The sequence below is a fragment of the Lewinella sp. genome (assembly GCF_050633125.1).
GTDB lineage: Bacteria > Bacteroidota > Bacteroidia > Chitinophagales > Saprospiraceae > Lewinella.
Genome location: NZ_JBOEFX010000039.1, coordinates 1 through 57,671, shown reverse-complemented (window position 1 = coordinate 57,671; position 57,671 = coordinate 1). Strand labels below are relative to the sequence as shown.

The window sequence follows — 57,671 nt, the reverse complement described above, 5'->3', positions numbered from 1 at the left end:
CGAACTGCCTTCGATGTTGAATATTGGAGCTAGCTACGATTTCTTGATCGCAGAAGGTACTCATCGCCTAACAGCGCTGGGTAACTTTACAGCTAACTCCTTCTCTCGGGACCAAATAGGTGTTGGGGTAGAGTATGCACTGAAAGAGCGTTTCATGTTGCGTGGAGCCTATAAAGTAGAAGTTGATGCTGATGTGACGCAGGAATCTGTTTACACTGGCCCTAGTGCTGGAGCGAGTATCAGTGTGCCTTTAAGCAAAGAACGTAAGAGCAACACGCTCTCCATTGACTATGCTTACCGGACAACTAAAGTTTGGGACGGTACACATAACTTTGGTATCCGTATCAATTTATAGACAGCTATTCTCAAGGCTGTTTTTATCGTCACTGAATACACCTCTTGCGCGGCAACGCCTTTTTTCGTAACTTTGACGATGTAAAAGACAAGAACGTTTTCACCCTGTCTGTGAAAGCGTTCTTGTTTTTTTGTCTGTAGTAACAGACATCAAAACCTCTTTCCAACTTTGAGCCGAAGAAGAAGTAGGTATACCCGCAAGCTTAGCAGGGTAATAGTTTGGATAGGGATACTATTAATCGTAAAGACAAAGTCTGCGACTTGCTAGTGATGTTCTTTCACTGGCAATACGAGGTTTTGGTCTCTATAAAAAATATGCTGATCATTTGGATAGAGAATATCTGTTGATATGGTCAGGGATAAAAAATAGATGTTTATGTCAAAAGTAAGTTATCTGACCCCAGAAGGGTATGAGCGGTTGAAAGCCGAGTTAGAAGAATTAAAAACCACAGGTCGTTCGGAAGTTGCAGCAGCAATCGCAGAAGCACGTGAAAAAGGCGATTTGTCAGAAAATGCTGAGTACGATGCTGCAAAAGAAGCACAAGGCTTGCTGGAAATGAAGATCAATGAACTGGACAAAGTGATGGCCACGGCCCGCGTATTGGACAGTAGTCAGCTAGATACTTCACAAGTAACGGTTCTCTCTAAAGTTACAATCAAGAACCTGAAGCTGAAAAAAGAAATGACCTACCACCTTGTTTCAGAAAGTGAAGCTGATTTGAAAACAGGAAAGATATCTGTAAGCTCTCCAATAGGTAAAGGGCTCTTAGGAAAGAAAGTTGGAGACATTGCTTCAGTGGAGACACCTCGAGGCAGTATTGAGTTTGAAATTTTAAATATCACCATCTAATTACCTTTTTCGGATGTCAAGTATCTTCACAAAGATTATTAGTGGGGAAATTCCTTGCTACAAAATAGCAGAGACAGCGGATTTTCTGGCTTTTTTGGATATTCGTCCCCGTACGGAAGGGCACACCTTGGTTATTCCTAAAGCAGAAGTCGATTATATTTTTGATTTAGCCCCTTCTACTTATACCGCATTATGGGATTTTGCCCGAAAGGTAGCTGCTGGCGTAGAGGCAGTCGTTCCTTGTGAGCGTATAGGTGTTGCAGTGATTGGATTGGAAGTGCCTCACACGCATATTCATTTAGTGCCAATAAATAAAGTGGGAGATATCAACTTTGAGCGCCCTCCGGTAGCCGTTGATGAGGATAATTATCAGGCATTAGCTGCCAAGATAGCGGCTGCTATTAAGATTTAACTCTGTTCGGATTATCTTTAAGAAAGGCTTCCCAGCCTTGGTGACGTTTACCGGAACCAAGGCTGTTCTTTGTTTGGTAGTAGTGGCATAGCGCAGCACCAAGGGCATCTGTAGCATCTAAAAGTTGCTTGCTTAGGTCTATTTTTAATTCTTGCTCAAGCATTGCAGCTACCTGCTCTTTAGAGGCGTTGCCATTGCCTGTGATAGATTGTTTTATTTTTCGAGGAGCATATTCCTGTATGGTAAGGCCGCTGGTCATAGCTGCAGCAATAGCTACTCCTTGAGCCCTGCCAAGTTTCAACATGGATTGGGCATTTTTGCCATAAAAGGGAGCTTCTATCGCCATCTCCTGAGGTTTATGATTGAAAATGACCTGCTTGAGCCGTTCAAAAATACGTTGTAGCCGTTCTTCGTGGCTAGGTAGTTTACTCAGGTGGATAACTCCCATTTCCAGCACCCGGAGTTTTTTGTCATCTACCTCTACTACGGCAAAGCCAAGTACAGTTGTTCCAGGGTCGACACCTAGTAAGCGGTAAGGAGATGATTTGGTTGCTGAAGACTTGGCCATAGTGTAGCTCGAAGACAAGTTTAAAGGCTGCTGATTGAGCCATTGTGTGACGAATCGCACAAGTTAAACAAAATGTTGAAAATAAAATATTTTGACCACCAAAGAATTGGTAAAAGCTGTTGTTGGATTTTTCTCACCAAGCCGGCGTAGGCAACTACGTAGGATGCTGGGAGTTGGTTTGTTGCTGTTATTATTCTGGCAGATTACACAGGAGGGAAGATTGGAAGATTGGGGGGAGAACATTAAGTCAGCCAGAGAAGATGGGAATCGGCTTGGGTATCTTTTTCTAGCATTGGGTTTAATGCCGCTTAATTGGCTGTTGGAAACGGCTAAATGGAGGCAGCTCTTACTTACAGATTGGCGACCCGGTTGGATATCTTCGTTAAAGGCGGTACTTGCAGGAATAAGTGTTTCTTTAGCTACCCCCAATCGAATTGGAGAGTATGGTGGCCGTGCTATATTAGCTCCTGCCTCCCAAACTGCTAATGTTGTTTTTAGCTCCTTGATTGGAAGTCTTTGCCAATGGGTGGTATTTTTGGCTTGTGGGTGGCCTGCTTTATGGTTAATTCTTGGTGCTTATTACAAATGGCCTCTGTGGTTGAAATGGGGGGTAAGTTGGAGTGTACCTCTGATCTTGGTGGTGCTTATTGGCTTATTGACGCAGCCATGGTTGGCAAGCTGGTGGAAGTCAAAGATTGTTAAATACCGGTGGTGGCGTTGGCTTAGGAAAAAAATAGGCGAAGGAAGACCACTTGGTTATCAGGAGATCATTTTGGCAATGGTATTTGCACTGTTGCGTTTCTGGGTATATTCTTTTCAATATTTATTATTGTTATGGTTTTTTAAGCTGCCTTTAAGTTTTGAGCAAGGGATGCAGGGTGTTTTTAGCATCTATTTAATACAAGCGGGTATACCACTCCCTCCTGGCTTCAGCGTTATAACACGTAGTGAGCTGGCTTTGCTGGTATGGGGGAGTGAAACATTAGCACCTTTAAGTATTGTAAGTGCTACTTTTACCTTGTATATTATCAACTTGGTCATTCCTGCTTTATTTGGGGCCTTGCTGATTTTGAATAAAAAGGGTAAAGGGTAAATATGTTGAACTTTTTCAATCGTGAATTAATTAATAATAGCGTACAAAACCCTAGCTAATAATGAAATATAGAATTGCCAACCTCTGGATCTTTGTAATTTTTCTCCCACTTTTACTGGCTTTTAGCCCAACAGTTAACCAAGGGGCTTCACTTGGAATAGAACCTTGTAACACTAGCAATGATGTTTTCGAAGCAGGAGAGGAACTTGTTTATAAGATCTATTATAATTGGAATTTTGTCTGGCTATCAGCGGGTGAAGTCGTTTTCAGGGTTTATGAAGATGGTGATGATTTTCATCTTTCTGCCCGCGGGCGTACCTATTCGTCCTATGAGTGGTTTTTTAAAGTGAGAGATAATTACGATAGTTATATTAACAAAGAGACCTTGTTGCCACGTTTGTCCATTCGGGATATACAGGAAGGTAACTATGAACGCTACGATAAAGTGACTTTTGATCAAGCCAATCAAACGGCAGTTTCGTTGAAAGGCCGCAGCCGGGCAGAGGCTACTCCGGAAAATTTCAATCTGGATGGCTGCATGCACGATATTCTCTCGATCATGTACTACCTTCGGAATGTAGAGGTATCCTCCTTACGTACGGGGCAGGAAGTACCTGTTAAGATTTTCTTTGACCGAGAGACTTACCCTTTGAAAGTTAAGTACCTCGGTGCGGAAGACAATACTAAGGTAAAAGGTATGGGCCGTTATAAGACCTACAAGTTTAGTCCTCAACTTATTGCTGGTGAAGTTTTTAAAGAAGGAGACGAGATGTCTGTATTTGTATCTCGCGACAAAAACAAAATTCCAGTATTAATTGAATCTCCTGTCTCTGTAGGTTCTGTAAAGGTTGTATTGAAAAGTTATAAAGGTTTGAAATACGATTTTACGGCTAAAGTAAACTAAGCATTATGCGATCAAAGTTAGGCCTTGGAATATTATTGGTGCTGGTGTTTTTGGCAGGGCTGTGGATGAGCTACCAGTGGTTCAATTCAAGGCCGCGTGAATCGCAGCAAGTAGAATCGACAGTGCTCTTGGAGCGAGTCAGAGAGGTGTGCCAACTCGTAACGGTAGAAGGACAATTCACTGAGTTGTATACAGAAACAAACTTAAAGGAAGTTACCCTTTATCTACCTATACCTACCTATTGGGAGTTTTCCAAGCAGGCTTTGCTAGAAGTGAGAGGCCGGGTATTGGTAGGGTATGACATGGAGCAGGTGAGTATAAAAGTCGATAGTTTGGCGGGCCAAATAGTACTTAGTAATTTGCCTGAACCTTCGATTTTAGCAATTGATCACGAGATCAGTTACCGAAATTTGGAGGAGAGTTTTTTTAATAGTTTTACCCCTGAAGATTATACGCAACTCAATCGAAATGCTAAAGAAGTTCTGCGTCGCAAAGCAGAAGAAAGCGATCTGCTGGATAAAGCAAGAGGAGAAGGTAATGCGATGTTGGATGCAATCACTTTTATGGCCAAAAGTATTGGATGGGAAGTGATTTATGAAAAGCCAGCTGCCAAGCTGCCAGCGCCAAAGTTGGCGAATTAATAATTCTTGTTTATGCTTGCTGAAACAAACTACCAGCCTTCGTGGGCGTCATCCTTTCCTAAACTGACGATAGCAGAAAGTACTCGCTTGGGAGGCGTTAGCCTTCCTCCATTTTCCTCCTTGAATTTGGGCTTGTTTACGGATGATAAAGTAGAATTTGTAAAGCAAAACCGCGAACGTTTTTGTAAAGATTTGAATTGGGATACATCCAAATTGGCAGGCTCTCTTCAGGTACATGGAGACCAGGTGTTACGGGTGAATACGGCGGGGGAATGGGAAGGATACGACGCCTTGGTCACCAACCGGCCAGATATATTACTGAGTATTACGATTGCTGATTGTACCCCTGTTTTGATTTATGATCCAATAAGCCAAGCGGTAGGGGCAGCTCATGCGGGGTGGAAGGGCACCGCAGGCCAGATTGCTACCAAAACCATGATGTTAATGCGTGATGCTTATGGAACTCGCCCGGAAAACTGCTGGATATATATAGGTACCTGTATTGCAGAAAGAGATTTCGAGGTAGACGCAGATGTTGCCGATCATTTTTCGGAAGAGGATAAGCGCTGGAACCCTCAACGGAAGAAGTTTTTGGTAGACTTGAAAAAAGCTAACCGTGATCAGTTTTTGTACTTGGGAGTTGCCCCCAGCCAAATAGAATTATCCCCTTTTTCAACAGTTGAAGATAACGATCGGTATTTTTCTCATCGTGCAGAACGAGGATTGACCGGGCGAATGCTTGCGGTAATAGGGGTGAAACCTTAAAGCATTATCGTTAAAAGATTGCTCTTCGTCCTTTGACGGTTCGCCAGATTTGTAAAGATTTATTTTTTAGATGTTCCTGATCTTTTTTCTCCGCTGTTCGATGAGGAAAAGTAAGAATAAATTTAACTCCTACCTCTTGGGGTTCCAGGCTGATTGTTCCTTTATGAATCTCCATTACCTTTTTAGCAATAGCTAGCCCCAGGCCGGTACCCTGGTAGGTTTCTTTGGTAGGTAGCCTGTGGAAAGGTTCAAAAATTTTATCCTGATATTTAGAGCTGATTCCTATACCATTATCTTGTACCGTAATCTGAAGTCCTTCCGGGTGACTCTTTGCACGGAGTTGGATATGCTTGATTTCACTTTCATTATACTTGAGGCCGTTTTCTACCAAGTTCTGAAGAATCATGCCGAGTAAGGTAGCGTTACCAATGAATTTGTGTCCTTTGTCCTCGGTTTCAATGATGATTTTTTCTTGGCCCTTCCCAAACTGCTGCTGTGTTTTGGTGAAAATTTCTGCAACAGAAAGTTCTTCAGTTGGCAATTGCTTACCATCCAAATGTGCGAGAGAGAGTAGGTCCTCTGTAAGTGTGTGTAAGGTTCTTGCGGATGCCCCAACTTGCCCTATGTAGTCTTGTACCGCAGCAGTGTTTTTTTCTTGGTTGGCTAATAAAGCCAAATCAGAGAAAGAGACAATCTGTCGGAGAGGTGTTCGCAAATCGTGAGAAACCATATAGTTTAAACGGCGTAGCTCATCATTCGAAGTTGATAATTCTAATAGGAGTTGCTTGTTTTTACGCTTTGTTCGAACTATTTCCACGATGAAGCTATCTGTGACATAAATTAAACCAGTGGATATAGCAAGGAAGATAACGGTATCATTAATAATGGTAGAAAAACCAGAAGTAGCATTAAGCTGATAGTAATTGATAAGCTGAGCGGCTACAAATAGTACAAGAACATATAACATCATTGAAAATTGCCACAAGCGAGTTCGAAAAAACATTACGCTAAGGAGGATCATTAGGAAAAACGCGTATTCTCCATGTACTTCTCCTTTGCTAAAAATAATCATGATGAAAAATAAAACAGGGTAGCCAAGATAAGTCAGTGTCCTAGCCAGGTATGGTTGCTGAAAGTGTTGCAGCAGGTAAAGAAGGGTATTGAATAATAATACCGATCCACCACACAGCATCATGGAATAATCAGTAGTAAAAATATTGACGATGAAAAAACAGCATGCGCTGATACTGGAGACCAGTAGTAGTAGGTTTAAGTAGCGAGTCTTATTGTTGTCCCATGAAGAAAAATTCGGGTTTTCACCTAATCGGAATAAGTACTCTAGCGCTTTGGTAATTTTGTGTGTGATCTTTACCGGGGTCATAAAAATGGTCAACTACATTTACCCCGGATGAGGGGCAATTGTATGTGTTTGTGCTGTGAAGCAGTGTGTTTGTTCAATGTAAAGCAAATCAAGAAAGTAAATATAAGCTTAATATTTACTTTTATATATACGGCGTAAAGCGGGGGATGTTACTGATTACAGTCTAATTCATTGATTTTAGGCACAATTTCCTTTTGCCAACGTACATACCCTTCTGCATTCATATGGAGGCTATCTTGAGTGAAAATGGTACTTATGGGGTAATGATTGACAGAATCCAGCATGCTGGGGCCAATATCCAGAAACTGAATGTCAGGATTGTTGAGTCTTCGGATAAAACGATCTATCATCTGGTTTCCCTTTTCAAATTCCGGCCACAAAGCCCAGCGGGCAGGAGAAGGTTTCATGCTCACATAGAGCACTTTGCTAGAGGGGGATTTGATCAGTAGCAGTCGCAAGAAGGTACGGAAAGAGGCCAGTACGTCTTTTGCTTTATACCCATCAGTAATATCATTTTCGCCACAGTAGAGCACCACGATCTCCGGTTGGTAAGGGGTAATCAAATCATCAAAAAAATAGTTGACTTGCGGCAAGGTGGAACCACCAAAGCCATGATTAAGGATTTGATAAGGAAGTGTATCAAGATCTTCCTTCATGGTTTTCCACATTCGAATACTGGAGCTGCCCGTAAATACAATGATGCCAGTACTGTCGACGAGACTGGTGTCCTGAGCTCGGAATTGTTCCATAACGGGTACGTATCCCAGGTAGGTAGAGTCAAAAGAGATAATAATATTGTCGGGATCTTCAAGCAGGGCACGCATCCCTTGGAAGCGAGGCGAACAGCTTAAAATACTCAACAGGAGGATGGCCAGAATTCTTTTCATAATCGTTTATACTTCTCTTCTTCGGTCAATTAGACGAAGAAAGATAACAGAGGTTCTGTTTTTAGAATACTTTTTATTGAAATTTTAACACATGAACGACTTCTAGTGTGCTGAGTTTCTCTTTTTAATTGTCTAAAGATAAAGCCAATTGGTCATAGGCAATGCAGACATTTTTAGGTAACAGCTTTTCTACTTCCTGGTGAGTCCCCATTTTATGACTGAGGTGTGTCAGGTAAGCCTGTTGTGGATTGATTCGCTTAATAAGAGCGAGTGCTTCCTTTAGTTTTAGGTGACTGTGATGGTCTTCATGGTGTAGCGCACTGATGACAAGTATCTGCAAGTTGTCCAGTTTTTCCAATTCTTTATCCGTAATACGCTTAATGTCGGTGAGGTATGCAAAGTTGCCTATCCGATAGCCTTGAATGGGTAAGCGTCCGTGGAGATAGCGAATAATGCCAATATCAAAATCACCTATCTGGATAAGTTCTTTTTGATTAGTAGGGTGTAATTCAAACCGAGGAGCGCCTGGGTAAGGATCTTCTGCAAAAGCATAGGCAAAACGTTCCCGTAGTTCTCCGGCAACTCTTTCGTCACAATAGATAGGCATAGGAGTCAGTTGCCGAAAAATAAAAGGCCGGACATCATCAAGGCCGATGATATGGTCGTTGTGTTCATGCGTCAGCAATACGGCATTGAGATCGGTGACTCTGGCACGTAGCATTTGCTGCCGAAAATCCGGCCCAGCATCAATGACGATTTGCTGATTTCCTTTACGTAATAGAACGGCTACTCGCAATCTGTTGTCTCTGGGGTCTGTTGATTGGCACACAGAACAGGAGCAACCAATTACGGGTATTCCCTGTGATGTACCTGTCCCTAAAAAAATAATTTCCATAGTAGTTGTGACTTTCTAACAATACACCGTCTTAAAAGCAAGTAAACACCCAAGGCAGTAAGGTGGTTAACTCCACAGCATAATAACATCCCAAAAGGGAAACTACACAAATATCCCAACAACGAAGCCTGCTAATTTTTATGCAATGTTTTCGCAGGCATAATCCCACGAACATTTTTTGAATGCGCCTTTGTTTGACAAAAGGCCCAAAAGTTATCCCAAGCAGAGGCTCCGGTCTCTGCTTTTTTTATGTCCACTTATTGCGCAGAAAATAGATTACGATTTATTCTCGTGCTGTTCCTTAAAAAATAGCGGTCACTTGTGCTCGCCCTACGTGTACGGTATTGGCTTGTCCTGTTTGGCGCCCCTCGTAGGTGAGTGTCATCTGGAGGTAACGCCCTAGCTGGCGGGTGAGGCTGGCATTCCATATCCAGTTGCGGCCAGGTTGTAACCCGTTGAGTAACACAAAGCCAATCGGAGATCGTGGGTCACCATCAAGTTGGAGCTCTACATAACGGGCACTGGCCCGCATCCATTGCTTATAATTGCCTTCTAGTTGCAGTTCGTGACGTTGTAGTCGTTCCCCTGTATTCTCGAGATTGTTTTCTTCTTCTTGTAGAAGATAAGTGAGTGTAAGGCGATAGTCTTGCCCCGGCTGATAACTGAGTGCTGGCTGTAACCGGTAGCCCAAAAGCTGATAGTCTTTATTGTTAAAAAACTCTGAATCGGCGCTGCGTTCCGTGCGGGCACCTTCTATTCGGAAGGTAGTGGCATTGTTCAAGTTCCAACGTGCCCTCATAACTGTACTGCGCAAAAGGCGACTCTCAAAACCTGTGGTGGGAACCTGCCTACGGGGTTGGAGGTTGTATTCCAGTTGAAGATCATACTTGGTAGATCGCCGGTTGAAGAAGAGCAAGTGGCGCTGATTAGCACTCACCGCAACGAGGGCACTATCAGGTAGCGACAACTGAAAAGGATTCCAACTTTGTACCCCCGGAAATGCTCGCACCTTGCGGTTGACAGATAAGCTGGATTGCCAGGAAAAACGGTTTGCAAATTTTTGCCAGTTCTTTTCTGTTTTTGCCCACCAACGACTGGGATCAATTTGCAAGCTCTGGTTAAGCGTGACGTTGTCAGTACGGATAAAGTCGTCGGTAAAAATGCTTACACGGATGTGGTCAGCGATATCTGGAAAGGGAGCGATTTCCATCTCGTTGGGCTGAATTTTACCATCGTTGTTGTAGAGGCTGTCTAGCCAAATGTATTGCCCTTGACCAGCGCCCACAAAGAGATAGATGAATTCGACCCTAGGCTCTTGCCCTGAACCAATCTCGTAGGTGGTGTTACTGCGTATTCCTCCTTTTAATGCGTTGGCCGTCACATCGATACGTCCGAGTAAGGTTTTTGCGGGCTCCAGGTCAGTAAGCTCGGTGTTGAGGACTTTGAGTTCGCGATAAGTAAGGTTTCCATTGGTACTGAAGGACTTACTTGGCCGCCAGCGCCCGTTGATTTCTCCTTCTTGAGCACGGCTTGTGGTGCGGAATTCACTCCCTTGTGGCTGATAGTCCGTCCGGTCTCTAAAGCTCGCACCCCATTGCCACTGCTCCTGTTCGGGGCTTTGCAAGCTGGCGATATAGCGTTGAAAATAAAAGCTGCTCAATTCCAGTTGAGTGCTTCCATTGCTAGTGCGTTCGCTTTTTTCTTCTTGTGCGCTCAAGTTGAGTTGCCAATTGTTCCAGCGGGTGAATTTCTTTTGGAGTTGTAGGTTTGGTCGGGTAAAGCGGGTGTTGAGGACAGGAGTTACACTGTTGAGCCAGCTGTTACTGCCGTTAATTTCCCAGCCCTTGATTTCCCAGCGCAATTCTGCCGCGTGGCGTTGACCTTCGTACAAAGAGTCACGTAAAAAACTGGACCAGCGATACCGGAGCTGGCCTTTGTCCGGATGTCCTACTGCAAGATTGACGCCCGCAAGCTGTTCTTCAGCCGGAGCTGTACTACCAATGCCGTTGACAGTAGCCAGGCTCCAATCTCGCAAAAATTCTGGTGAACGATAAGGGTTGATAGCCCTGAAATTTTCCTGTACCCATTCATATTCAGCGCCTCCTTGTAGTTGCCAGCCGGTAGAATCGGGGCCTAATTGCCATTTTTGATCCCAGTCCAGTCGGGTAGCGATACCGTTATCGTTGTTGGCATCTAGGCGACTGAAGCGGTTGAGGTCTTCCTGGCTGTAGCCTAATTCAGCTCTGATTTCTCCCTGCTTACCTACTTGGTAGCTTCCTCCTGTTGTAATGAGCCGCTGCAACTTGGGAGCGGAGAGCTGGCGAATTGGAGAATAGTTGCCCTGTGGGCTACAATCATTTGGATTGGGGGCAACCCAGCGGTAGGCGCGTTCATTGGCCGTAAGGGCAGGGTCTAGTACATAGTTGCCTTGCCCCTCGCCCACAAAGGCAAAACTTGCTACTAGGAGACCTTCGTTGTCAAAACGTAAAAACTGGTAGAGGCTGTCCACGCCGTTGCAAGAAACAAGTGTGTCTACCGTCGAGTAAGTGGCGCGTTGGCTATCTGGCGCGTCCAAGCTATTGACGGTCGAGATAAATGCATTTGAGAGTTGGTCCCCAGCATCTTGGAGGCGTTGGCGTTCGTCGTCACTGAGCTCCAAGTCGCCGGTAGCTGTTTTGCTATCTTGCTGGCTATAGACGTTTACGTAAGCTTTCCAACGGTCTCTTTGATAATGAGAGCTGCCTGCGTACAAGGAACGGAGGTAGCGCTGATCGGCATACTCAAACTCGACCGCAATGCGGCTGTCTTTGGTGACCAATCTACGGGCAGTAAAAGTAATTTCTCCCTGGTTGTAGTCAATGGTGTAATCCGCATCACGGCCACGTTGAAGGGTTTGCCCATCCAGGATTACTTTTTCAGTTCCTGCCAGAACAATGATAAACCGTTCACCGCTGCCGCCTTGTAGTTTGTAAGGCCCTTGGTTGCCCTCTTGGGTGACCAGCTGTTGGCGACGAAATTGCCCTCGGGCGATGGCCACACTCGCTGAGTTGCTCCAGCTTCCTCCCTGATCGTCTAGCCGACTTGTGCTAAAGGTGGCCCCTTCCAGTTTTTTAAAATATTGTAAAAAATAACTATCCGGACTGCGTAGTTCATAGTCTCCTGCTGTCAGTTGGGTGCGCTCTTTTTCCAAACGAATAAAAATGCGGTCAAAGTCACGTAACTGTCGCGTATTGCCTTCCGGCTGAATAGGGAGATTTTCATCTGTAATGGCTGCCGTGACTTGGATGCCATCCCCAATTTCTCCTGCGAGTTGAAGGTTGAAGCTGGAGTTGAGGACCAAATCCTGGCGATTGCCAAAAGAAAGGCCACGGCTAAAACTGCCACTATAATTAAGCCGTTGCCCATCGAGCAAGCTACCGTCGCGACCATAGGGGTTGTAATTGCCAATGATGAGGCCCGTAGGGTTGTCTTCGAGTTGAGTGGTGTCGAGCAACGAAAAAGGAGCGGTTAGCCGGTAGGGGAGTACGCGATAACGCAGTAGGATGCTATCCTCTTCAATGGGCTTTAGCCAGCGAAACTCCTGTTGCTCAAAAGTGTAAAAACTGCTGTCGTAAAGGGTGCCGGAAGCCTGGAAGGCCTGAATGCTAAAGGGAACGACGGTTAGGCTATCGAGCGTAAAGCTACCCTTGGAGGCTACCCATTGATAACGTTGATTATTCCAGCTACCATCCTGGGCTTGTCCTGGCAGTGCCAAGAAAAGACCTATTGTCAATAGGTACCAGCAGCATAGTAGTTCTCTAATCATTAATTTTTATTGCGCAAAAAGCGAAGGCTCCATTTGTTCTGTTCCTCATGGAACGGAAGAATGAAAAACTTATTGGATAGCAAGAATTCCCTATCTTTCGAATCCTCAAGTCTACTCTTATTATGAAGAACTATTTACTACCCGTTTTTTTGTTACTGATGTTCACCTTTCCTCTTTTGGGTCAGGACAAGGACAAAACTCCGCCAACAATTACGGAATATACCAAAGATTGTACTGCCTATTCTGGCTATTTTAATTTTTACTGGCAGGAAAGTACTGGCAAGCTGTTGTTGGAAATAACGCGCTGGAACGAAGAGTTTCTCTACGTTAACAGCCTTACGGGTGGTGTGGGTTCAAACGATATTGGTTTAGACCGGAATCAATTGGGGGCTGACCGGATCGTCAAGTTCGTTCGCTCAGGCCCTAAAGTATTGATGGTTCAACCGAATTATGAATATCGCGCAGTGAGTGATAATGTCGAAGAGCAACAATCTGTAAAAGATGCGTTTGCGCAGTCGGTACTGTTTGGTTTTAAAGCGGTAGCCATAGAAGGTGACCGGTTGCTGGTAGATTTAACGCCCTTTCTGCTACGTGATGCTCACGATGTAATTGGGCGCTTAAAGGGCAATAAGCAAGGAACTTATAAAACCGATGCTGGTCGGAGTATGATCAACCTGGAACGCTGTAAGAGTTTTCCAAAGAACAGTGAATTTGATGCGCTGGTTACTTTTGTAGGCGATGCCACAGGGCGCGATATTCGTTCGGTAACTCCCAATGCGGATGCCGTTTCGGTAAGTCAGCACCATAGCTTTGTAGAGTTGCCAGATGATGGTTATGAACCGCGCGTTTATGACCCTCGTTCGGGATATTTTCCTTTTAGCTATTACGATTACGCTACGCCTATTGATCAACCGTTGGTGAAGCGACTCGTTACTCGTCATCGTTTGGCAAAAAAAGACCCTTCGGCGGCTATTAGTGACCCGGTAGAACCTATTATTTATTACTTGGATCGGGGAACACCAGAACCTATTCGGTCGGCTTTATTGGAAGGAGGCCGCTGGTGGAATGAGGCCTTTACAGCAGCAGGCTATCGCAATGCTTTTCGGGTAGAAGTACTTCCACCGGATGCTGATCCTATGGATGTTCGTTACAATGTTATCAATTGGACACACCGGAGTACCCGTGGCTGGAGTTATGGCAGTTCAGTGGTAGATCCGCGCACTGGCGAGATCATCAAAGGTCATGTACTGCTTGGAAGCTTGCGCGTTCGCCAGGATTTTCTCATTGCCCAAGGCTTGGTTGCGGCTTACGAAAACGGAGACGAAGCCGATCCTCGTTTGTTGGAAATGGCACTAGCAAGGTTACGGCAGCTTTCAGCACACGAAATTGGCCACACTTTGGGGCTGGCACACAACTTTGCGGCCAGCTACAATGATAGGTCGTCTGTAATGGACTATCCACACCCTTATATTCGTATTGATGCTGATGGCAGCATTGCCTATGATCAAGCCTACGATACAGGCATTGGCGCCTGGGATAAGCGGACGATCATGTATGGCTACCAGGATTTTCCGGAAGGACAAAACGAGATAGATGGCCTACAGGCTATTCTTTCTGAAAATCGTCAGCTTGGGCTTAAGTATATCTCCGACCCGGATGCTCGGCCGGTAGCGGGTGCTCACCCTCATTCACATCTTTGGGATAATGGACAGTCTGCTACGGAGGAGTTGCGTAGGTTGAGCCTGTTGCGGAAGCGGTCAATGATTAATTTCAGCGAGCAGAATATTGCAGTTGGCGCACCGATGTCTACACTGGAAGATGTGCTGGTTCCTATCTATTTTATGCATCGTTACCAAACGGAGGCTGTTTCTAAATTAATAGGAGGAGTCGATTATTCTTATGCTGTACGAGGAGAAGGTAAGGTGGAAACGATAGAGATCATTCCCAATCAAGAGCAACGCAACGCTTTCAAAGGCATGTTAGAGACGCTTCACCCTGATTTTCTGATGATTCCTGAGCATATCTTAGAACTTATTCCACCACAAGCTTATGGCTACCAGCGTGGTCGCGAACAATTCAAAGTTCATACGGGAATAACGCTAGACCCTTTGGCTGCTGCTGAAGCTTCAGCTGATTATACTTTTAAGTTTCTGCTCAATCCACAACGTTTGGCACGCTTGGTAGAACAATCTGCCCGTAAGCCTTATTATTTGTCGGCTACCGAATTGATGGCTACGACTCGTAAGCAATTACAAGAAGAAGTCGCTAGCGGAGCAGGCAACTACCAGCATGCCTTGGCCAGGGTGGTAGAACAACGTTTCATTTATCATTTGATGATGGTGGCTGCCCGCAATGATATCCAGCCACAAGTCGCCGCCGCTGCGCTTTCTACCTTGATAGATATAGAGGCTTTGATTCCTGAACGCCTCACGGCTACGGCTACAAATAGTCCTGATAGGGCCCATTTACGTTATCTACGGGAACAAATTCAGCAGTTTAGGAGGTCGCCAGAACAATTTAAGGTTCCTGCAGCTCCAAGTTTACCCGATGGTTCTCCGATTGGCTGTGGCGGCGATATGTAAATGCTGTCCAATGAAGGGACATTGACTTTTTAGCTATCTTTGTAGCCCGTTAATGTACCCCAGTATATGCACGCCATAAAGAAGAGTGCCTTTCAATTGGTACTCTGTAGTATCATGATTTTTCCATTGTCCTCTTTGGCTATTGGGCAGGTATTTCTGTCTCGTATAGATAGCCTGGAAGCTCATGTTCGGGAGGGGCAACCTGATACATTATTATATAGTACACTCTACGCGCTAACGGAGAGCAAGGCTGTTAGTAACACAGACAGTGCGGTAGCTTATGCCAAGCAGCTCATAGCACTGGCTGATCATATGAAGGCGCAACCCCAGCAGATTGAAGCAAGGCGATTATTGGGGGACGTTTACCGGCAGGCAGGAATGATTGACTCGGTAGAGCAAGTAGTGTTGCGTGCTATTGCACAAGGAGGAAATTGTCAGAAAGATCGATGGCTAATTCGAGAAAAAAACCAACAGATTGAACAGTCATTAGCTGAAAAAGAAGTGCTTCTGCGTGAGATTCATCATCGAGTTAAAAATAACCTCCAAATTATTTCTGGTTTACTAGATAAGCAAGCACGTAAGTCATCAGATGAAGCCGTACGTCAGTTGGTGCGAGAGGGGCAAGAACGCATACAGTCGATGGCTTTGATTCATCAGAACCTATACGAATCAGAAGCACTTAGCGGGATAGATATCAAGGCTTATTTGCAGGAACTCAGTAAGAATATTCAAAAAAGCCAGCATGAAAACACCGATTGTTATCAACTGGAGCTGAATGTCGCGCATGAAACACTGGAAATAGATACGGCTATTCCTGTAGGGCTTATTCTAAACGAGTTATTGACCAATTGTTATAAATACGCCTTTCGTGGAAAGAGAAGGGGAAAATAAGAGTTGATTTTCATAAAGACAATCAAGGTTACTTTCTACAAGTCCAGGATGACGGAGTCGGCTTTGAGTATGGTAAAACAGGGACTACAAAGGGAGGCATAGGGCTCAATTTAGTAAGGGGCTTGGTGCGCCAGCTGGAGGGGACCTTGGAATGGATAGCGCTAAAAGAAGGTACAGCAGTGGCAATTCGCTTTTAAACAACATGATGCTCCTTCTGTTGTCTGTTTGGAAAAACACTGACCCAAAGAAAAGTACTACTATTAGTACTTTCCCGTTAGCAAATAGGAATCAGTCATTTGTCGACAGAGCGGATAGTAGCAATCTTGGTTTTGGTCGTATTCTTGGTAGCGAATAGGTTGGTTAATGATTTTCTGTTGGACAAACTGGCATGAGCGGGAGGGGATGACTGGTTGAATGATGAATCGATATCTTGTGGAATAGCGGTAAGTCTTTTAGAGACAGGACTTATTGATCTTCCTCGAAGATCATCGTCACTAAGAGAAGGAGAGGGCGTTTGCTGAATGGCAAGATGGTTTTGAGATGAAAAAAAAGATGTCTGCTGTCCGTAAAGGAGGTGTGCCGTGAGTAGTAGGCATACGGGGGCTAAAAGGAGTTTCATACAATTAGGGTTTAGTAAACAGAGCTGTGTGTGTTGCAAGAGGGGGAAATAACTTAAGACAAATAAAAGCAAGAAGCTGGATAATGGTAGGTTTGATGGGATGAACGGTAGGAGGGATGGGATGAATGGTGTGGTTTTGGAATAAAAGCTGCTACGCCTCCTTGTGTTTTTGAGGAAAAAGTGCAAACGATGAAAAAGAAAATACGCGTATTGATCGTCGAAGACGAGTTTATAACCTTGGATGCATTGCGTGATGAGTTGGAGGATATTGGTTACGAAATATCAGGAGATGCTATGCGTGCCGATGAAGCTTTGGAGATTCTGGAGCGTGGCGATACTGATATTGCCATACTGGACATTCACCTCAAAGGGAGTGAGTCCGGGATTTGGCTGGCTGCTCGAATCCGGGATAAATACAAAATTCCGTTTATTTTTCTTTCTGCTTTTAGTGACCAGCATACGATTGCGAAGGCGGCGGAAACTAATCCTTCAAGTTATTTGGTCAAGCCTTTTACATCTGCTGATTTGTATACATCTATCGAGTTGGCCTTGCTTACGCACGCCAAGAATGTTGAAGCATTACATCTGCCGGAATCTCACACGAAGGTCACCAATGAGTTGCTCATCAGAGACAGCATCTTTGTCAAAGATGATCTCACTTACAAGAAAATCTTGATCAGGGATATTTTGTACATCGAAGCTTTCAGGAATTACCTAGAGCTTTACCTCCCACAAGGGAGTCATGTAATTCGATCTACGCTCAAGGAGTTTCTTGCTGTTTTACCTACCGAATATTTCATGCAGACGCATCGCTCTTTTGTTGTGAATATGGAGAAGGTTGATGAAGTAGGGGCTAACTTTTTGCAAATTGGTACGGCAAAAATACCGATCAGCCGCAATCAGAAAGAGGAGGTTTTGAGTCGCTTGAAGTTTTATTTCTAATGAGCTTGGCTAAAGTCAAGCTTAGTGTTTTTGGGGTGAATAAAATTCTCCAACAAGCGCTAACTAATATTCCAATCAATGATAACTGTTGAAGGGATGGCTAAGTATTATCAATGGCAGTTTGGGGCAGTATTATTGGTTGTAGTGTGTGTCTTGACCGCCCCTTTAAGTGTGCGTGCCCAAGACGATTGGGTTGACAGTGTCCACCTTGAATTGTTGCAAGCCGAAGAAGCGCACCAAATAGTCCTTTTTCAGTCACTTGCAGAATACTATCATCCGCGGCAGCCAGATAGCAGTGCCAGCTATGTTCAGCGCATGATCGGTATGGCTAAAGGTTTTACGGATCCTGCTGCTGCGGCAGAAGCATGGCGAATGGTAAGCTCTACTTACATACAAAGAAAGCAAATAAAGGAGGCTTCGGATTACGCCAGGCTGGCTTTAAAGCAACTGGAGAGCTGCACGTCGCCCTCCTGCTTAGAGGAAAAATACGAGGCAGCTAGCGGGTTGAACTATTGCTTGACAAGACAAGGGAAACACAGAGAGGCTGTAGATGTCCTTTTATCCTTGCAGGCCTTTGAAAAGGAATTAGGGAAAGAGAAAAGAGCCATGCTTTGTCTTAGACTAGGAGAGTCGCTCAATGAAATTGGAGATTATGATGCGGCTTTGGCTCAATTAAACAAGGGATTGGCCTACGGTCGGGAGTTAGAGGATAGAAATACAGAACAGGAAATACTGGCCATCATATCGATTACGTATTATTATCTGGGCGATCTGGATAAATCCATACGGATTGCTAAAACAAGCCGCGCAATTGCTAGTGAACTCCAGAGTAAAAATGCTGAATGTTATTTGCTATACATTATTGCTGATACTTACGGAAGCCTTGGACGTTACGATAGTGCAACGCACTATTTTGAGCAATTACGAGAAGAATCTCTGACCCTTAATGATAGTGATTACTATGGATTTGCCGTTGGCGGCTTATTTCGTACGGTTCTCTTACAAGGGAATGATAATCTGGAGGAATACGCAAGAGCAGCTAAAGAGATTCTGGAGAGTGGTAAAACCTATCAACAGTTACACGTTAAGCGGAATATTTACAGCTCGTTCAGTAATTATTATTTACAAAAAGGTGATTACCAAAAAGCAGAGGAATATGCCCTTCGTCATGTTCGTCATGTTCGGAAATTTGAGGCTGATACTACGGAACTGGTCATTTTTGCGCTAGGAGAATTGTCGAGAGTTCAAGCAGCCATTGGTAGTTTTGAAAAAGCTTGGCATACTTATGATACGTTCTATCAGCTGAAAATGGCGATAGTAGACAATAATCAGCATCGTGCTCTTGCTCAAACTGCTGTAGAAATGGATTTGGCGGAGAATGAACTGGCTCGCCAGGTTGCCGAAAAAACAGCACGGCTTGAGCAACAAACTACGGCTATTCGTACGCGGTTTTTCCTGGTTTCACTAACGGTAGCAGCCATTGTTTTAGTGGGCTTGTTGTGGGCTTATCGTCGTGCTCAGCGAGATAGACAGGTTATCAAGCAGAAAAATGAACAGATCGAAACATCCCTCGCCGAAAAAGAAGTACTCCTGCGCGAAATTCATCACCGGGTAAAAAATAATCTTCAGATCATCACTGGCTTATTGGATAAACAGGCCCGTAAATCCTCAGATGTAGCGGTACGAAAATTGGTCAAAGAGGGACAGGAACGCATCCAATCTATGGCGCTCATTCATCAAAATCTATACGAATCCGATCAGCTGAGTGGCATTGATATCAAATCTTACTTGCAAGAGTTGAGCCAAAATATTCAACGAAGCCAAGCGGTCAGTCCCGAGCAAATCCAACTTAACCTTGACGTTGATACCGAAAATCTGGATATAGATACGGCCATTCCTGTGGGCTTGATCCTCAACGAACTACTCACGAATAGCTATAAATACGCCTTCCCGGCCCAAAGAAAAGGCAGTATAAAAGTAGATTTCAAGAAAAACAAAGATCGTTACCTGCTACAAGTCAGCGATGACGGAGTAGGGTTTATACTAGAAGAAGGAGGCAATAAAACCAAATCATTGGGCTTGAGCTTAGTCAATGGCTTGGTGCGGCAACTGTCAGGGACTATCGAATGGCTGGCTGTAGAGCGAGGTACGATGGTCAGTATTCAGTTTTGAAAAAGATTTGGGGCTATGCCGTTAGTGGTGTTGCGTAGCAAACCCCACTACGCCACCGGGCTGTCGGTCGCTGTCGCTCCTCCCCATCCCTTATCCTTGGTTGCTCCGCACCCCGAGCTTCGGCCTGCTGGCCTGCGCACTGATTAATCCGTTCTTTCTTTATCACTTTGTGGTATCGATGGTCGAGCGGAGCATCACTTTTTGTTGTTGTGGGATGTAGTAGTTCGAGTGATAAGCCATTCGTATAAATACATTCATGCAGTTACACTCAAAATCCGTCGCCTCACGTCCCCAACTCCCGCGCCATTTCTCCCCGAAAATGAAGAATTTGCAGCATCTTCTCCAAATCGGCATGCCAGCGACCAAATTCACCTGAACGGAACGACCAGCCGCTTTTGAACTGCTGCAAGAGTTGCGGGTCACTATGGTAGGCGGCTTTCTCCAACAGGGGGCGATAGTGCCATATATCCCAGTTGGCCGTACTGCGCCCCTGGATGACATCCTGAAAGCCAAGAACAATCATCTTACTCAGCGCAGGTTGCCAGGCGTGTGGGCTATGGAGCAACCAGTAGGCAGGCAGTGTTTCATTGGGCACGAGTGGACCAAACTGCTGTAGCCAAGTGAGCAAGCTGGAGTTGAAGAAGCCCGGTGTTGCCTGTTGCAACAGTTGCTTGGCTTCCGTATTGTTCCATAAGCTTTGTTGGTCGGTGAGCAGCCACCATTTAATCATAGCCTCGGTACCTCCCAAGTCGGGGTGGCGCAGCAGGCTTTTGGTGAGTGCTTGCAGCAGTAGGTTGCCATAACTCACCTTGGCCACCATTTGAATAATATCTAAAGGCGTTTTTTGCCAATACTTCTCCCAGCGCGCAAAGGGGATGCGCTCCAGTACCTGCTGCACCCAGTTGAGGCGCAAGCCGCCGGGTGTTTTGCTGCCAGTAGGGTAGATGCCGTCTTCTTGGGTGGCTTTGGGCAGGTCTTCTGGTAGGATCAGTTCCAGCTTGTTGGCTTTGAGTACCAGGCAGGATTGCGCGTGCTCCCAAAGGCGATCTTGTAAGCTGCTTTCGGGCAGGCTGGCCAGCAAGTCAGTAGCCGCGAGGCGCACGTTCTTCCTTTTAGCAAGGCGACAATGCTCAAGAAATATTTCGTCATTGCTAGTCAGTCCTTCCGCCAGGGCGGGCAAGATGCGGCCTTGGGCCTTATGATCGAGTTCAAGCCAATGGTCCGTGAGACTTTGGCGGGCAGCCTCGGGGTCTTCGCGGCGGTAGGCGGTGAGTAGTGCTAGCTGTTCTTTACCAGTAGCCAGCGGCCAGCTTTCCAGCGCGGCGGTGCTTGGTAGTAAGGCCGACCAATACGGGTGCTGCTGCAATAACCAACGGCCACGCGTGCCCAGAATTGGCTCAATGAGTTGCCACAATTCGGGTTGTTCGCGACATTGTTCCAGTAGGTTGGGGAGGGTTTCGTGGGGCAGTTGCTTCTGGTGTTTTTTTAGTAGCTGTGCAAACTCTGGTAGGGCAGGCTGGTGGTGACCGTCGAGAATCGCCTGCAGGTGTTGTACACTTCGCCACGAGCAAGGGGCCAGGGCTGCTTCCGGCGCAGGGCTGGGCAATGCTTCTTTTAAGGTAGGCAATTGCCTGGCGCCTTGTCGTAAAATTTGGGTAACTCCCACCATTTCCAGTAGTTGCTGATGGCTTTCGGGGGCTTCTTCAGCAGGGGCATCACTCGTTTGCAGCTCCTCTGCTGGCAGCTGATCGGTGCCTAGCAGTAGTCGCCTTACGAGTTCGTCCCAATTTTGCTGATCCGCTGTTTTCACCATGCAATTTTATTGTCCCCTAAAGGTAAGGGGAGGATTGGGATTTGGGGTGGTTTTGGGGTGTTTTCTTGGGATGGCATCGTGTCCATTTGTATATTGGGTCATTTAAGGCGTGATAAATTTTCTGGTGTGCAAATTCAATTAGGCACCATCATGAAAATGAACTAAATAAAGCTTTCATCACCTTCATCTCTCTCTTCCTATGATTCGCTTTCTCTACTTCCTCTTTTTTGGCCAGATGGCCTTTTTTCTTGCCGCGCAATCTTCTCCGCTACCGCCGTTGAATAGTAACCCTGTTTGGGAAATAAGGAGATTAGGATTTGAAGTAGAGACCTCCTTTGATACCATTACTTACGGTCAGCACTATTGTAATTGTGGCCATGACTATGTAGGGGTGGTGCTCAATGGGGAAGAAGAATTCATGTACTTGCGACAATCTTCAACGCAAGCTTATTTTCTGGAAGATATTAATGATTGTGCCTCAGAGCGATTGTTGTATGACTACACGGTGGATACTGCCAGGATTTTAATCAATAACATTCTGGGTTTTCCGGATAGTTTAGATGTTTTTCCCTTCGTGCTAACTCCGTTTGGTACCCCGGGAGGTCCTATGCAATTAACGCCCTATCGAGCTGATTATAGCTACCTTTTAGGCCCTTGGCCAGTTCAGGGTACTACAACTTGGATACGTGGTGTAGGAGACAATCGGCATCCGTTTTTTCCAATCTTTAACAACTTTTCTCCTGTTCAGGAATTCACGTATGGGCTGCAAAGACTTACGGTAGACCATACCATCTGGTATGATGCTACACCTGATAGCGAACCCTATCATGATATTATTTACGTAGATCAAGACGCTACCTCCGGCCAGCAAAATGGTACGAGCTGGGAGGATGCACATACAGATTTAAACACCGCACTCCAACTTGCGGATGCCGGTGATATGATCTGGGTAGCGGAGGGCACCTACAGGCCTACTGCGGGAGCAGACCGAGGGGCTAGCTTTGTTCTTAGAAACGGCATTCAACTATTTGGGGGTTTCGCGGGAATCGAAACTTACTTGGCGGAACGTGAAAACCCTGAATTGCACCCCACGGTTTTGAGCGGCGATATTGGCATCCCGGCGGATAGCACGGATAACTCCTACCATGTCATACGTATACAGGATATAAGTGATTTTGCCCTGGTCGATGGTTTTACCATCCGCGATGGCAATGCGTTGGGTGGAACAACAAGTTTTCCATTTACCGAAGAAGGGGGAGGAATCTTAATTTATTCAGGAATAGCCGCCAGCAGCACTGCGCAAATCACTTTAAAAAACAATACAATCACCGCAAACACGGCAAAATGCGGAGGAGCGATCAGCATTGATGATGGTGTTTTGCAGCCTATCGATCTAAATATCACCCAGTGCAATATTGCTGGCAATGCTGTGCCTTTCCGTGGTGGTGGACTGTATATTCCCTATAATCTTACCGCACTGCTGGAAATCAAGGTTACCGATACGGAATTCAATGCCAACCGCTACCAAAGCTTTGGCGGCGGAGCCATCTACGACGATTACGCAGGAACGAATTGGAGCGTTGTGAATACTGCTTTCATCAATAATGGCAGTATAACGGGCGGCAGCGGAGGCGCCTGGAATATTTTTCACAGGGGCGGTACCAAGCGGATTTCTATTTTAAACTCCATTTTCCGAGATAATTATTGTGTTGGGAATGGAGCAGGAATAGAATATATCCACAACGAGGGAGAAGGATTCTTAATACTGAACATAGAAAAATCACAATTTCTCAACAATAGAAGTTATGCCAACTCCGGTGGTGGATTAGCACTATCTGGGTTGAGTGAATTTAATTCAGCTGTTATGGTGACGGAGTGCGATTTTCTTGGCAATCGTAGTTTAACATTGGGAGGTGCTTTTCTTTTTACAATGCTAGCATCGTCAGGAGAAACCTTGATGGATGTTGACCGGTGCCGCTTCATTAATAATCAAGGTGGTGCAAATTTAGGTGGAGCGATAAGGTTTTCGGTAGGAACCTCAAATAGTATGAATGCCACAACAACCAGTCTGAATACCAATATACAGAATTCTCTATTTCTTAGGAATAGGGGAGTTATTTCACAAGGGAATGAATCTTATGATTCATCCATTCAGACAACTGTTTCTAACTGCACTTTCGTAGATAATGGGCTTGTAATCTTTTCTAAACCTTATACTGAAAACTTCAACGACAGCACCTTCAGGAACAATTACTACATCCGTAATTCGATCATCTGGGAGCCTACACTACCCTTGTGGCAGATACTGTACAATGGCGATCCACAAGACCTCAGTGTTTTTGATTACGAGCTGGATCACTGTCTCATTTCCGTTGATAGCTGCGATCTACCCGGCGGAGTAGCCGCTTGTCATACGCTGCCTAATTTGTTTAATGTAGACCCACTTTTTGTTGATGTTGAAAATGATGAATATCAGTTAAAGGGTTGTTCTCCTTTGCTTAATCAAGGGGTCAGTTGGCCGTATTTGCGCTCATTTGATTTGGATAAAAATCCAAGAATTCAAGAAGGGCTTGTGGATTTGGGAGCCTACGAGACCGTAAGTTTTATCAATTCGGTTGATGATGCTTTCTTAGCTTTAGACTGTGCTATGGACAGCACCGGAAGCATTAGTTTAAACACGGTTACGGGCTACGCGCCGTCCACCTACACCCTTACAGGCAATGACGTTTTCGCTACAAACACGGTAGGTGCTTTCACGAATCTTCCTGCCGGAAATTATCAATTGACGACAGAAGATGGCCAGTCATGTACCGATACGCTAGATTTTGAAATTGTGGCTCCGCCTCCCATCGAACTAGGCGTGAGTATCGAGCCTTTTATCGAAGATACACAACCAGGTACTATTAACGTGGATAGTATTTCAGGAGGCACAATGCCTTATCAGGTTTTCTTTGAAGAACAGCTATGGGATGGTGAACCGCTGACGAACCTGGCTGCGGGAGAATACCTCTTGACGGTTTTGGATGACAATGGTTGTGCCTTGGATACTATTGTGGAAATTGACTTTGTCAACAGTACTTCGGATCAGCCGCACGCTACGCTAAGTTTAAGCATTGCTCCCAATCCTGTTGTAGCTCAGACGCCATTACAAATAAACAAGCCTGATGGTGCTGATATTTCGAATCTTTTGCTTGAACTGTGGACGGTCAATGGTCAGAAGCTCTTAGAAAAACCTCTTGTCAAACATGATTGGCCATACAGGCTGATGGCTCCGTCTAGATCAGGCATCTACCTGTTGGTTTTAAAAGATAGAGATGGGCGGTATCTATACACTACAAAGTTGGTTGTAATGGATCACTAGGAGGTGCTGTGTAAATGACCTACTAAGTGAAAATATTCAGATTTCTACTAGGAAGCTTTTGCTACTTTTAGGTTTTTGTGTAATAACTAAGGAACGGGCACCAATCAGCTATCCACATTTTCCTTCCCACCCCGAACCAACAACCAAATAGAAAAAGACATCTCGCCGATAATACTGGGGATAGCCACCAGTGCCAGGAAGATAGAGGCGTAAGTCTCGTAGTTGGGCATCAAAAAGTGTGCACCAGTATCGACCATATACATGATACCGGCTACTACGAGAAAGAAGGCAATGATCCGGGGTTGTCCGATGATTCGGCCCAACAGGATGAGATGTATGCCAAAAAAGAACAAGCCGATAAGCCAGGTGGTATTGAAAATATCAACCTGATGTAGCACTTCTGCTGCTGTCGTGGCCTTCAGTGCCAGGGGCAAGGCGAAGATGGCAATACCCATAATACCGGCGTGCATCATCCGAAACAGGGTGCTCAGTTTAGACAAGAGGTGAGTAGGGTACAGCTCGTACAAGGTCCAGGCCACGACCACATCAAAAACGACGGTAATCATAAAAGCGAGTGTCCCCCAACGAACAAGCTGGGGCTGTTGCTGGATGGTTTCCAGAGGAGCCTGTAGCAAGGATTCCAACATCAGGAAATTAGCAAAAATAGCGGTAAAGAAGATCACGAGATAACTAACTCCGGTAGTGATGGCAAGTGTTCTGGTTGTCATAGGTTGATTTTTTACAATAAAGGTTTCTAAAGAAGAAGGCTTAGTAACGATGTTCGAATTACGAGTGGGCTTCTCCTTTCGCGAGGGATAGGTTTCTTTTGTGCTCTTGGAAGAGCTGGTTTTCTATCTACAGATGACTCAGAGGAGGCTTTGCCCCCAAAAGAGATACCTTTTCTTTTTTACATCAAGGTGCTTGAGCTTGAATAGAAATTATTTTGGGTACGATATAATAATAAATCACCCTCACTTTGCCTACCACGGATAATAAGCCAACGTAGTCAAGACGGAGAATAAAATTTGCCAGCCGTTGATTGCTGCCGATAATTGGCATTTTGACGGGCCCGTATGCCTTATTTTTAACATCTGGATAATAGGGTGGGATACCCTTTTTTGTAAAATACTTGTGCAAGAAAGTAAAGCTTGTCTTTTGATTATCAAGACAAAAGCCTATTTTTGCTGCCGATTTTAGGGAGCTGGTCAAGAAGTGCAGCATGCATAAGCCTTGGCGGCGATCTGAAAAACTATTGTTGACAATTTACAGAACGACAGATTATGGCAAATATCGGTCAAGTAAAGCAAGTTATCGGCCCGGTTGTAGACGTAAGTTTCTCCGCGGAAGGTGCTAAGCTGCCCGAAATTCTGAATGCATTAGAAATTAAGCGCCAGAATGGTGAACTACTGGTACTAGAAGTCCAGAAGCACCTTGGTGAAGACAGCGTACGTACAATCGCTATGGATGCTACCGACGGTTTGACCCGCGGTGCTGAAGTAACCGATACGGGTGCTCCAATTGCAATGCCTACCGGTAATGTAATTAAGGGCCGCTTGTTTAACGTAATTGGAGAAGCCATCGATGGTATCGGTGAGGTATCCAAAGCAAGCTCTGCACCTATTCACCGTAAGCCTCCTGCTTACGAGGATCTGTCTACGGAGAAGGAAGTACTCTTCACTGGTATCAAAGTAATTGACTTGATCGCCCCTTATACTAAAGGTGGTAAGATTGGTCTGTTCGGTGGTGCAGGTGTAGGTAAAACCGTACTTATTCAGGAATTGATCAACAACATTGCCAAAGGATACGACGGTATTTCGGTATTTGCCGGAGTAGGAGAGCGTACTCGTGAAGGTAATGACCTCATGCGTGAGATGTTGGAAGCAGGTATCATCAACTACGGCGAGAAATTCATGCACAGCATGGAAGAAGGTGGTTGGGATCTGAGCAAAGTAGATATGAAAGCGCTGGAGACTTCAAAAGCTACTTTCGTATTTGGCCAGATGAACGAGCCTCCTGGTGCACGTGCACGGGTAGCATTGTCTGGTTTGACGATTGCCGAGTACTACCGTGATGGTGATCTAAGTGATCCTACCGGTGGCCGTGATATCCTCTTCTTTATTGATAATATCTTCCGTTTCACTCAGGCCGGTTCTGAGGTATCTGCCCTTCTGGGACGTATGCCTTCAGCCGTAGGTTACCAGCCAACGCTGGCTACCGAGATGGGTCTGATGCAGGAACGTATTACTTCTACCAAGCGTGGTTCTATTACCTCTGTACAGGCGGTATATGTACCTGCGGATGACTTGACGGACCCTGCTCCTGCAACGACGTTTGCTCACTTGGACGCAACCACCGTACTTAGCCGTAAGATCGCTTCTTTGGGTATCTACCCTGCGGTAGATCCTCTGGATTCTTCTAGCCGGATTCTTGATCCTGCGATCCTTGGTGACGAGCACTACGCTTGTGCTCAGCGCGTAATGAATATTTTGCAGCGTTACAACGAATTGCAGGATATCATTGCCATCCTTGGTATGGAAGAATTGTCTGACGAAGATAAACTGATCGTAAGCCGCGCGCGTCGTGTTCAGCGTTTCTTGTCACAGCCTTTCCACGTAGCCGAGCAGTTTACTGGTCTTAAAGGAGTACTTGTATCTATCGAAGAAACCATCAAAGGATTTACCATGATCATGGATGGCGAAGTAGATGAGTACCCGGAAGCAGCCTTCAACTTGAAAGGTAACATCGAAGATGTTATCGAGACAGGTAAGAAGATGTTGGCAGAAGTAGAAGCTTAAATCTTATTTAGCATGAATATTGCAGTATTAACACCAGAACGTGAAATTTTTCACGGTACCATTAGCTCGGTGAAAGTGCCGGGTGTAAAGGGTGAATTTCAGGTGCTGAATAACCACGCCCCCATTGTTTCGGCATTGGCGGAAGGTAAAGTCGAAATCGTAACCGCCGCTGGTGGCTACACTTTCTTCAATCTTGAAGCAAGTGCCAAGCAGTCAGGTGATGAGACCGGCAAAAAAATGACCTTCCAGATCGAAGGTGGTTTTATTGAAGTACTGAACAACGAGATTTCCCTCCTGGTACAGGGTGTAAGTCAACTATAGAAAACCTTGTGTTTGTTCCGATGAATATCGGGATGCGAGCTTGGTTTAAATCATACTATCCTCCCGGATTTTACTAAGGTAAAGTTCGGGAGGATTTTTTTTGGACCCCATACTTGAAAGTCGGAATTAGGAAGTCTGAACTCGGAAGTATTCAACGAACAAAGCACCCCGCACCCCGCACTTCGCACCTAAAATNNCAGCGCACAAGCACCCCGCACCAAAACCGCACTCCGCACAACTTATTTTTGTGCTGTTTTTAAGACACCTGCCACCTTCTCAGGTATATCCAGTTTGGCTAAAGCCCCTAATACGGCCTTGGTTTCTTCTGCTGGTGTATCCATTATTTTAAATACGAGCTGAATACTTTCACGGGCGATAAGGTCGGGATCGGAGAGGGTGCCACCCACCGCTTGTAGAGAGATGCTTTGCATCAACCCACGAGCACACATGGCGTAGATTTTATAATCTTCCTCCGTCCTATCGGGAAAGCGGTCGCCAAAAATGGTCTTACTGCGTTGAATCTGGTTGATGAGTAACTGAGCCGCAATATCAGGGGAGTTATACGACATCAGGTAGAGCTCTGCCGAGGGGGCATGCTGCGCCATCGTATGTACGTGCCAGGAAAGTTCACAGGCCAGATGGAGCAGTTTATTGCCTTCTGCAAAATGAGAGGTACGTTCCAGTACTCGAAAGAATGCTTCGAGCACGATTTTTTCAAAAATATCCTCTTTGCTTCGGTAGAAATGATAGATCGTGCCAATCTCCACACTGGCTGCTTCCTTAATCTGGCGCATTTTGGTTTTTTGATAACCCTGTGCTAGGAAAAGTTTGCGGGCAACACTGATGATTTTGCCCCTGACTGCCGCCTTGTGTGCTTCCCGTTTCATACTGAGTATTGCGCAAAAAATGAGTAAAACGTCGGCTCAGCTTATTCTCATGCTGTTCCTGAAATCATTTCTAGTAATAAAAGTACTCTTTTTTTCTAGAACGCGTTCAAATTTATTTGCAAAAGCCAATTAAAGCCTGTAGCTTTATTAAGCAATTAGAACGTGTTCAAAAACCCTCCAACCGATGGCTGCTTATTTAAATATGGATACGCTGCGTTTTCTTTTACAGCATACGCATGATTTAGAACAGATTTTGACCTTGCCGCGCTTTGCTGATCATGATGTTGATAGTATCAATATTATGCTTGACGCCATTAAGGATTTTTCAGACCAGGAGTTGTATCCTGTTTTCCGGGAGATGGACGAAAAGCCAGTGCATTATGCTGATGGTAAAATCATTACCCACCCTGCACTAGGCAAAATTTTACGACAATCCGCAGAACTTGGCATCATTGGAGGAACCTTTGATTACGACGATGGTGGGTTACAGTTGCCCAATACAGTAGGTACAGCTGCTTACTTTATCATGGATGCGGCCAATAACAATGTGCCGGGCTACACTGGCCTGACCATGGGGTCTGCTGAATTGATTCTTCACTTTGGTAGCGATGATCTAAAGGCTACTTACGTGCCGAAAATGATAAGTGGTGAATGGGGAGGGACGATGTGCTTGACGGAACCCCAAGCCGGTAGCTCTTTGTCAGACATCACGACTACTGCTTACCCCCAAGCCGACGGTACGTACAAAATCAAAGGCCAGAAAATCTTTATTTCAGGCGGCGATCATGAGCATTGTGAAAACTTTGTCCACTTGGTTTTAGCACGTATCGAAGGTGCACCAGCAGGTACGAAGGGTATTTCCTTGTTTGTAGTGCCAAAATACCGGCCAACGGATGCTGGTTTGGTTCCTAATGATGTAATTACAGCAGGTGATTTTCAAAAAATGGGACAGCGAGGCTATTGTACCACGCACCTTTCTTTTGGAGAAGAAGACAATAGTGTTGGTTTCTTAGTAGGCGAGCCCCATCGTGGACTAGGGTATATGTTCTTGATGATGAATGGAGCCCGGATCGGTGTTGGTCGTGGCGGTGTAGCCATAGCTAGTGCTGCTTACCATGCTTCTTTACAGTATGCACAGGAACGTCCACAAGGGCGGCGAATTTTGGATAACGGTCGCAAAGATCCTAACCAAAGCCCAACCCTTATCATCGAGCATGCCGATGTACGCCGTATGTTGTTTTTGCAAAAAGCGATCTATGAAGGTGGCTTGAGTTTGGTGTTGCAATCGTCTAAGTACCTGGATTTATCCCTCTATGGACCAGAAGAGGATCGGGAGAAATATAAAATGTTGTTAGATATTCTAACACCTATTACCAAAACGTTCCCCGCAGAAAAAGGCCGGGAAGCGGTAGATAATGGGCTGCAGATATTAGGAGGTTACGGTTTCTGTAGTGATTTTGTTTTGCAGCAATATTATCGTGATATTCGAATTTTTGCGATCTACGAAGGTACCACAGGCATTCAGTCACTAGACTTGCTGAGCCGGAAGATTACTATGCACAATGGTAAAGCGCTAGAGCTACTGGCCAGTGAAATGAAAGAGACCATAGCGGCAGCTCTTGAACAACCTGAACTGCAAAAATACGCCGCTGCCTTAGGTGGAAAGATTAAAGAAACCCAGGAGGTCTTAGGCTCCTTGCTGCCTTACGCAGCCAAAGGCGAATATGAACGTTTTCTAGCGGATGCAAACATCTTCATGGAGTATTTTAGTACGCTGGTAGTGGCCTGGCAATGGCTACAAATGGGCGTTACGGCCAAACAACTCAGCATTACAGGTGCCGGTAATTTCACAGACGATTACCTCGAAGGTATCCTCCACACGATGCGTTTCTACTTTACCTATGAGGTGCCTAAAATGAACGGCCTCGTAGAGATCATGCGCAATGAGGAGGAGTTGACCTTACTGAAAGAGAAGGCACATTTTTAATCTGCCAAAAACACACCAAATAGGATAGGCCACGGATCACCGAAAGTAATCCGTGGCCTATCCTGTTTCCGTAGGTTCTACTCTTTTGATGCATTTACCCTAACAAAAAGAAGCTTCCTTGTCAATCAGCGGACAGCTGAAGTAGCAACTACCTGGGATTGATTTTTGTCTTTAAAATAGCCCTTGCGAAAGAAGACAAAATCAAATCAGATGCGACACTACTTATTGCTGTTAGCCAGTGCTTTGCTGCTCTTGGGTATGAACCGCCCTGCTGCGGGAAGTATGGAGTTGGCCATAAATGATATCGAACACAATTACGGTACACTTTGGATTGGCCTTTACGCCTCAGAAGAAGCTTTTTTAGATAAGGATCAAGCCCATCTTGAGGCTATTAAGGTGAAAGATTTCAAAGAGAAGCACATTTACCTCAATGATCTGGATTATGGCGATTATGCTGTAGCCCTTTTTCATGACCTCAATAATAATGGTGAGTTGGATGTCAATTGGCTGGGCGTTCCAGAAGAGCCTTTCGCTTTTTCACGCCCTATTTCGTCTAAATGGCGACTACCAAAGTTCTCAGAAGTTAAAGTCGGTTTATACCAATCACATAAGACGGTTTTTGCCAACCTGAAAACATGGTGGGACCAGTGATTAATCGAAGCGAAAATTCGCTAAGCAGGATAAATTAAGTTATCTTTCGCATCCTCAAACAGAAGAAATAACTAAATTATGTCTACTGCTCATTCCCACCTTCTTGCTCCTCTCGATCTTGGTTTTACACAATTAAAGAACCGGGTCTTGATGGGGTCTATGCATACGATGCTGGAAGAGGCCCCCGGAGGTTTTCCACGTGCTGCTGTTTTTTATGCTGAACGGGCAAAAGGGCAGGTCGGTCTGATCGTAACAGGTGGCATTTCTCCTAACGAAGAAGGTTGTGTCGGCCCACATTCTGCGATGCTGACCAATGCCGAAGAAGTGGCGAAACACAAACTCATCACAGATGCTGTTCGGGCCGAAGGTGGTACGATCTGTATGCAGATTTTGCATTCAGGGCGTTATGGGTACCACCCAAAAATTGTGGCACCTTCTGCTTTGCAGGCTCCTATTAATTTTTTTAAGCCCCGTGAACTAACGGGTGAGGATATTGAGCGTACCATTGAAGATTACGCCAAATGCGCAGTACTGGCCCAAGAAGCCGGGTATCATGGAGTAGAAGTGATGGGCTCCGAGGGCTATTTGATCAATCAGTTTATTGTAAAGCGTACCAATCATCGTGAAGATGAATGGGGAGGTTCTTATGAAAACCGGATGCGTTTTCCAGTAGAGATTGTCCGTAAAGTCAGGGCTGCTGTGGGCGAGAACTTCATCATAATCTATCGCCTGTCTATGTTGGATTTGGTGGAAGGAGGAAGTACATGGGAGGAAGTCGTACAGCTGGCTAAAGCGATTGAAGCCGCCGGTGCAACCATCATCAATACCGGAATTGGCTGGCACGAAGCACGTGTACCTACCATCGCTACCCGCGTACCTCGTGGCGGATTCAGCTGGGTGACGGGTAAGCTGAAAGGGGAAGTGAGTGTACCCTTGGTCGCCGTGAACAGAATCAATATGCCAGGTATTGCCGAAGATATTCTTGCCAAAGGAGATGCCGATATGGTCTCAATGGCCAGACCTTTCCTCGCGGATGCCGAATTGGTAAAGAAAACCATGGAAGGCCGCGTCGATGAAATCAATACTTGTATTGGCTGTAATCAAGCCTGTTTGGATCATACTTTTGAGATGAAAATCTGCTCTTGTTTGGTTAATCCACGTGCTTGTCATGAAACAGAGCTCAATTACTTGCCAGCAGTTGAGAAGAAAAAAATTGCTGTGATTGGTGCAGGCCCTGCTGGTTTGGCAGCCTCTACGATTGCTGCTGAGCGAGGCCATACCGTTGATCTTTTTGAAGGTGAAGGCCAGATTGGTGGGCAATTTAATATGGCAAAACGCATTCCCGGAAAGGAAGAATTTGAAGAAACACTCCGTTACTTTGGTCGCCAGATCGAATTGACGGGCGTCAACCTGCATTTGAATACGCGCGCTACGGCGGAACAGTTATTGGCCGGAGGTTACGACGAAGTTATTCTTGCAACTGGTGTTACACCACGTGATATTGAGTTGCCTGGGCAGAATCATCCCAAGGTGCTTAGTTACATCGATGTACTTTATCACAAGAAAAAAGTAGGCGAAAAAGTTGCCATCATCGGCGCAGGAGGTATTGGCTTCGATATGGCTGAATACCTCTCTCATGAAGGGACCTCGCCGAGCTTGGATACCGAAAAATACATGGAGGAATGGGGGGTAGATATGGCCATGAAAACGGGTGGGGCCTTGATGCCTGCCCAGCCAGAACCTTCTCCTCGTGAAATTTACCTCCTAAAGCGATCTACCGGTAAGCACGGAAAAAACCTGGGTAAAACTACCGGTTGGGCACATCGTGCCAGCCTGAAGATGAAGGCGGTGAAAATGGTTTCCCAAGTCGCTTACCAGAAAGTCGACGATGAAGGCTTACACATCTTAGTTAATGATGTGCTCCAAATACTTCCCGTTGATCATGTAGTTATCTGTGCAGGGCAGGAGCCTTTGCGGGAATTACAAGCTAAGTTGGAGCAAGGTGGCTTGAAAGTTCACCTGATTGGCGGTGCTTTTGAGGCAAAAGAGTTGGATGCTAAATTCGCTATTGATCAGGCCGCTCGTTTAGTGGCGGAGCTGTAGAGCCTGTCTGTCTGACTGCCAGGCAGGAGATAGGTAGCGGTTGTACTGTTTACAATCTGATGGTGAAGTAGTTTAACGCTTTTAGGTCTGTATTCACGACCCACCCTCTATCTCCCTCCCTTGTGATAGAGGGAGGACTTTTGATGCGTAAAGTGTTGATTTTGATATTGTTTAAGTGATTTTTAGCCCGTTATTTGGTAGCTTGCGAAAGCCCCTCGCCGGGTAGGGAGGGGTTGGAGTGGGTCGTGAATGTAAGCCAAATCAAACCTGCTTTAGTACAGGGTAGAGGGATGCTTGCTAGAGAATTTTGCATCACAAAATATTACCACATGCGTTTTCAAGACCAGGTTGTATTCATCACCGGTGCCGCTTCTGGTATTGGCAAAGCTGCTGCCGAGCAGTTTGCTAAAGAAGGCGCAAAACTGTTGCTGTCAGATATTCAGACAGCAGAGGGCGAAGCTTTGGCAGAAACCCTTCGTAATGCGGGTACAGCTGCTTTGTTCACGCACTGCGATGTTGCGGATTATACTTCGGTACAACGAGCGGTTGATTTGTGCGAAAAGCACTTCGGTCGGATCGATATTGGTCTTAATAATGCTGGAATAGGTGGTCCGATGGCCAGCACTCGCCAGTTGGAACTTGCCGATTGGGATAAAGTTTTAGCGGTCAATCAAAGTGGTGTTTTTTACTGTATGAAAGAGCAGTTTCGATTGATGGAAGCACAGAAGAGTGGCTGTATCGTCAACGTCAGCTCGATTGCTGGGATGCGCGGGTTGCCTAATCAATTAGCATACACAGCCAGTAAGCATGCCGTCATCGGAATGTCGAAAACCGCTGCGCTGGAAGGTGCCCGCTACGGCATTCGCGTAAACGCCATTTGCCCGGTCTTCACGCAAACGCCACTGGTGGATAAACTTTTTGCCAGCGTGGAAGGGATTGATCAGAAACTGCTGCGGACGATCCCGTTACGGCGTTTTGGCGAGGTGGAAGATATCGTCAATGCCATTACCTGGTTGTGTGATCCGGCGTCGAGCTTTATTACTGGATTGGCCTTGCCAATTGATGGAGGGCAGAGTGTGTAGGAGATTGTAAAAGATGCGCTACTGTTGAAACCTCCCCAAGTTTTCCCTTTGAATAGCCGCCGCCATAATTTCCGGAAATTGGTCAGGCGTAGCCGCAAAAGTAGGGATACCCATTTGACCCAACTGCTGAGCATGGCCATGATCATAAGCACCTGCTCCTTCGTCGCTGAGTGCGAGCAGGCAGATGAACTGCAATCCGGTCGCTTGAAGGCGGGCAATCCGCCGAAACATTTCGCTGACATTCCCGCCTTCAAATAAATCACTGAGCAAGACAATGATGGTGTCTCGTGGTCGGCTGACGAGCGGTTCTACGTAGGTTAGCGCACGGTTAATATCGGTACCTCCTCCTAGCTGGGTAGCGAAAAGCAGTTCTACAGGGTCGGTCAGGTGTTCCGTAAGGTCAACGACGTTGGTGTCGAAGGCGATCACCTGGGTTTTGATGCTGCGAAGGCTGGCCATGATACAGCTCAGTACCCCGGCATGGACCACACTTTCGGCCATCGATCCACTTTGGTCAATCAACAAAATGAGGTGTCGTAGTTGTTGCTGGCGGCGAGCATAACCACGCAATTCTGCCGGAATAATACTCTTGTATTTTGGCTGGTAATGTTTGAGGTTTTTTAGAATGGTCTGTTTCCAATCGATATCTCCTGGCCGAGGCCGTCGGGTACGTGCGGCACGATGGAGGCTGCCGCGAATAGCTTGCAACAAGGGTTGTCGGAGTCGCTTTTCCAATTCCTGGGTGACTTGCCGGACGAGCTGACGAGCGGTTTCCCGACTCCGGTCGGGTAATATTTTAGCGAGACTGAGCAATGTACCTACCAAGTGAACATCTGGTTCTACGGCAGCTAGTAGCTCCGGTTCCAGCAGCATCCGGTTGAGCCCCAGTCGTTCGAGGGCATCTCTTTGCATAATTTGCACGACTGACCGGGGAAAGAAGCGACGAATATCGCCAAGCCATCGGTTGACGTTGGGGACAGAATTTCCCAACCCACCTTTTTTCTCGCTGTCGTAAAGTGCATCCAAGGTATTGCTCATCCCTTGGAGCTTTTCGCCCATTTCTACCTCTCCGTCGGGATCAGCCTTAGCGCCCAGGATAAGTCGCCATTTTTGCAAATGTTCAGGAGGGTTGCTCATTAAGATTGTACGGTCATTCCTTTGACTACTGCGGCTAATTCGGGCAAAAGATCAGGGCTTTCCTCCAAGCTATTACCTACGACAATGCAGTCGGCACCTGCGCTAAGAGCCATTGCTGCTTGTTCGGGATGACGAATTCCACCACCGACAACAAGAGGCAGATCGTCGATTTCTTTACGCACAGCTTTGATCATGGTCGCGTTGACCGGATTTTTTGCACCACTGCCAGCATCAAGGTAAATCAGGCGATGCCCAAGGTATTTACCTGCAAGCGCTGTTGCTTGAGCAATCTCTGGTTTGTTGGCCGGGATAGGCTGGGTGTTGCTCATGTAGCCTACAGAGCTAGTCGTACCACCGTCGATGTACAAATAGCCGGTAGGGATCACTTCGAGGTTGAGGCGTTTGATCCGAGGAGCAGCGAGTACGTGTTGCCCAATGAGTAATTCCGGATTACGGCCCGAAATCATAGATAAGAATAAGAGTGCATCCGCTTGTGCCGATAGTTGGTAAATGCTTCCAGGGAAAAGGATGATTGGCAGTTTTGTGTGTGCTCGTAGAAACGAAAGATAATATTCTGCTTGCGTTTCATTGACGAGGCTTCCGCCCCATAGAAAATAGTGGACACCACCGCGTTCTGCCAGTTCGCACAGCCGTGTGATCAGTTTACGGTCGGTTTTGTCAGGGTCGATTAGCACGGCTAATTGCTTCTCGCCCTTACGGCGAGCATCGAGAAGGGATGGATAGATCATAGATTAGCCTTGTGTGTAGATTTAAGCTCTTTTATGCTTGTATGGCTCACACCGAACAAGCGCTTAGCAAATATAGCAGAATCTATTCACTAACCAAGACCATCTTACTGGCATCATGCTTGGCAACGGCCATCAAGAATTCGCGAAAAGCTTCGTATGCTTCGGCAGGATGTTCCTGGTCATACATTTGATAGTTGCGCTGTAGCGTCACCGTTCCCTCTGCTTCAATAACCGTCGTTTCGTATCTTCCGAAAGGTGTCTCCAGCAACTGAGGCTGTGGCAGGCTTTCGGTTTTATAACCATCAGGAAGATTGAAGGTTATAGTTGCTTCTTCGGTGTAGCCGTGGGAAATCATTACCGGATATTGGCGATTTTCCACAGCATCGGGCACATAAGTGCGAGGGCAGATCAGGTTCATAGGTACGAAAAGGCGTTTTCCTGCCCGTGAAGCGTAGCGATTGGCTGTAGCTTTGAAAGAAAGGGTGTTTTGAGGAAGATTGGGGTCGTTGGTAATGTTTACCTCGTCCAGGGTCAGTGTGGGTAATTTCCCCATGTTACGAACTTTATCTTCAATGTCTTTGGGGGAATAGGCGTATTTGTAGTAGCGCCAATCTTCATGTGGGATACCTCGTAGCATCGCCTTATACTGCAAGGCAGCACTGCCGTCGGCAGAAAGATCGATGGTGAATTGTTCATTAGCGTTGTTCTCGGCAGTGCTTAGTTTGGGCGTCCGAGCGAGTTGGCCGCCCTCGGGCGTTACAAGGAGGACTTTGCGGTCATTGGTGAATTCGCCCAGGTAGCCGGGGGGATTGATGGAGCTGGTACACTCCAGCCACATATCTTCACCGGGCACATAAAGGATGGCGTGATTGAAAGCAGGGTCTACAAAGTCGTCTTCGACTTCGTAAGGGTGATGTCCTCCTGCCTTGACAATAACCGGATAACTTTCTACCCCAATTTCATTGAGCATGGCTTTCATGTAATTACTCAGTGCTTTGCAATCGCCGTAACCACGTTCTTCTACATATTCGGCTGTGAAAGGCTGCCAGCCGCCTATGCCCAGTTGTACGCTCACGTACCGCTTGTTTTCTTGCATGAGGCGATAGAGGCGGGCAATTTTTTCTTTGGTATCCTCGATATCAGCAGTAAGCTCACGGATTTGTTCTTTTAACTCGGTGGGCAATTGATCGCGGTCTACCCACAGCTGTTGTAAAAAGCCACCATAATCTTGCCAACTCTGCATACTGCCGCTGTAACCATCAATCTCAAATTTACTGGGGCTGATGCGTAAAATGGGAATTTGGCGGTGTACCGGGATGTCATAAGGCTCAAACTTAATAGCTGGAATGTTTTTAGCCTCCCAGCGGTAAGTTTTTTCGGATTCCCTGTTAGTAATGGTAGGTTCCAATTCCATATTGTACAACTGATATTGGATGTCTAAGTCGTCAGGAACTGTAATTTCATAAGAGGAAGAAGTGACGGCGGAGGAAGCCCGATCCTGAAAATACCAGTTTTGGCCTGCTGCGAAACTGAGGCCTTTCAGTTTTTGGCGATAGCTAAATTCCAGAATGTAAGGATATTCAGAGTGGTTGAGCTCAATGTATTGAACTCTGTTTTCGGTATAGATACTTACCCCATCTACGGCCGCGACATCACGAATTTCGGATTTACGTACCTTCCGGATAGGAGCGCCACTCAGGTCATAAATATCTGCATCAAGATTCATGATTTTGTTGTCCGGATCATAGAAAACCACAAAGGCATTGGCTTCACTTTCTTTGTTGAGAATGACGATGCGCTTCTTTTCCGAATAAATGGCCTCTGACGCACTGATGATCTCCAGTTGGCCTTCGGATTCAATAATTTCATTGGCGTGTTCCAAAAGCGCTTTGTTATCCAGCTGTGCCTGTAACGATAGCTGGGTAAATGCCAGGAAAAGGAGGATAGATAGGGTTCTCATGTTTTTTTTGCTAAAGACGCTGCATTGTAGCGTCTGTACGTTAGAAAGGTGATGTAAGTTATTCTGTTTTTTTCAATACAATCTGCTCTTGCATTTTTTGCACGGCGCTGGCGAAAAGTTCTCTCAGGGCCGGGTATTCTTCGGGTAAGTAGTTTAATTTAGAAACTTTAAGTTTAGATATAATACTTATTTTATTGTCTTTTTCGCGGATCATGTACTGGAACGCTGCGTCATTGTTGGGTAATATAATGTTGGTATTCTCTGGCAAGGATTCAACAATATACCCTACAGGCATTTGGTATTGGTAAACTGATTTTTCTTCAAAAGCGTAGGGGAAGTTGACCGGATAATCCCGCTGCTCACGTTGAAAGGGGTTTTTAGAAAAATTGGTGTGAATAACAGGGGATAAGTAAAGAAAATTTTCGTTCACAAAACCTGCTTCCGGAATCTCGAATTTACCTTCTATCCTCAAATTTTCTCGAACATCCTCTTCGTTGGTGGCCGTTATTTCGTTCCAACTACTACCATTAGGTAAGCGCTCTGCCCAAATATCATCGAGGGATTGCGTTTGCATACGCAGACGATCTGCTCTTGCACTGAATGTATTCATGGTGGATTTCATTTCCCCGACCAGCATTCCGTCAGCAGTTATTTCAGCATTCCAGGCAAAAATATCCTGCACAATCGGTAAACCCAGGTTAATCCAGGACGGGGAAGTTTCATGTACCATAAAGCCTACGCTATTTAGAGCTTCCTCTCTAATAATGCCTGGTTTCAATAGCGGATCACTAAAATCTACCAAGCGTGCAATATCATTGATTTCCACAATAATGATGACGTAGTTAAATTGATTCAAAAAAGGAAAGGAGGTAATCATCGAGCCATTATCACGGGTAGATAACAAGACGGGGTACGCTTTGATCCCGTATTGCCTCAGCAGTGCTAAAGCTGCATATTGTATTTCTGCTATTGAGCCTTCGTGTTTGGCAAAGGCCTCATTGGGTGACTGTATAGCCCACATCCCATATTTACCGGACCAGGGTATTTCTTTCGTAATAAACCGATTGATTTCATAAAGTAAGTCTTCTTCGGGAAGGTCCTTCGCTATGACGGATTCCGCAGCTTCCAGCAAGTTTTTATACCGTTTGTTTTTTTGATAATTCTGACCAAAATCAGCACTCTCCAGGAGCTCTTTATTGGTCGACTCCCAAGTGCCGTATACTGGTGTTGAAAGACCGGTAATCGTACTTGTTGTAGCACTGGCCTGGAAGCGTACTTTTACATAATAATCTTCTACCGCCGTCATGAAAGGTTCCTCTTGTATGGCCCCGCCATTTTGCATCCAGAATTTGGTGCCGTCAATATAGATGTGGGTGTCACCCAGATGAAGGATGTCTTCACCGAGCTCACTTTTTTCTACGGTCATGTATTCGGCCCCCTGTAACAGATAGGTATAAGTGATCGGGACGTAGCAATCAAATTGAAAATAAGAAGAACGCACTGGTAGAGGCCCTCTGAAAGACCAAGACTGGGGAGATAATACACGATGGCTATAGTGCTCGTAGCGATATTCCAAGACACTTCCTACTTTTACTTCAGGGAAGGCGAAGCTAGCCTTAGACCAGTATTCGTTGATTTTTTCGTGAAAAATATCACCTTTTTTTACTTCGGTAACGGTACCGTCAGGAGCAATGCTGTGGGCACTGATTTGGCGTAAATTGTCAGTACCGCCTTTGTGAGCATAATAAATGGAGACGTCTGTAACCTTGTCCAGCGCAGCTTCGCTGAGTATTTTTAATCGTTTGTGCTGACGAAGCAGCCATTCGTATTGGCCACTATTGTCTTTGCCGACATTCATGTAACCTTCATCTCCGAGCACCAGGGCTGATGCAGTAGTGTCAAGCGTATAGCTTGTCATTTGCAAATCTTCGGCAGGAACACTGCCCCATTCTAATGGTTGGTAAGTTGATATTTGGGCTGAGATGACGGAAGAGTAGCAAATGAATAGCGGGAAAATAATACCCAATAGTGACGTTGTGCTACAAGGTCTCCATCTCAAGTGATGGCCTGAATAGGTGTAGCTAAAGGGTAAGTGGATTTTTTTCATGCTTAATAGGTAGATGTTAGAGATGCTGAGCGAAAATATATTTAGCGCGAAAAGCGCTACGTTATTATTGTATTTTTCTCAACACGATCTGTTCCTGCATTTTTTGGGCTAGTTGATCAAACAAATCCCTTAAAGCAGGGTATTCATCGGGAGAGAAAATCAATTGATTAATTTTTACTTTGTAAAGTAATTTTAAAACACCTTCCTTCTCTGCAGCTATGAACTGGATAGATGCTGAGCGATTGGGTAAATCCAGCAAGAGCCGGTCGGGGAGTGTCTCTACCGTATAGCCTTCTGGTAACTGGATGTTGTAGATAGACCGTTCCTCAAAAGGGTAGGAAAAGTCAACAGGATAAGTGCGTGCTTCTTTTTTGAAAGGATTTTCTCGAAAACTAGAGTAGACAAGAGGTGAGAAATAAAGAAAATCCTCGTTTGGAAATCCAGCCTCTTCGGCAGTGAATTTAGTGCTCGTTAATAAATCAATATTACTATTCTGAGGTTCTACTACGGAAAAGTCAGTAAGTTCAATGGTCGTTGGAAATTCATTATTCCAGGCATTTTGAAAGTCTATTTTACTACCGATTTCATTTAATGTTAAACGGTAATTTAATGCTTGGTAACCATTGAAGGTGCTGTTTACTTCACCATAGAGGGTACCATCTTCACTAAGTTGGGCTTCTACATTAATAGCCGCTTGCGAAGTAGGTAATAGGAGATCAATCCAGCGGGATTGCTCTTTTTCATCGTGTACAAGGAAGCCTTCGTGGTTCAATGCTTTGGGGTTGATTATACCCGGAGCAAACAAAGGATTAGCAAAATCTATGAGCTTACCCTTGCCATCCACCATTGCCAGTACAATCACATAGTTGAATTGACGCAACAAAGGGAAGGTGCGTGTCATTTGCCCATGAGCACGGGTGGATAAAATGACGGGATAAGCCTCAATGCCGTAATGTCGCAATAGTGCCAATCCCGAAAACTGTACCGTTGCAAGGTTCGCTGTGCTGGTATACATAGCATCGTCAGAAAAGTCGTTGGCAAAGATGCCGTAGTTTCTGTTCCATTGAATGTTTTCGGTGATGAATGTAAAGATTTGTTGTATTTGAGTGAGGTCATCAGCGTCGGCATTGACAACGGTTTCACTAAGCTTTGCAAGCTTGTTGTAACGGGTGCGCTGAAAGTAGGTTTTTCCAAAGCCGTAGGATTCAAAAAGGTATTCTGCCAGGTTGGGCCAGTCTCCAAAGTATTCGTGGGCGCGGTTGTCCGAGACTTGTACTTGGGTCAGCTGTATTTGAAATAAGGGGCTATAATCTTCCGGGGTAGTTATGTAGGGTTCGTCTTTTAGCGCAGGAGCGTTTTGTAAAGAGAAATTATAGCCATTACGACTTAAAGTCGTTCCGTTGGTAGTGTAGATGTCTATATCTGGTCCTAGTTGCTCCCGTGTAAAATTATCGATTCCGCGTAATAAACTAACAAAGCCCAAGTCTCTGCTATGATTAAAACGATAGTCTGCCCTCATGATAGGGGTTTCTTCAAAAAATTGCCAATTAGGCATCAGTACGTTAGAAGACCGTAAGTCAGCGATGTATTCAATGATGCACCCCTTGGTAATATTTGGAAAGGCTATAGTTACCTTTTTTACATCGTCGTCCTCTTTCGAGAAAAAGAAGTCTTTGTCTGTAAGTTCGGTGAAAGTGCCATCGGGAGCGATGACTCTAGCCTTGAGGCTTCTAATGACGCCACCAATGCGTTTAAGGACGTTGTTGTCACTATAATAAAGATAGTAGTTGGTGTAGGTGTCGTCGTGGATCGCAGCTTCCTTTAAAATTTTAACCCTTTTGTGGATAAGATTGATAGAATTGTCATTGTTTGTACGAGAGGAGTTAACATCGATGTCATCCTTTTGATAAAGAATAACAGCAGTCGCACTACTATCGTGAGGGCAATGCGTCATCTCTAATTCCTGATATGGAATCAATGGCCACTCAAAAGATTGAGCTGTTGAGATATGGTGAATAAAGATGGTGAAAAACACCCAAGAAGCTAGGCGGAGTAAAGTCATGGCAGCGCGAAGAAATTTAGAGAGAAAGAGAGAAAACTTAAATAATTGTGCTAATTATAGTTAAAGATAATAACTTTTTTCCTGAGCTAAGGTTAACTTAGAGCTTGTTCGGAAATTTAAGTTGAGGTGTTTTTTGAAAAAAAACAGACCTCAACACACCCTTAATTAAGATCCACGTCTAATTCTAATGTTCTAGTATGAAAAAACAAACCACAATTTTGGTGGCCTTGTTGCTATGGTACTGCGGTACCGTGCTGGCACAAGCTACCTTCCCGTACAATGGTGTGAAAGATCAGCGTGATGGCTGGTACGCTTTTACAAGTGCTACGGTAATTCCCCAAGCGGGATCAGAAATAAAAAATGCTACCCTTGTCATTAAGGAAGGGCGTATTGTTAGTATTACACCAAATGGGAGTGTCCCCGAAGGCGCAGTAGAGGTGGATGCTGAGGGTAAATACATTTACCCCTCACTCATTGACATGTATGCGGAGTACGGCTTGCCCGAGGCTAAATCTGTAGGAGAACGCCCCCGCCAGCAACCCCAAATGCTCTCTAACAAAGAGGGGGCTTATGGTTGGAACGAAGCCCTCAAGCCAGAGTTTCGTGCGCACGAGTATTTCACGCCAGATGGTAAAGCTGCTAAGAATTTACGCGAATTTGGCTTCGGAGTGGTGTCGTCGCTTCAGCAGGATGGGATTAGTAGAGGCTCATCGGTTGTTGTAAGCCTTGGTGAAGAACGGGCGAACGAGGTCATCATTAAGTCAGAAGGAGCCCATTATCTTTCTTTCAGTAAAGGAGTTTCCACCCAGTCGTACCCCAATTCTCTGATGGGCGTCATGGCCTTATTACGGCAAACGTATATCGATGCAGCGTGGTACCAAGATACAGATGAAGAAGGCACCAATCTGTCGCTGGAAGCTTGGAATGATGTGCAGGCTCTTCCACAAATTTTTGCAGTCTCGGATTGGCAGGAAGTATTACGTGCACAGGTACTTGCCAAAGAATTTGGCAAAAAGTATATCATCAAAGGATCAGGCGACGAGTATCAGCGTGTAGCAGAAATGAAGGAGTCTGGTGCTACCTTCATCCTACCCTTGGTTTTTCCGGATGCTTACGATGTTACCGACCCTTATGATGCGCACCAGTTGAGTCTTACCCAGCTTCGGCATTGGGAAATGGCACCGACCAATCCTGCGAAAATGGCCGAAGCAGGCATCAAGTTTGCCATTACCGCTGACGGTCATAAAAAGAGCAGCGATTTCTTCGGCGCTTTGCGTAAAGCCATCGAAAGTGGCCTTTCTGAAGCAGATGCGTTACGTGCTCTTACCGAAACTCCTGCCACGTTATTGGGAATCGCCGACGAAGCTGGTACGCTGGCTACAGGCAAGTGGGCAAACTTCCTGATTACTTCAGCACCTCTTTTTGCGAAAGGAACTAAGATTCACCACAACTGGGTGCAAGGTAAGCCTCACGTAATTGATGCGCTGCCAGCTTTTGATCTTACGGGCGACTACACGCTGAAAGCGGGATCTCGTGCTTACAACATGACTGTAGGTGCAAAAGGAGCTAAAATAAAAATTGATGAAGAAACCGAACTCGATGTAAAATACAGTGAGGAGGCTGGGCTGATTACCTTGTCTTTCCCTCAGGACAAAGGTGCAGGTTTGATGCGCCTCAGTGGATTGGTAGACGGAGATATGTGGCGCGGCCGTGGCCAAGACCCAACGGGAGCGTGGATCAACTGGGAAGCCGAAAAGACTGGTGGCAAAGCTGCTGCCGAAGAAAAAGAAGGAAAGGAAGCCGCTGCTACAGCTATGGTGAGCCAACAAACAGCTCCTTATGGTGCTTTTGGCTGGACCAGTCGCCCCAAAGCGGAAACGGTAATTATTCGTAATGCCACCCTCTGGACAAACGAAGAAAGTGGCATTTTGGAGAAAGCAGATATTATGCTGCAAAACGGCAAGATTGCACAAGTTGGCGGCAGTATTCGCGGTCCACGCGGAGCTGTTGAGATTGATGGTGCCGGTATGCACGTTACGCCCGGTATTATCGACGAGCACAGCCATATTGCGATCAGCCGAGGCGTGAACGAAAGCTCACAGGAAAGTACCGCGGAGGTAAGCATCGCTGATGTAGTGGATGCTACAGATATTGATATTTACCGGCAGTTGTCTGGCGGTGTTACGACTTCTCAGTTATTGCATGGCTCTGCAAACCCTATTGGTGGTCAGTCGGCATTGATTAAGTTGCGCTGGGGATATACGCCGGAAGAGATGAAATTTGCTGGCGCTCCAGGGTTCATCAAATTTGCATTGGGCGAGAATGTAAAGCAGTCTAACAGAAGCAATTCTTATGGCATCCGTTATCCGCAAACCCGTATGGGGGTAGAACAGGTTTTTGAAAACTACTTTACAGAAGCTCGCGCGTATGGTGAAGCCATTGATCGAGGTGAGAAAGTACGCCGCGACCTGGAATTAGAAACCCTCTTGGAAATTCTGAATGGTGAGCGCTTTATTACTTGTCACTCTTACCAGCAAGGCGAGATCAATATGCTCTTGAAGGTAGCAGACCGTTTTGGCTTCCGCGTGAATACCTTTACTCACATTTTGGAAGGTTACAAAGTGGCCGACAAGATGGCGGAGCATGGTGCTGGTGGTTCTTCTTTCTCAGATTGGTGGGCATACAAGTTTGAGGTCGTTGATGCGATTCCTTACAACGGTGCTATCATGCACGAGCAAGGCGTAACAGTAGCATTCAATTCTGATGATGCAGAAATGGCTCGCCGCTTGAATCAAGAAGCAGCAAAAGCTGTTCTTTTTGGTGGCGTTTCCGAAGAAGAAGCCCTGAAGTTTGTAACGCTTAACCCCGCAAAACTGCTGCATATTGATGATAAAGTGGGTAGCCTGAAAGTAGGTAAAGACGCTGATATTGTAGTTTGGACAGATAATCCGCTATCCGTTTATGCCCGTGCGAAGCACACCTACGTTGACGGTATCAAGTTCTATGATATGGACGAAGACGTAACCCGTCGAGCAGCCCTACAGGACGAACGCAATGCCTTGATCCAAAAAATGCTGGATGCAAAAGAAGGTGGTGCCAAAACCCAGCCTGCTAAAGGCCGCGGACAACGCCATTATCACTGTGATACGGACGACGACGAGGGACGATAGTCCCCTCGTTAATCAAGACATCAACGTCAATCCAGCATTGTTTAAAAATAAAGAATCATGCAATTAAAACATATATTCTTACTGTTCGCCACACTATTGAGCAGTTTGCTAATGGCTCAGCCTCCCGTGCCGGGGGCAGTACAAGCCAAACCCATCGCTATTGTTGGCGGCACTGCCCATTTAGGCAACGGGGAAGTCATTGAAAATGCCTTGGTCACTTTTGATCAAGGTAAGATTACGAGAGTAGACCGTGCCTCTGCAAAAGTAGATTTAAGTGACCATGAAGTAGTCGATGGTACGGGGAAACACATCTACCCGGGCCTGATTGCTCCCAATACCCAGCTTGGTATTGTAGAGATTGCAGCGGTAAGTGCCACCCGTGATAACGCAGAGACAGGTTACTTAAACCCTAATGCTCGTTCATTGGTAGCGTATAATACAGACTCGCACGTTACACCAACAGTGCGCGCTCGTGGCGTACTTTTTGCCCAGGTTACTCCTGAGGGAGGTGCCCTTTCCGGACAATCAAGCATCGTACAATTGGATGCTTGGAACTGGGAAGACGCGGCTGTTTTGGCAGATGATGGGCATCATCTAAATTGGCCTCGTCGCCGAAGCTATAGCTGGCGGCAAGGTACCTGGACCAAAAATGAGCGCTACGCTGAACAAGTTCAAAGCGTAGAAGATTTCCTTCGTCAGGCACAAGCTTATTGCGCTGGTGCTGACCGGGAACCTAATCTTCGTTTAGCTTCAGCTTGTGGATTGTTTAATGGAAAGCAGCGTTTGTTTGTCCACGCCAATCTGGCCAAGGATATTGAACAGGCTATTCTTTTAGGTAAGAAGTTTGACCTTGATCTGGTGATCGTTGGTGGTGAAGAAAGCTATCTGGTAACGGAGTTGTTGAGGGAGTACAAAGTGCCTGTTATCCTGGGGCCTACCCACGCTTTACCCGGCACCCTGGATAGTGATGTAGATCAGCCTTTTAAAACCCCTGCCGCACTACATGAAGCAGGCGTGCAGTTTTGCTTGAGCAACGAGGGATTCTGGCAACAGCGCAACCTCCCTTTTCAGGCAGGAACAGCCGTAGCTTATGGTTTGCCTTATGAGAAGGCTATTCAGGCGCTTACCTTAGATGCCGCTAGTATTCTGGGTGTTGCAGATCGGATTGGGTCATTAGAAGTAGGTAAGGATGCATCCTTGATTATTACCTCTGGTGATGTGTTGGATATGCGCACCAGTGTCGTAGAACATGCGTTTATCGATGGCCGAAAGGTAGACCTGGATAATAAGCAGGATCAACTGTATCGCCGTTTTCAGACGAAGTACCAGCGACAAAAGTAGAAAAACTCGCTTTTAATCTTTTCAAGTCTTATATTTGTTATAATAGGTTTGGTTCTCTTGAGCCAAACCTATTACGTTTTTAAACAGTGAATTCAAAAGAGCAATGAATAGGCTCTATTAGCGGGATACGGATGATAGAAGAAATAACAACAACAGAGGAAGAGGAAGAAAAGAAGCTGATTCAGAATGCGTACCGGCACTTGCTGCGTTCCATTAAGTCTGATATGGATGAGACGGACCAGAAAAACATCCGGGGAGCGTATGAATTGGCGGTAGAAGCACATGCTGCTCAACGCCGAAAGTCGGGAGAGCCTTATATTCTCCATCCTATCGCAGTAGCACGGATTTGTGCAGAAGAAATAGGGCTGGGTCCTACTGCTATTGTAGCGGCTTTACTTCATGATGTAGTAGAAGATACAGACATCACGTTGACGGATTTGCAGGACCAGTTCGGTCCGCAGATTACCAAAATGGTAGACGGGCTTACCAAGCTAGATGGTGCCTATAACTCTGATAGCCCGCAAGCCGAGAATTTTAAAAAAGTATTAAGTACACTGGTCGAGGATGTGCGCATCGTGCTGATAAAAATGGCCGATCGCCTGCACAATATGCGAACCTTGGGTGCCATGCCTCCGCACAAGCAGCTTAAAATTGCTGCAGAAACCAGTTATATCTATGCACCCCTAGCTCATCGCTTGGGTTTGTATGCCTTCCGTACGGAATTTCTCGATCTGTGTATGAAGATCACGGATGCGGAAGACTATTTTTCTATTGCCCAAAAGCTACAGGAAACTAAAAGTAGCCGGGAAGCCTACATTGAGTCCTTCATCGCGCCGCTCAAAGAACAGCTGGATGAAATAGGTATCAAATACCGGATTTTTGGACGCGCGAAATCAATTTATTCTATTTGGAATAAGCTGAAAAACAAGGATGTCGCTTTTGAAGAAATCTATGATCTATTTGCGGTCAGGATCATTCTGGATGTGCCACCGAAGAAAGAAAAATTATACTGCTGGCAGACTTACAGTATCGTTACCGATGTACACAAACCCATTACGGAACGCCTGAAAGACTGGATCACAACGCCCAAAGCCAATGGTTATGAGTCGTTGCATACTACGGTAGTTGGACCTGCGGGGCGTTTTGTAGAAGTACAAATACGTTCTGAGCGAATGGATGAAATCGCAGAAAGAGGGTTTGCTGCACACTGGAAGTACAAGGGCGTAAATAATTCGGATGATGTATTCGAACGCTGGTTGGATAGTGTACGAGAAATATTAGAAGACCCTGACGATACCCCTGTAGAGTTTCTGGATAGCTTCAAGTCGAATAGCCTCTTTAATGAGGAAGTTTACGTTTACACACCTAAAGGAGATCCACGGGTTTTGCCGAAAGGCGCAACTGCATTAGACTTTGCTTTTAGTATCCACTCGGATGTAGGTTATCATTGTACGGCCATAAAAATCGACAATCAGATTGTCCCGATGGGGCGGATGTTGAAAAATGGTGACCGGATAGAGGTGGTCACCAGTAATAATCAAAAACCTTCAGAAAGCTGGCTCAAGCTGGTGACTACCGGGAAGGCCAAAGCCAAGATACGCTCTGCCATGAAGGAAGAGCGCCGCCGTAAAGGAGAGCTTGGCCGCGAAGCACTGGAGCGAAAGTTCAAAAATCTGCGCATACAGTCCTATGATGATGCAATGGAAACGCTGGTAAAGCACTACAAGCTCAACAGCCATGTAGATCTTTACTTTGCTATCGCGATGAATAGTATTACGGTTACAGAGATATTTAAAAAGTTCAAACCGGATCATGGCAAGCTTAAGCTAGTAGAGCTACCTCCGGTAGAAGTGCCTAAGAAAGAAGTTGTCGTAATTAAGCGGCCTCGTAAAGATACTGGTAACCATCCGCGGCTTATGATTAACGGAGAGCCCGGAGATCAGTACGATTACGCTTTGGCAACCTGCTGTAATCCGGTGCAAGGGGATAAGATATTTGCTTATCTTACAGCCAATGCAGGCTTGAAAATTCACCGTATCAATTGTCCGAATGCAACTAACCTGATGGTCAATTATGGTTATCGGATCATGAAAGCAGATTGGTCCAGCGATATGCCGCAAACAAATTTTGTGACAAAGCTTAAAATTACGGGTATAGATGATGGTCCTGGAGTAATCGAGCGACTGACGCATCAAATTTCTCTAATGGGTTTGAACATCCGCTCCCTTAATATTGCGGGGACAGAAGGCTTCTTCGAGTCAGAGCTAAGTCTTATTGTTGCGAATACCGACCAATTGAATCAGGCAACCCGGGCTTTGAAAAACTTGTCGAACATCTCAACTGTTACTAGAGTAGAGTAGACTTGTTCTGCTGGGGCAGATAAGGCGCGATTTGTCCCCGAAATGATCCCCGCGGAACAAGTCTAATAAAAAGAATTATGACGAAAGAGAACGATAGAAGAGATATTATTGAAGCGGTAAAGAACATTTTTTCCTCTCACCTGGAAAAAAATGGCTTGCGTAAAACGCCGGAACGCTACGCGATCCTGGAAGAGATTTATAAGCGTACTGATCATTTCGATGCGGAAGCGCTCTATATTCACATGAAGACACAAAATTATCGAGTAAGCCGGGCGACCGTCTACAATACCCTCGAGTTGTTGGTGAATTGTGATTTGGTGACCAAGCACCAGTTTGGTAAAAATTTGGCGCAGTATGAGAAGTCTTACGGCTTCAAACAACATGATCACCTTATTTGTGTGGACTGTGGGAAAGTGCTCGAATTTTGTGACCCACGTATTCAGCAAATTAAAACCATGATGGGCGATCTATTGCAGTTTAAGATAACCCATCACTCTCTCAACTTATACGGTGAGTGCCAAGGGGCTTGTGAAAAGACTCGCCAACTGGAAAATACTACGAATAAAGTGGAAGAAGTTCGCTAATTTTGCGGCATGGACCAAGTCTATGAACTCAGACAGTCAGGCCGCATTAAAGTGCTACGGGTACATAACCTGTTGAGTGAATTTGCCAACCGGGAAATTCTAAGCATCGCCCAAGGCTGTATTGATGATGGTTTCAATAGGTTTGTCGTCGATTTAGAAGGGATGCCCTATACCAACAGTGTTGGCCTTAATTTTTTAATTACCCTTCAGTCGCGTTGCCAAGATCAGAATGGTTCCATTGTGATCGTCAACGTTTCCAAAAAAATAATTCAGTTGTTGGAGATAACCAAACTCCAGCCTTTATTTCACTTAACAGATTCAGTAGACGAAGCACTTCGATTACTGAATGAGGCATGAGCCAGGTAGCACGCCCCAAAAGGGAGTGCTTTTCTTAGTTTGCGCCCGCAAAATTGAATGCACCGCATGACGGTAGATGTACTACTCGGCCTCCAATGGGGCGATGAAGGGAAAGGCAAAATTGTTGATTACCTAGCGCCGCGTTACGATATCATAGCCCGCTTTCAAGGGGGCCCTAATGCCGGCCATACGCTGGTTTTTGAAGGGAAGAAGCACGTACTTCATACCGTCCCTTCCGGAATCTTTCGAGAAGCTCAGCTCAACCTTATCGGTAATGGCGTCGTCATTGACCCGATTACGTTGGGTCGCGAACTTGATGAATTGACGGAGGCAGGTGTTGAGTACCACGATCGGCTATTGGTGGCACGTAAAGCCCACCTGATTCTGCCTACCCATCGCTACCTCGATAAAGCGAGCGAAGCTGCAAAAGGGAAAGCCAAGATTGGTTCTACCTTAAAAGGAATCGGGCCTACCTACATGGATAAAACCGGTCGGAATGGTTTGCGTGTAGGAGATTTAGAAGCGGCTGATTTTGCGGATCGCTACGCTGTATTGAAGGCCAAGCACCTGGAGCTGCTGAAGATTTACCCAGAGGTAGAGTTTGATTTGGAGGCAGAAGAAGAAAAGTGGCACATAGCTATCGAACGTCTGCGGAAGTTACACTTGGTGGATGGCGAGTATTACATTAATAATGCGCTCAACTCAGGGAAGCGTATCCTGGCGGAAGGTGCTCAAGGCTCTATGCTGGATATTGATTACGGTACTTATCCTTTTGTTACCTCTTCAAATACAATTACCGCAGGTGTTTGTACTGGTTTGGGCGTAAGTCCTCAGAAAATTGGTGAAGTAATCGGTATCACCAAGGCCTATTGTACGCGTGTCGGTTCCGGACCATTCCCTACCGAGTTGTTTGATGATATGGGCGAGTTTCTGCGTAAGGAAGGTGCTGAATTTGGCGCTACAACCGGCCGGCCACGGCGCTGTGGTTGGGTTGATTTGCCTCAACTGAGGTATACCATTATGCTCAATGGAGTGACCCAGCTAGTGGTTACAAAAATTGACGTACTGAACAAGTTGCCAGAAATTAAAGCAGCTACAGCTTACGCAATAAATGATAAAGAGACGGATCAACTGCCGTTTGATCTTTGTGATGATACCTGCAAGCCGGTCTATGAATCGTTCCCCGGCTGGGAAGGTGATTTGGAGCGTGTAGCGACTTATGGGATGCTGCCCGAGGCCGCTCAAGGCTTTATCACAGAACTGGAAGAACGACTAAAGGTACCGGTAACGATGGTGTCGACCGGGCCAGGCAGAAGACAGTTGTTAGAGAAAATACAAGGATAAAAATAACAGAAGAATGCTGCAAGTTCCTATCTATCTGACAGTATTCTTTGTGTTAATTACTTTTACAACCACAGCCTTGTTTTGGTGGGTTTTAAAAGTGAGCAAAAACGCTGAGCACCAGCCAAAATGGAGCCGCCTTTTTTTAGGAGGGAGTTTCCTTTGGCTGGGGCTACAAGCGTTTTTGTCTTTTCAGGGTACCTATTATGAACACTTGAATGCGCTTCCTCCATGCATTGCGATTTTGGGATTGATTCCGCCGCTGATGCTTATTGTGACCTTGTTTTTACGGCCCAGCGGCAAGCGGTTCATAGACAGCCTTCCGCTGCCGTCGCTGACGATGCTTCATGTGATCAGGATACCCGTAGAGCTGGTATTGTACGGATTGTTTCTGGCAGGCACGATTCCCGAGTTGATGACCTTTACAGGTCGAAATTTCGATATTCTTGCAGGGCTCACCGCACCATTGATTGTCTATATCGGTTGGCGGCCCGCCTTTCGGCGAAACTTGCTGATCGGTTGGAATGTGGTCAGTCTGGCACTCTTGTTGAGTATCGTAATTCATGCGCTACTGGCGGCCCCCTTTCCATTACAACAGCTTGCTTTTGATCAGCCTAATATCGCTGTATTGTATTTCCCCTTTAGTTGGTTGCCTACTTACGTGGTGCCGGTGGTATTGTTTTGTCACTTGGCTGCGTTAAGGAAGTTGTACTAAATTTCAATATCGCTACCTTTAGCGGATAAACAAGTAAAAACCACAATGGAGCAAAACCCATCTATTCGCCTAAGTGTGTTGGAAGATCATGAAGTAGAGGCTGCTGTCCAAGAACTTTTTGGAAGCGCAAGTCTGTTAGCGAGTATGAAGACTTTTATGCCTGCAGAGCTTTATGAGGAGCTGCTTAGGGCTAAAGATGAGGTGAAAAGCACCCTTGATTTTCAGGAGAAAATGATGTTGGTGTTTTTGCGTTTTGTACGCGAATTGAGTATTACCGAACTGACGAATAGCGGCCTCGAACAACTTGATCCATCCCAGAAGTACCTATTCATCTCCAACCACAGGGACATTGGCCTGGATTCGGCATATCTTAATAAAGCACTCTTTGAAGCAGGTTTTACGACCACCCAGATTGCCATAGGAGATAATTTGATGACCCACCGTCTGGCCGAATTGATTTTTCGTATCAATAAAAGTTTTGCAGTAGTGCGCTCAGGTAGTCCACGGGAGCTGTACCAACACTCGGTGAGGATGTCTACCTATATTCACGAGATGGTTCATACCGGAAAGGATTCCATTTGGATCGCCCAGCGGGAAGGCCGCTCCAAAGATGGCAATGATCGTACCCAAATCGGGATGCTAAAAATGCTCAGCCTCAGTAACCAGGGAGATATGATTGACCATTTTAGCGAACTGAATATCGTACCTGTATCCATCTCCTACGAATACGACCCCACAGGATTGGTGAAAACACTCAGTCATCTGCGAAAGCTGAAAAATCCTGAATTTAAAAAATCTTTCACCGAAGATATTCAACACATTCTACTTGGAATCAAAGGCCAAAAAGGACACGTTCATTTCCATTTTGGTAAGCCAATAAACTCACGTCTACAACCCCTTCGAGCGCTGGATAACGCCAAGAAACAGCTTGAAGAACTGGTAGTTCTTCTCGATAAATCTATTCATACCAACTACCGCTTGCACCCCATCAATTACATCGCTTGTGATCTGCTGCAAGGAAGCAAGAAGTACCAGTCTTACTACACGCCAGCAGAGTTGCGGGAGATCAATGTTTTCTTCGAAAAACAGCTTGCTCTGCTTCCTCCCGATCAAATTGAAGATGGCCGTAAGTACCTACTGGGGATTTATGCCAATCCGGTTTGGAATAGGGAGGGGTGAGATTTTATTAATTGCTTGGGTTGTATAGTTTTAATGCATATATTTAGTTTTCGATTTAACACGATTGTGGTTTTTAAAGCGCTCCTAATCTGAAAATTCACCTGATAGCTCAAACAGGTGCCAGCCTAAATTTTATTTTGGTTGTTGTTTATTGTAGCGCTTAAAGGACTGCGAACAAAAGCGCTTTCTCATGAGTAAAAACAGTTCTTATTATCTGGTGTTTTTTCAACTATTCTTTGTTGGATACCTTTCCGCTCAGCGCAGCAGTTTTGGTTATCTATTAGACGCTACTGGATTCAATTGTAGTGAATCCAAAGGAGAAATTTGTTTTGTCACCAATTTTGATTTGATAGGTAACCCTTTTGCTTGTGATGGCGCAGTTGTAGAAATAGAATATCCTACAGGTAGCTTTATGCCTACTACGTTGGGCGAGTTTGTCGTTCATAATAGTAACGCTACCGTTACTGTCTTACGCTATGTGACTGAAATATTGACGGTTACGAGTGATCAGATAACCTGCTTTGAAGGCGAATTGCTAATTCCGGAGACGATGTTCAATGTGAGGATATTATCTCCGGATGATTTGACGGAAGTCATTGAGGTAAGTAGTTTTTTAGTAGATGATTTGGTTGAAGTTGGAGAACCAGATGAAACAACACTTTTGTCTGATTTAATTTTACCGGGAGGAGATCTCTTGCCAGTTGCTGATGCAGCATTTAATGGACAACGAATTTTAGTTGCCGGGAAACTAATAGTAGATGTAGATTACTTTTTTGGACAAGGTGCTAATGGCGGAGGTCTTAATAATATTACCTTTTTACCTGATGCGAGCATTGAAACACAGGAGGGACAGTCAATAGAACTTGAATTTTTACGGAGTAATCTTCAAGGTTGTCCAGGAGAAGGCCGTTGGGAAGGAGTGATAATTAATGATGGAGGTAGTATTGTCCGTTTAGATCGATCAAGTATAGATGGTGCTAAAATTGGAGTAAATATGCGTGATGATGCTTCTTTGAGACTAGTGTATAGTAGTCTAAGTAATCATCAACGAGGGATTTCTTCTATTGGTTCTATCCCTAGAACTATTAATATTTTTACTCCTCCAAATATACCAGCAAGACCTACCATATTTAATTGTGACTACGGTATGGAGTTGGAAAATGTAGAAGCTCCATTCCTTGAGTACATAAATTTTAAAAAGAATGAAACAGGACTAAGACTGACAAATCTGAATACTTTTTTTGCGAGACATTTACTCTTTGAAGATAATGAAACTGGTATTTCTGGAGGAGAAAATCTTGAAGCATTCTCATTATATAATTCTGATTTGCTTGGTGGGTTTACGGGAATCGACTTGAGATTTTATTCATCCTTCAGTTTGATAGACAATGATATTGAAGACTGTAATACAGCCGTACGGTTACTTGATAACCGAATTAATTCCAGGGGTATTATCGTTGACAACTTTATTCGAAGTGCCTACAATATCTTTGCCGTTCACCGACCAGGTACCATGTTTGTAAGTGGGAACGACATGGGGGCAGATGCCTATAATTTTGCCATTTTTGGAAATTTTGGAGGAAACCATCGCTGGGTTATTCGGGACAATCCAGTATTATTTGCGGGGCTTAATGCTCCTGCTTTCGGTAATACTGTTTTGATGGGAACAGAAAAGGTAGTTATTGCCGATAACAGTTCCATGATTGCTGATGATGGGCCATCAATTGTTTTATCGGGAGGTAGTAATAGTACAATAGAAAACAACAATCTCTTTGCTGGTAAGGAAGGAATAATAATGAACGGGAGCTCGATGAATACCATTAGCTGCAATATTGTAGATGGAGATGTTGGTATGGAAGTACTCAACAACTGTTCTGGAGCCGATATTAAAGGGAACGATTTTAGTTACTCAGGGCAACAGAATTTAAACTACGGTAATGATGATAACACGATGGCTATATCAAGTGTGCAGGAGTATAAGGGGAATATTTTTGCAAATAGCAGCCCAAATTCACCCGTAGCAGAACATTTCGGAAGTGATTTTGAGGTTGATTTTAGCTTGTATAAAGTCAATCAAAACAACGTGCAAGGAGGGACTCTGTTTCCTTATTTCGTTTCCAATGCGGATTATTGGTTTGAGGGGACAGGTAACAATGAAGACTACGATTGTCCAGAAGGTGTTATAGCGCCTAGTCCTGACAATGAAAAATTAATGAAAGCTAGCGTAACGGAATTTTTATCTGTTCCTTTTTTGAATGAATTCTATGGGAGTGATGTAGCCTCCGTAGTAGAGTTGCAGGGTGCTCGTCATCGGTTATCTTTAGAAGAGGAGCAAATTTCGCTTGCTGGATTGATCAATAGCGAGATCACCAATCCTATGAGTAATTATGCGGGGATATTCAATGAATGGCTGACTGAAATAGGAGACCCTGGTCAAATTCCGTCTCGTGCATTGGATGTGCTAAACGCTGAGAACAGTTTTAGGGATATCATACAATTGTCAACGACAGAAGAATTGGAATTGATTGATAATGCAGTTGATTTGAGGACGCTCGAAACGATGTTGAGTAGCAGTGAGCCTGTTTTAGATGTTTCAGAGGCTGGCGAAGTAATGTTTAATCTTGAAAATTATCAGGAACGACAAGGATTTTTATCTGATTTAGTGTCTACTCATGCCCAGGCAGATGATTTATTTTCCGAGCAAGCGTTGATTCTACAAAATGCTATTCCTGCTTTGGAATTATACAATGGAAATGTTGATCCAGAAGGTTTGCTCCCTTATGAAGTTAAAAAAGAAGTTAACGCGATTGCCTTGAAGCAATTAGCAGACAACTCATATACATTGTCATCTCAAGAGGTGAGTGATTTAGAGTTATATGCTAATTTATGTGCAGCAAAGGGAGGAGATGGGGTGTATTTAGCGCGAGCTATTTTAACGCAATACCTAGGCGTAGCCAATTTTGATTATAAAGACGAATGCCTGCCAAAGGAAGAAGAGAAAGATATTTCAATAGGAGCCCCTACTCATCTTGTTTTACAGGCAAACATTTTTCCTAATCCAACGAATAGTGAGAGTATAGTACGTTTACCTAATAACCATAATTTTGAAACGCTACTTGTTGTAGATGTAAACGGGAGAAAGATGCTAAGCCGATCTTTAGATAATGAGGTGTTTGAGGTGGGAATCAACCAAGATTGGTGGTTGCCAGGTACTTATTTTGTGTCCTTACTTAGAGAAGATGAGATTGTTCATTTGAAGCTAATTATCCAATAGTGAATAAAAAAACATCTATTTTTTTATTAGAAAAAAACAATCCCCTATTTCTACCCATACGTATCGGGGGGGTAATTTTTCTTTTGAGTTTTGCAGCTATTACCTCTGCCCAAAAATACAATCACCAATGGTTATTTGGGTACGATGATTATTGGAGTAACCCTATGTTTGGATTCTCAAAGTTAGACTTCAACGAGGGGGTAGTATCCATCAATTATTGGTCGGATGCCGGTTACGATTTGGGTGCTCAAGGGAGTTTTATCTGTGACGGTACAACTGGAGAAATTATATTATTTACCAATGGTTGTAAAGTTTGGGATGCAGAGCACAACTCATTAACCGGGGAAGATTTTTTGATGGACGATTGGGCAAGCCCTCTATATTGCCCTAAAGAACACCCCACTCGAAATGCCCGATTGTTACTTCCTAGTTTACAGAATGATACGACTTTTTATTTAGTGCAAAAGGACGTCAACTACTCAGAGGAGATAGGAACAGTAGTTTCGGAACGACTTTTTATTCATACGATCATACAATCTGAGGATGGCGTGTTTTTCTTGCAGAACACGGAAGT

At 45.2% G+C, this 57,671-nt stretch carries 42 protein-coding genes (1 of these 42 running past the window's edge); 28 read left to right on the top strand and 14 right to left on the bottom strand.

The features are described from left to right. The 3 genes from ACRBG0_RS09775 to ACRBG0_RS09765 all read left to right on the top strand — a co-directional run. Window positions 1–355, top strand: the 3' portion of a protein-coding gene (locus tag ACRBG0_RS09775; protein ID WP_431486713.1) for a PorV/PorQ family protein. Its footprint begins 695 nt before the window's first position; only the last 355 of its 1,050 coding nucleotides appear in the window; its start codon lies beyond the left edge, outside the window; it ends in the stop codon at window positions 353–355. 375 nt (window positions 356–730) lie between these two features. Then, on the top strand, window positions 731–1,204 hold the full coding sequence (gene greA, locus ACRBG0_RS09770) for a transcription elongation factor GreA (RefSeq protein WP_020538297.1): 474 nt from the start codon (window positions 731–733) through the stop codon (window positions 1,202–1,204). A 13-nt stretch (window positions 1,205–1,217) separates the two neighbouring features. Next, window positions 1,218–1,616 carry an HIT family protein gene (locus ACRBG0_RS09765; protein WP_431486712.1) on the top strand — a complete coding sequence of 133 codons (399 nt, stop codon included), beginning with the start codon at window positions 1,218–1,220 and terminating at the stop codon, window positions 1,614–1,616. Here the strand turns inward: ACRBG0_RS09765 and ruvC are convergent. Then, window positions 1,606–2,184 carry a crossover junction endodeoxyribonuclease RuvC gene (gene ruvC, locus ACRBG0_RS09760; RefSeq protein ID WP_431486711.1) on the bottom strand — a complete coding sequence of 193 codons (579 nt, stop codon included), beginning with the start codon at window positions 2,182–2,184 and terminating at the stop codon, window positions 1,606–1,608. The two genes, ACRBG0_RS09765 and ruvC, sit on opposite strands and share 11 nt — an antisense overlap. Window positions 2,185–2,275: 91 nt before the next feature. On the opposite strand from ruvC, the gene ACRBG0_RS09755 reads away from it, so the two are divergent. From ACRBG0_RS09755 to pgeF, 4 genes are all read left to right on the top strand, one after another. Beyond that, window positions 2,276–3,277 (top strand): hypothetical protein, encoded by a 1,002-nt coding sequence (locus ACRBG0_RS09755; RefSeq protein WP_431486710.1) that lies wholly within the window; start codon window positions 2,276–2,278, stop codon window positions 3,275–3,277. A 61-nt stretch (window positions 3,278–3,338) separates the two neighbouring features. Further along, window positions 3,339–4,181 (top strand): DUF3108 domain-containing protein, encoded by an 843-nt coding sequence (locus ACRBG0_RS09750; protein ID WP_431486709.1) that lies wholly within the window; start codon window positions 3,339–3,341, stop codon window positions 4,179–4,181. Window positions 4,182–4,186: 5 nt separating this feature from the next. Continuing rightward, window positions 4,187–4,822: a DUF4230 domain-containing protein gene (locus ACRBG0_RS09745; RefSeq protein ID WP_431486708.1), complete on the top strand. Its 636-nt coding sequence runs from the start codon at window positions 4,187–4,189 to the stop codon at window positions 4,820–4,822. Between the two features lie 12 nt (window positions 4,823–4,834). Continuing rightward, window positions 4,835–5,587 carry a peptidoglycan editing factor PgeF gene (gene pgeF, locus ACRBG0_RS09740; protein WP_431486707.1) on the top strand — a complete coding sequence of 251 codons (753 nt, stop codon included), beginning with the start codon at window positions 4,835–4,837 and terminating at the stop codon, window positions 5,585–5,587. Window positions 5,588–5,597: 10 nt separating this feature from the next. Here pgeF and ACRBG0_RS09735 read toward each other — a convergent pair whose 3' ends face one another. The 4 genes from ACRBG0_RS09735 to ACRBG0_RS09720 form a co-directional block, all read right to left on the bottom strand. After that, window positions 5,598–6,968, bottom strand: coding sequence for a sensor histidine kinase (locus ACRBG0_RS09735; protein WP_431486706.1), 1,371 nt, complete (start codon window positions 6,966–6,968; stop codon window positions 5,598–5,600). A gap of 149 nt (window positions 6,969–7,117) precedes the next feature. After that, window positions 7,118–7,855 (bottom strand): GDSL-type esterase/lipase family protein, encoded by a 738-nt coding sequence (locus ACRBG0_RS09730; RefSeq protein WP_431486705.1) that lies wholly within the window; start codon window positions 7,853–7,855, stop codon window positions 7,118–7,120. Window positions 7,856–7,979: 124 nt separating this feature from the next. Next, a complete protein-coding gene (locus ACRBG0_RS09725; protein ID WP_431486704.1) occupies window positions 7,980–8,750 on the bottom strand; it encodes an MBL fold metallo-hydrolase in 771 nt (256 codons plus the stop codon). 301 nt (window positions 8,751–9,051) lie between these two features. Next, the gene (locus tag ACRBG0_RS09720) at window positions 9,052–12,555 is read right to left on the bottom strand and encodes a hypothetical protein (RefSeq protein ID WP_431486703.1); all 3,504 of its coding nucleotides are present in this window, start codon (window positions 12,553–12,555) and stop codon (window positions 9,052–9,054) included. Between the two features lie 122 nt (window positions 12,556–12,677). On the opposite strand from ACRBG0_RS09720, the gene ACRBG0_RS09715 reads away from it, so the two are divergent. Both ACRBG0_RS09715 and ACRBG0_RS09710 read left to right on the top strand, forming a co-directional pair. Then, window positions 12,678–15,137 carry a zinc-dependent metalloprotease gene (locus ACRBG0_RS09715; RefSeq protein ID WP_431486702.1) on the top strand — a complete coding sequence of 820 codons (2,460 nt, stop codon included), beginning with the start codon at window positions 12,678–12,680 and terminating at the stop codon, window positions 15,135–15,137. 66 nt (window positions 15,138–15,203) lie between these two features. After that, a complete protein-coding gene (locus ACRBG0_RS09710) occupies window positions 15,204–16,028 on the top strand; it encodes a sensor histidine kinase (protein WP_431486701.1) in 825 nt (274 codons plus the stop codon). Window positions 16,029–16,320: 292 nt separating this feature from the next. Here ACRBG0_RS09710 and ACRBG0_RS09705 read toward each other — a convergent pair whose 3' ends face one another. After that, entirely contained in the window at window positions 16,321–16,647 is a 327-nt protein-coding gene (locus ACRBG0_RS09705; protein WP_431486700.1) for a hypothetical protein, read from the bottom strand. Between the two features lie 189 nt (window positions 16,648–16,836). Here ACRBG0_RS09705 and ACRBG0_RS09700 point away from each other — a divergent pair, with 189 nt between their 5' ends. After that, window positions 16,837–17,589, top strand: a complete 753-nt coding sequence (locus tag ACRBG0_RS09700) for a LytR/AlgR family response regulator transcription factor (RefSeq protein ID WP_431486699.1) — start codon at window positions 16,837–16,839, stop codon at window positions 17,587–17,589. A gap of 96 nt (window positions 17,590–17,685) precedes the next feature. Further along, complete coding sequence (locus ACRBG0_RS09695) at window positions 17,686–19,761, top strand: tetratricopeptide repeat-containing sensor histidine kinase (RefSeq protein ID WP_431486698.1); 2,076 nt, start codon at window positions 17,686–17,688, stop codon at window positions 19,759–19,761. Window positions 19,762–20,044: 283 nt separating this feature from the next. Here ACRBG0_RS09695 and ACRBG0_RS09690 read toward each other — a convergent pair whose 3' ends face one another. Next, entirely contained in the window at window positions 20,045–21,574 is a 1,530-nt protein-coding gene (locus ACRBG0_RS09690; RefSeq protein ID WP_431486697.1) for a DUF5691 domain-containing protein, read from the bottom strand. A gap of 199 nt (window positions 21,575–21,773) precedes the next feature. Here ACRBG0_RS09690 and ACRBG0_RS09685 point away from each other — a divergent pair, with 199 nt between their 5' ends. After that, entirely contained in the window at window positions 21,774–24,935 is a 3,162-nt protein-coding gene (locus ACRBG0_RS09685) for a hypothetical protein (RefSeq protein WP_431486696.1), read from the top strand. 104 nt (window positions 24,936–25,039) lie between these two features. Here the strand turns inward: ACRBG0_RS09685 and ACRBG0_RS09680 are convergent, their stop codons facing one another. Then, complete coding sequence (locus ACRBG0_RS09680) at window positions 25,040–25,663, bottom strand: DUF4386 domain-containing protein (protein ID WP_431486695.1); 624 nt, start codon at window positions 25,661–25,663, stop codon at window positions 25,040–25,042. A 552-nt stretch (window positions 25,664–26,215) separates the two neighbouring features. Between ACRBG0_RS09680 and atpD the strand changes: the two genes are divergently transcribed. Continuing rightward, window positions 26,216–27,730 (top strand): F0F1 ATP synthase subunit beta, encoded by a 1,515-nt coding sequence (atpD, locus tag ACRBG0_RS09675; protein WP_431486694.1) that lies wholly within the window; start codon window positions 26,216–26,218, stop codon window positions 27,728–27,730. Window positions 27,731–27,742: 12 nt separating this feature from the next. Then, window positions 27,743–28,051, top strand: coding sequence for a F0F1 ATP synthase subunit epsilon (locus ACRBG0_RS09670; protein ID WP_367392480.1), 309 nt, complete (start codon window positions 27,743–27,745; stop codon window positions 28,049–28,051). 239 nt (window positions 28,052–28,290) lie between these two features. Here the strand turns inward: ACRBG0_RS09670 and ACRBG0_RS09665 are convergent, their stop codons facing one another. Further along, a complete protein-coding gene (locus ACRBG0_RS09665; RefSeq protein WP_431486693.1) occupies window positions 28,291–28,938 on the bottom strand; it encodes a TetR/AcrR family transcriptional regulator in 648 nt (215 codons plus the stop codon). 184 nt (window positions 28,939–29,122) lie between these two features. On the opposite strand from ACRBG0_RS09665, the gene ACRBG0_RS09660 reads away from it, so the two are divergent. The 4 genes from ACRBG0_RS09660 (at window position 29,123) to ACRBG0_RS09645 (ending at window position 34,761) form a co-directional block, all read left to right on the top strand. Continuing rightward, window positions 29,123–30,925: an acyl-CoA dehydrogenase gene (locus ACRBG0_RS09660; protein ID WP_431486692.1), complete on the top strand. Its 1,803-nt coding sequence runs from the start codon at window positions 29,123–29,125 to the stop codon at window positions 30,923–30,925. Between the two features lie 210 nt (window positions 30,926–31,135). Continuing rightward, on the top strand, window positions 31,136–31,576 hold the full coding sequence (locus ACRBG0_RS09655) for a DUF2141 domain-containing protein (protein WP_431486691.1): 441 nt from the start codon (window positions 31,136–31,138) through the stop codon (window positions 31,574–31,576). 78 nt (window positions 31,577–31,654) lie between these two features. Further along, window positions 31,655–33,679, top strand: coding sequence for an FAD-dependent oxidoreductase (locus ACRBG0_RS09650; protein ID WP_431486690.1), 2,025 nt, complete (start codon window positions 31,655–31,657; stop codon window positions 33,677–33,679). 329 nt (window positions 33,680–34,008) lie between these two features. Further along, a complete protein-coding gene (locus tag ACRBG0_RS09645) occupies window positions 34,009–34,761 on the top strand; it encodes an SDR family NAD(P)-dependent oxidoreductase (RefSeq protein WP_431486689.1) in 753 nt (250 codons plus the stop codon). An 18-nt stretch (window positions 34,762–34,779) separates the two neighbouring features. Here ACRBG0_RS09645 and ACRBG0_RS09640 read toward each other — a convergent pair whose 3' ends face one another. From ACRBG0_RS09640 to ACRBG0_RS09620, 5 genes are all read right to left on the bottom strand, one after another. Next, on the bottom strand, window positions 34,780–35,898 hold the full coding sequence (locus ACRBG0_RS09640; RefSeq protein WP_431486688.1) for a VWA domain-containing protein: 1,119 nt from the start codon (window positions 35,896–35,898) through the stop codon (window positions 34,780–34,782). Next, window positions 35,898–36,647 (bottom strand): geranylgeranylglyceryl/heptaprenylglyceryl phosphate synthase, encoded by a 750-nt coding sequence (locus ACRBG0_RS09635; protein ID WP_431486687.1) that lies wholly within the window; start codon window positions 36,645–36,647, stop codon window positions 35,898–35,900. The genes ACRBG0_RS09640 and ACRBG0_RS09635 overlap by 1 nt, the downstream gene beginning before the upstream one ends. Before the next feature lie 82 nt (window positions 36,648–36,729). Next, window positions 36,730–38,607 (bottom strand): DUF3857 domain-containing protein, encoded by a 1,878-nt coding sequence (locus ACRBG0_RS09630; RefSeq protein ID WP_431486686.1) that lies wholly within the window; start codon window positions 38,605–38,607, stop codon window positions 36,730–36,732. A 58-nt stretch (window positions 38,608–38,665) separates the two neighbouring features. After that, window positions 38,666–40,714 (bottom strand): DUF3857 domain-containing protein, encoded by a 2,049-nt coding sequence (locus ACRBG0_RS09625; protein ID WP_431486685.1) that lies wholly within the window; start codon window positions 40,712–40,714, stop codon window positions 38,666–38,668. 64 nt (window positions 40,715–40,778) lie between these two features. Then, on the bottom strand, window positions 40,779–42,776 hold the full coding sequence (locus ACRBG0_RS09620) for a DUF3857 domain-containing protein (protein WP_431486684.1): 1,998 nt from the start codon (window positions 42,774–42,776) through the stop codon (window positions 40,779–40,781). 197 nt (window positions 42,777–42,973) lie between these two features. Here ACRBG0_RS09620 and ACRBG0_RS09615 point away from each other — a divergent pair, with 197 nt between their 5' ends. The 10 genes from ACRBG0_RS09615 to ACRBG0_RS09570 all read left to right on the top strand — a co-directional run. Beyond that, window positions 42,974–45,946, top strand: a complete 2,973-nt coding sequence (locus ACRBG0_RS09615) for an amidohydrolase family protein (protein WP_431486683.1) — start codon at window positions 42,974–42,976, stop codon at window positions 45,944–45,946. 57 nt (window positions 45,947–46,003) lie between these two features. Then, window positions 46,004–47,287 carry an amidohydrolase family protein gene (locus ACRBG0_RS09610; protein WP_431486682.1) on the top strand — a complete coding sequence of 428 codons (1,284 nt, stop codon included), beginning with the start codon at window positions 46,004–46,006 and terminating at the stop codon, window positions 47,285–47,287. 131 nt (window positions 47,288–47,418) lie between these two features. Then, entirely contained in the window at window positions 47,419–49,647 is a 2,229-nt protein-coding gene (locus ACRBG0_RS09605) for a RelA/SpoT family protein (protein WP_431486681.1), read from the top strand. Between the two features lie 77 nt (window positions 49,648–49,724). Next, on the top strand, window positions 49,725–50,231 hold the full coding sequence (locus ACRBG0_RS09600) for a Fur family transcriptional regulator (RefSeq protein WP_431486680.1): 507 nt from the start codon (window positions 49,725–49,727) through the stop codon (window positions 50,229–50,231). 9 nt (window positions 50,232–50,240) lie between these two features. Then, window positions 50,241–50,588: an STAS domain-containing protein gene (locus ACRBG0_RS09595; RefSeq protein ID WP_431486679.1), complete on the top strand. Its 348-nt coding sequence runs from the start codon at window positions 50,241–50,243 to the stop codon at window positions 50,586–50,588. A 66-nt stretch (window positions 50,589–50,654) separates the two neighbouring features. Then, window positions 50,655–51,932 (top strand): adenylosuccinate synthase, encoded by a 1,278-nt coding sequence (locus ACRBG0_RS09590; protein WP_431486678.1) that lies wholly within the window; start codon window positions 50,655–50,657, stop codon window positions 51,930–51,932. A 13-nt stretch (window positions 51,933–51,945) separates the two neighbouring features. Continuing rightward, window positions 51,946–52,644, top strand: a complete 699-nt coding sequence (locus ACRBG0_RS09585; RefSeq protein WP_431486677.1) for a hypothetical protein — start codon at window positions 51,946–51,948, stop codon at window positions 52,642–52,644. Between the two features lie 45 nt (window positions 52,645–52,689). After that, window positions 52,690–53,823, top strand: a complete 1,134-nt coding sequence (locus ACRBG0_RS09580; protein ID WP_431486676.1) for a 1-acyl-sn-glycerol-3-phosphate acyltransferase — start codon at window positions 52,690–52,692, stop codon at window positions 53,821–53,823. A gap of 190 nt (window positions 53,824–54,013) precedes the next feature. Further along, window positions 54,014–57,097 (top strand): NosD domain-containing protein, encoded by a 3,084-nt coding sequence (locus tag ACRBG0_RS09575; protein ID WP_431486675.1) that lies wholly within the window; start codon window positions 54,014–54,016, stop codon window positions 57,095–57,097. Further along, the coding region (locus ACRBG0_RS09570; protein WP_431486674.1) for a hypothetical protein at window positions 57,097–57,671 on the top strand (575 nt) is incomplete at its 3' end. The genes ACRBG0_RS09575 and ACRBG0_RS09570, both read left to right, overlap by 1 nt.

Coding starts and splice junctions, on each gene's coding strand:
- ACRBG0_RS09575 (WP_431486675.1), top strand. CDS start 54,014: ATGAGTAAAAACAGTTCTTATTATCTGGTGTTTTTTCAACTATTCTTT.
- ACRBG0_RS09650 (WP_431486690.1), top strand. CDS start 31,655: ATGTCTACTGCTCATTCCCACCTTCTTGCTCCTCTCGATCTTGGTTTT.
- atpD (WP_431486694.1), top strand. CDS start 26,216: ATGGCAAATATCGGTCAAGTAAAGCAAGTTATCGGCCCGGTTGTAGAC.
- ACRBG0_RS09765 (WP_431486712.1), top strand. CDS start 1,218: ATGTCAAGTATCTTCACAAAGATTATTAGTGGGGAAATTCCTTGCTAC.
- ACRBG0_RS09580 (WP_431486676.1), top strand. CDS start 52,690: ATGGAGCAAAACCCATCTATTCGCCTAAGTGTGTTGGAAGATCATGAA.
- ACRBG0_RS09615 (WP_431486683.1), top strand. CDS start 42,974: ATGAAAAAACAAACCACAATTTTGGTGGCCTTGTTGCTATGGTACTGC.
- ACRBG0_RS09745 (WP_431486708.1), top strand. CDS start 4,187: ATGCGATCAAAGTTAGGCCTTGGAATATTATTGGTGCTGGTGTTTTTG.
- ACRBG0_RS09670 (WP_367392480.1), top strand. CDS start 27,743: ATGAATATTGCAGTATTAACACCAGAACGTGAAATTTTTCACGGTACC.
- ACRBG0_RS09620 (WP_431486684.1), bottom strand. CDS start 42,776: ATGACTTTACTCCGCCTAGCTTCTTGGGTGTTTTTCACCATCTTTATT.
- ACRBG0_RS09715 (WP_431486702.1), top strand. CDS start 12,678: ATGAAGAACTATTTACTACCCGTTTTTTTGTTACTGATGTTCACCTTT.
- ACRBG0_RS09605 (WP_431486681.1), top strand. CDS start 47,419: ATGATAGAAGAAATAACAACAACAGAGGAAGAGGAAGAAAAGAAGCTG.
- pgeF (WP_431486707.1), top strand. CDS start 4,835: ATGCTTGCTGAAACAAACTACCAGCCTTCGTGGGCGTCATCCTTTCCT.
- ACRBG0_RS09600 (WP_431486680.1), top strand. CDS start 49,725: ATGACGAAAGAGAACGATAGAAGAGATATTATTGAAGCGGTAAAGAAC.
- ruvC (WP_431486711.1), bottom strand. CDS start 2,184: ATGGCCAAGTCTTCAGCAACCAAATCATCTCCTTACCGCTTACTAGGT.
- ACRBG0_RS09635 (WP_431486687.1), bottom strand. CDS start 36,647: ATGATCTATCCATCCCTTCTCGATGCTCGCCGTAAGGGCGAGAAGCAA.
- ACRBG0_RS09660 (WP_431486692.1), top strand. CDS start 29,123: ATGGCTGCTTATTTAAATATGGATACGCTGCGTTTTCTTTTACAGCAT.
- ACRBG0_RS09640 (WP_431486688.1), bottom strand. CDS start 35,898: ATGAGCAACCCTCCTGAACATTTGCAAAAATGGCGACTTATCCTGGGC.
- ACRBG0_RS09680 (WP_431486695.1), bottom strand. CDS start 25,663: ATGACAACCAGAACACTTGCCATCACTACCGGAGTTAGTTATCTCGTG.
- ACRBG0_RS09695 (WP_431486698.1), top strand. CDS start 17,686: ATGGCTAAGTATTATCAATGGCAGTTTGGGGCAGTATTATTGGTTGTA.
- ACRBG0_RS09590 (WP_431486678.1), top strand. CDS start 50,655: ATGACGGTAGATGTACTACTCGGCCTCCAATGGGGCGATGAAGGGAAA.
- ACRBG0_RS09645 (WP_431486689.1), top strand. CDS start 34,009: ATGCGTTTTCAAGACCAGGTTGTATTCATCACCGGTGCCGCTTCTGGT.
- ACRBG0_RS09690 (WP_431486697.1), bottom strand. CDS start 21,574: ATGGTGAAAACAGCGGATCAGCAAAATTGGGACGAACTCGTAAGGCGA.
- ACRBG0_RS09735 (WP_431486706.1), bottom strand. CDS start 6,968: ATGACCCCGGTAAAGATCACACACAAAATTACCAAAGCGCTAGAGTAC.
- ACRBG0_RS09610 (WP_431486682.1), top strand. CDS start 46,004: ATGCAATTAAAACATATATTCTTACTGTTCGCCACACTATTGAGCAGT.
- ACRBG0_RS09720 (WP_431486703.1), bottom strand. CDS start 12,555: ATGATTAGAGAACTACTATGCTGCTGGTACCTATTGACAATAGGTCTT.
- ACRBG0_RS09705 (WP_431486700.1), bottom strand. CDS start 16,647: ATGAAACTCCTTTTAGCCCCCGTATGCCTACTACTCACGGCACACCTC.
- ACRBG0_RS09655 (WP_431486691.1), top strand. CDS start 31,136: ATGCGACACTACTTATTGCTGTTAGCCAGTGCTTTGCTGCTCTTGGGT.
- ACRBG0_RS09665 (WP_431486693.1), bottom strand. CDS start 28,938: ATGAAACGGGAAGCACACAAGGCGGCAGTCAGGGGCAAAATCATCAGT.
- ACRBG0_RS09585 (WP_431486677.1), top strand. CDS start 51,946: ATGCTGCAAGTTCCTATCTATCTGACAGTATTCTTTGTGTTAATTACT.
- ACRBG0_RS09710 (WP_431486701.1), top strand. CDS start 15,204: ATGCACGCCATAAAGAAGAGTGCCTTTCAATTGGTACTCTGTAGTATC.
- ACRBG0_RS09595 (WP_431486679.1), top strand. CDS start 50,241: ATGGACCAAGTCTATGAACTCAGACAGTCAGGCCGCATTAAAGTGCTA.
- ACRBG0_RS09700 (WP_431486699.1), top strand. CDS start 16,837: ATGAAAAAGAAAATACGCGTATTGATCGTCGAAGACGAGTTTATAACC.
- ACRBG0_RS09730 (WP_431486705.1), bottom strand. CDS start 7,855: ATGAAAAGAATTCTGGCCATCCTCCTGTTGAGTATTTTAAGCTGTTCG.
- ACRBG0_RS09630 (WP_431486686.1), bottom strand. CDS start 38,607: ATGAGAACCCTATCTATCCTCCTTTTCCTGGCATTTACCCAGCTATCG.
- ACRBG0_RS09750 (WP_431486709.1), top strand. CDS start 3,339: ATGAAATATAGAATTGCCAACCTCTGGATCTTTGTAATTTTTCTCCCA.
- greA (WP_020538297.1), top strand. CDS start 731: ATGTCAAAAGTAAGTTATCTGACCCCAGAAGGGTATGAGCGGTTGAAA.
- ACRBG0_RS09625 (WP_431486685.1), bottom strand. CDS start 40,714: ATGAAAAAAATCCACTTACCCTTTAGCTACACCTATTCAGGCCATCAC.
- ACRBG0_RS09685 (WP_431486696.1), top strand. CDS start 21,774: ATGATTCGCTTTCTCTACTTCCTCTTTTTTGGCCAGATGGCCTTTTTT.
- ACRBG0_RS09725 (WP_431486704.1), bottom strand. CDS start 8,750: ATGGAAATTATTTTTTTAGGGACAGGTACATCACAGGGAATACCCGTA.